Raw genomic sequence first — 57,671 nt, 5'->3', positions numbered from 1 at the left:
CTAAATTTGAAAACAACGTATTGTCTTCAAAACCTTGGCTTAGGTTGGTCATTTCTAATGCATTACGAAATAGCTGTTTTTCTTGCTCAAAGCGAATAAACGGCGATTGGCGAGAAGAGGCTTTTACTTCTTCTAGCTGAATTTTATCAATACGTTTTGCGCGTGACGTTGCTTGTTTAGCCTTTGATGCGTTTGCAGAAAAGCGCGATACAAACTGTTGTAGTTCAGCAATTTGGCTTTTCTTTTTCGCGTTTTCACTTAATAGGCGCTCACGTGCTTGTGTTGCTGCAAACATGTACTCATCGTAGTTACCTGGGTAAATACGAAGCTCGCCGTAATCAATATCAGCCATGTGCGTACATACTGAGTTTAAAAAGTGACGGTCATGCGAGATGATGATCATGGTGCAGTCGCGTTGATTAAGCACATCTTCTAACCATTTAATGGTGTAAATGTCCAAGTTATTGGTTGGCTCATCAAGTAGCATAATATCAGGGTCAGAAAACAGCACTTGGGCAAGTAACACACGTAGTTTAAAACCGGGTGCTATTTCAGACATTGGGCCGTAATGCTGCTCTGTCGAAATACCTACCCCTAATAAAAGCTCACCCGCTTTAGACTCAGCTGAATAGCCGTCCATTTCGGCAAATTCAGTTTCTAAATCGGCTACTTTCATGCCGTCTTCTTCACTCATCTCTGGTAATGAGTAAATGCGATCGCGCTCTTGTTTAATATCCCATAATTCTTTATGGCCCATGATCACAGTATCAATTACAGAGTATTCTTCGTAAGCAAACTGGTCTTGGTTTAGTTTAGCCACACGTTCATTTGGATCTGTACTTACGTTACCTGCAGAGGGCTCTAGTTCGCCACTTAGGATTTTCATAAATGTAGATTTACCACAGCCGTTTGCACCAATTAAACCGTAACGGTTTCCTTCGCCAAACTTTGCAGATATGTTTTCAAATAACGGTTTAGCACCAAATTGCATGGTGATGTTAGCTGTACTAATAATAGCGCTACCCTCCAAGGGGACATGATGTATTTAAATTGCGCGCAGTTTAAACTAAATACAGCTTTTTTTCTATGAAAGTTTAAGGTTGAAAGCGCGTGAACTATGCCCTATTCCACTCATTAAAGGCGTAAATTAATGCCTCACAAATAGTGCCTAAAAACGCGATTAAGCCAGTGAATGCTTATTCAACTAAAAAAATGCGCTTAGCTAAAAATAATAGCGCGATTTGTGTGCCATATCAGGGTTTAAATTTTAATTAATAAACCCGTTTAACTTAATAAGTCGATTGTTTATCGCAAAGCATTTTAAAAAACAGATAACTGGGTATATATTTATGATATAAAATGCTTTTTAGAGTTTTTGCACTAGCGTTTTATTTTTATCCAACATGAAAAAAACTCAATTTAAAACCCACTTACTTGCGCTATTTTCAGCACTATTTACGTAGTTTTTAATCAAAAAAAACATATCCCTTAACAGATAAAAAACACCATTAACCTCCAGTGAATATTTATTCATTTTTGGTGTTAATTTCATTGATTATTTTTCACTTTTGAGCCCATTAGGGCTTTGCTAGTCTTCATGCCTTCTAAATTTAATGTCACTTTTTAAAGTTAATACACACAAGGCATCACAAATGATTAAAAACTTTGTAACCCTACTATTAGGAACAAGCATAGTAGTTGCGCCAGCTGCTTCAGCAGTAGAGCTCTATAAGGATGAAAAGAACACTATTAAAGTAGGTGGTTACCTTGATGTGCGCGTTATTAATACGCAAAACCAAACCGAAGTGGTAAATGGTACATCGCGTATAAACTTTGGCTTTACTCGCCAACTTAAAAAAGACTGGTCGGCACTAGCGCTAGTTGAATGGGGTGTAAACCCTGTTGGTAGTAGCGACATTATTTACAATAACCGCTTTGAATCTATTCAAGATGAGTTTTTATATAACCGTTTAGGTTATGCTGGCCTTTCGCACGAAAAGTACGGGCAAATTACCATTGGTAAACAATGGGGTGCGTGGTACGACGTAGTTTATGGCACCAATAACAGCTTTGTATGGGATGGTAATGCTGCGGGTGTTTACACATACAATAAAGACGACGGTGCAGTAAATGGTACTGGCCGTGGTGATAAACTAATTCAATACCGTAATAGCTACAACGACTTTAGCTTTGCAGTTCAAGCGCAACTTAAAAACAGCGAATTTTATACCTGTGATGTTGATGATATTTCTGAAGAAGCGTGTGAAGCCCTATGGAATACTGGCGACAGTGCAGCTCAAGAAGTAGAATTTAACTACACCTTTGGTGGGTCTGTAACTTATAACGCAACCGACATGCTAACGTTAACAGCAGGCGTAAACCGTGGTGAATTTGATGTAACGTATGGCGATGGCACAACACAAACCGTTGAAGACTTAATTTTTGGTGCGGGTGTAATGTGGGGCAGCATTGAAAAACCAGGTTTATACGTTGCCGCTAACATAAATAAAAGTGAAAACCACGATACCGATAACCTAGGGCGCTTAATTAAAGACTCTATTGGGGTAGAAACATTCATGTCGTACCGTTTTGATAACGATGTGCGCCCTTTTGTGGCTTATAACATTTTAGATGCCGGTGACGATTACGTTATTCAACCTAACTTTAATACCGATCCTAATGATGTATTCAAACGTCAATTTGCTGTGATTGGTGTTCATTACTTAATTGACGAAAACACCATTGCCTACGCTGAAGCCCGTAAAGATTTTAGCGACTTTGAAAGTGAAGACAAAGACCAGCAATCGCAAATGGAAGCCTCAGAAGACGACGGGATTGCATTTGGTTTTAGATACAAGTTTTAACTTCCCACCATAACAACACACAAAGCCCAGCTATATGCTGGGCTTTTTTATTTTAAACGTTAAATGATGAAAAAATTTAAATGTTTGAATGCGTTAACAATCGCTATTATTTGTTATAACACTTTATAAAAGCTGTGTGCGCTGCGTATTAATAATGCCTGTAAACATGCTTACAAATTCACCCGAAAATTAATGGAGAGAAAATGAGTTCACTCAAAACCGCCGGTAATTTTACTCTACTATGCATTGCCAGCTTAACCATAATGGTTGGCACCCTATTAGCGCCGGGTTTAGTTAACATTGCTGATGGCCTAGGCATACAAAGCAACAGCGTATTATTAATTACTTTACCTTCTTTAGGTGCGGTGGTGTTTGCCCCACTAGCCGGAAGATTAATAGACAAGTACGGCGCATATCCTTTACTTATAATAGGTTTATTTTTATACGGATTAGTGGGTGCATGTGCTTACTTTTTACATGGCTCAATCTTAGTATTTATTAATCGTTTTGCATTAGGTGGTATTACAGCAATAGTGATGGCAAGTTGCACCGTATTAATTTCAACGTGGTACAGCGGCGAAGCCCGACTGAATATGATTGCCAAACAAGGTATGGCGATAGAGCTAGGTGGCGTTATATTTTTATTTTTAGGCGGTGTTTTAGCGTCAATGTATTGGGGATTACCCCTTGCTTTATATTTAATTGCTTGGGTATTTTTAGCTATGTTGCTCATGTTTGTACCCCGTAAGCAGCAATTAAACGCCCATAACACAGAGCAAACTCAACAAATAAAAAAGAGCAATTCAAACGCATTAACGCTTAAAGGGGTTTATATAGTATCAACCCTAGCTATGACAATATTTTTTACCTCAACCGTGCTTTTACCTATTACCTTGCACGCACTAAATTTTAATGAGTCTGAAATAGGCCAACTATTGGCTTTTATATCTTTAATTGCGGTATTTACAGCGGGATTTATGCCTAAAGCAACTAAACGCCTTAGTGAGAAAAATGTATTAGCAATCGCATTTTTTGCCTTTGGTTTATCATACCTTTGCTTTATACAATCAAGTACATTGATATTAGTATTAGGCGCGCTATTAATTGGTATTGGCTTTGGTTTTAGCATTCCTCTTTTAAACCACATGACCGTAGAGCTAAGCCCAGAAAATGTTCGCGGACGTAACTTATCGTATTTTACAATGGCTGTGTTCTCCGGTCAGTTTTTTACCTCGTTTATGGAGTACATACCTGGGGGTGAACATAACGTATTTATAATATGCAGTATTTTAAGCGCCGTTGTAGCTATCGCCCTTCTTGTTAAACCTAAAGCGCACTAAGTAGCAATCAATAACCGGTAAAATTATCAAATTAAGTAGCCAATTATCCCCTATTTATTGGCTACTTTTATTCTCCTTCACTCTTTAGCTAAGTTAAGCACTTAAGAACAATTTAGTATGATGTGTTCTTTACTATAAACCCACCAGCAATGGTTGTTGCTTTAGTTAATTGCATTGTAAAGTCAGTTTTTTAGCCTTAGCAAACAATTATTAATTAAAGCGATTATAAGCAAAAAGGTGTGCACTGTATATAAATACAGTGCACACCTTTTTTATAACAAACCTTAAGGTTGATCAGGGCCCTAGCGTTACCCACTGCTTAACTTCAAGTGCAGTCATTATCAGCTCTACAGAAAAAGCAGCCAGTATCATCCCCATCACACGGGTTAAAATAGACGCCCCGCCAATACCAATAAGCTTTATAATTTTGCCCGACAGCAACAACAAAATTAAGGTTACACCCAACACTGCCAGTGTAATTAACGCTGTGCCTATTTGGGTTGTAATTGGATGAATGTGATTATCGGTAAGTAATATAACGGCTAAAATAGCCCCTGGTGTGGCAGTAGCAGGTATAGCAAGCGGAAACACTGCAATATCGTGCCCTGGGTCTTGTTTTGCTTTATTTGAATCATTACCAAATATCATTTGTAGGCCAAACAAAAATAAAATTATCCCGCCCCCTAACTGAAACGATACCAGCCGTATACCCATCGCATTTAAAATAAGCTGCCCTATTAAAATAGAGCCAAGTAATACAGCGCCTGCATATAGCACAGTTTTAAACGCAGTTTTACGACGTTGTTGATCACTTAAATGAGAAGTCAGCGCAGCAAAAAGCGCCATAGTCCCTATTGGGTCAATAGTGGCCCAAATAACGAGGGCATCTTGAGATAGTTTTTCTAGCATATAAAATCCTTGTTAAGCGAACACGTTTTAAAAACTCGGGTAACAAATTCATTTGCTTACGCTTAACTATAAGCCAAATTGGCTATTTTTTATATTGCATTTGTTCCTCTTATGATGAAATTTACTAACGTATATAATGTAAATGCAGCTCTAATACATGACTAATGCAGTACTAAACGTGTTTATACCAGATAGAATGCTCACCCAAGCTAAAGCCTAATTTAACTAATAAGTTATGCGAACGCGCATTATGTGCACTTACCTGCGCCGCTAAGTAATTAAGCGGTATAGCCTCTTTAAGCGTTTTAACAAAGCCGGTTATTACCTCAAACATAATGCCCTTATCCCAATACATAGGATCAAGCTCAAACCCAATAAACGCCCTACTTTTACAAGGCGATAAATTATAAAGCCCACAGGTGCCCATAAGTTTGCCATTTATATTATGTTCAATAGCCACTCTTATTACTTCGCCTTCGTAATAGGCGGTAATATCGTCTTGTATTAATTGCTTAATTTGGCATTTACTTAATGGGGTTTGATAGTCGTTAAATTCGCTCACTTGCGGGTGATTCAAAATAGAAAATAACTGTGGGGCATGCTTATGAGTAATTAAACGCAACGTAACGCGTTCAAGCTGAGTGGTTTTAAACATTTTATACAGGAGTTAAAATAGCGCTTTATGGTTAAGCATTATTAACTTACCATAGCGTATTCACAAGCATTATCTTTATAGCCAATATTGAGAGCAATAATGAGCGACGATTTTAAAGTAATTCAACCTACCACAACCGTATACTGCCCTAAACGTGGTGAGGGCTGGACCCTAACAGGCATTACTAATATAAACGAGTTTACCTCGGTAATGTTTGACGGCATACGTTATACACTCCCCGCACGCGAAATAGTAGAAGAGCTGTTACCAAACCAACTAGCCCGAGAGCAAAATAATAGCTAGCACCCGTGTATAAACGGAAGTGGCTGCCACTGTGCAGCCACCTATATAAAGAGTAACGAAGGATTAAAATGTATCGTCTTCACTGTATACATTTACTTTTAACTCGTCTTCATCTTCAAAAACAACAAACGAAATAGGCTTACAGCATACTTGGCAGTCTTCTATGTATTGCTCGCCAATATCTGCCGCGTCTAATAATACTTCTATGCTTTCGCCGCAATACGGGCAACTTATCGATTTTTCGGTTAACTGGTTCATTTAACACCTGCTACTTTTATCTCAATGCTTTCACTTTAATAAACACACTCTGATAATACAACATTGTGCTACAGAGGTTGCCCAATGTACGTATGGCCTTAATTAAAAACCATTACGTATATTACTTTTTCGATATTCACGTTAGCCTACTAAAAACAATGAAATAGTAATAACACTTAGCAGGTCTAGTTATAAAGAATATGTATTTAAACTCATACTAGGGGTAGATTATTTTATGAAAAAATCACTTACGCTTGCATTAACATCTGCCGCAATTTTGTTTAGCACCTTTTTACATGCAGCCAAAACCGAAAAAGCAGTTTTAGCCGGTGGATGTTTTTGGTGTATGGAAAGCGACTTTGAAAAGCTCAAAGGCGTAAAAGATGTTATATCGGGTTTTACCGGCGGTAAAATTAAAAACCCGACGTACAATGGTAACCATCAAGGTCATTACGAAGCAGTACAAATTACTTACGACCCTGATGTAGTAAGCTACAAAGGCATACTTGATCATTTTTGGGTAAATATTGATCCCTTTGATGCCAAAGGCCAATTTTGCGATAAAGGCCCAAGCTATTTAAGCGCCATATTTGTAGCTAACGAGCAAGAGCGCAAAATAGCAGAGCAAACCAAACAAGCCGTAATAGCAGAGTTTCCAAATCAAACAGTGGTCACGCCAATACTTAATGCCAGCACTTTTTACCCAATTAAAGGTAAAGAAAGCTACCATCAGGATTATTATAAAAATAACCCCATACGCTACAATACCTACCGCTGGCGCTGCGGACGCGATAACCGCCTAGAAGAAATTTGGGGTGATAAAGTCACACATTAAAATCTATAGTTAAACGCTTGATGGGTTTACACAAACCCATCTAACCTATTCTTTCAAATTATCATGATCTGAAAGTTTATATTGTTTAGGTATAAAAACCATTACAGTAACTGCTAGTGCTAAAAGAAATACAAATCTTAATACTGAAGATGGAATAATAGTTTCTAAAATATTCACTAAAATTATCAGAGGAATTACAGCAATAATACCAATCAGCTTATGCCTTTGGGTAAACTCATGGAGCGCCCCGCATTCAGTACACCTATATTTTGTAGACATACGAGCAACAACAAACCAAGCTAATGATATATTCTTTTGGCAATTCAGACATTTTGGTAACATACAAAATCCTTTTAAAAGTTTTAGCGTTTAAGTAACAGCTAACTGCTAACTGCTAATTCTATTCATTCCGCCCCTAATTATAAACATTATTTTGATACTGTTTCCTAAAACAGCTTATTTATCTAACTTTCTAAATATAATAAATTGCACTCCTAGATTGATAAAACCTAATTCAACAACTGGAGTTACACATTATGTCTGCCACCCAATTACAACTTGCTCGTGCTCTAGCGTTACCTTCAAGAGAGGCCATGTTAAATCGTGAGCACTCAGTACAGCATTTTTGGTACAACAACGACCAACTACTTACACAAGCCTGGAAAGAGTGGGAAGAAACCGAAGTAGATACAACCACCTTTACCCTTGACGATTCATTACTAGATAAAAACTTACGTGAAGCCGTTAATGCTGCATGGCAAGATCCATCAAAAGAGCATTTAGTAAAATCACTACTAGAAGAAGTAGCGACTGATGTGTATCAGTTTCAATTTTTTGATCCTGAGCGCCTAGCAGTTTTACGTGGTTACCTAGAAAAAGTATGGAATGCTAACATTCCTATGCGTCCACCATACGGTATTGTATTAAACCGCCGCGGAGCTATGCTCGACAAACGCTCAGAGGGCTATTTAGCTGCTCCTAGTTTTCAGGCATTTTATAACCAAGTATTAAATACATACATGCGCCCTATTTCACGTTTATTGTTTCCTGAAATCATAGGTTACGATACGCAAACGTTTGGTTTTTCTATTTATTACGACCCAAGTACAGATGCGTCTATTCGTCCGCATACCGATGCATCATCAGTAACATTAAATATTAATTTAAACTTACCTGGGGAAGAATTTAGCGGATCAGAACTTGATTTTTACGACCAAGTAAACGCAAAAGTTGTGCAACTTAGCTTTAAACCAGGCACCGCCATGATCCACAAAGGCAATGTACCACACGCGGCAAAACCTATAACCAGTGGCGACAGAACAAACCTAGTGTTATGGCTTTTTGGCGATAATGGCCGTATACCAGCACCGGGTTCTAAACGTACAGATATTGACGCAAAAGAGCGTTGGACTACGCCAAAAACAACGCCAGACGGCTACGCACCTTTTTAAACGGTGCCAAGTTTAACCTTTTGTGCCTAATACTTGCCCATTAAAGATATTTAATAATACTTTAATGGGCTATTTACTTGTTACATAACCACTTAGTTACTATCTTTTTAGTATGCCAAGTTAATTTAAACAGCCTAATGAAGTTAAACTTTTTTATAATAACTACACTGCTTGTATCATCTTTTGCCTGTGCATCGCCTACTAAACAAAAATTAGTTGTAGGTTTAGGCGAAACCCTACCGCCTTTTGTAATGTCACATACCAACAGCGGGCTAACCCTCGATATTATTAAAGCCGCATTAACGCCTTTAGGTTATCAAATAGAGCCACGCTATTACCCCTATACGCGCCGCGCTAAAGGGTATGCAAAAGGCAGAATAGATATTTTAGCAGACATAAACTTAAACACCGCTAACGGAAACCAACTCAAAGGGTATATTTCTGATGAGGCCTATGTATACGAAAACGTAGCGATAACCCTAAAAAGCAAACAGTTTAACTTTACTAAAATTGCAGAATTAACATATTACAGCTTAATTTCTTGGCCCAGCGCCGCCATACACTTAGGCGAAGAATATGCAAAAATGGCAAAAGCCAATACGCAATATTACGAAGTGCACGACCAATCTCTTCAGGTTAAAATGCTTTTTTCAAACAAGGTAGATGTAATTCAAATGGATAAACAAAGTTTTGATTACTATCGCTCAACCCTTAAAGATATTGATACAACACAATCTGTAGATCGCTTTGCGCTGTTTGGCAAAAGCCCAAATGGCTATTTATTTAAATCAAAAAGACTACGTGATGACTTTAATATTCAACTACAAAAACTTAAAAATTCAGGTCAGTACCACAAAATTTTTGAAAAATACAAACACGCCAAATAAAAAAAGGTCGCTTTAACTAAGCGACCTTTTTACGTTTACAGCGCAAAATACCAATTAAAACTTATAAGAGGCAGAAAATTTAACGTTACGTGGTGTACCAGGTTGTACCCATGCATCGGCAAACGAGTTTGTGTAATACGTTTCATCAAACAGGTTATTTACCTCAGCCGTAACACCAATAGCGTCTGTTACATCGTAATTTACAAATACACGCGCGGTTGTATAACTGGGTAGTTTAAAGTCGGTACCAAAATAGCCATTGCGTTCGTCTACAAATAATAGCCCGCCACCAAATTTAATTGCATTGCCATATAACTCGCCCGATTTAACAAGCTGCAAGCTAAGTTGATGCTCTGGTACATTTAAAAGTGACTCGCCGGCCTCTACTGTGTAGCCAAAGTTAGCATCAAAAAATGCGTTTTCTATTTGGGCATCTACATACGCATACGACGCCCAAATTTCTAAACTATCGCTAAGCTCACCCGTTAGGTCTATTTCTATTCCCTTACTTTGCGCTTCACCAATGGCTGCGTAGGTAAACGCTGTTGGGTCGTCTACTACTAGCATGTTATCTTGATCTACTTTAAATACGGCAACGGTACCAAATAACGCGCCATCGTTAAGGGTAAATTTTACACCTAGCTCAGCAGAGGTAGATTGGTTTGGCTCAAAACCATCGCCATTGGCATCAGCACCCGAAAGCGGGCGAAAGTTTTCGCCATAGGCTGCATATATAGATACATAATCACCGGCTTCATACACCACACCAAACTGCGGGCTCACGCGCGACTGCGTTTGTTTTGTATTAGTGCCTGCTAAACGGTTATTTAAGCGCTGCTCGTAATCATCAAAACGGGCACCAATACGAATATCTAACTTATCCGTTACGCTTATTTGGTCTTGAATAAATACCCCTACCGACTCTTGAATCTCTACGCGGTCGGTATTAGATGTAGGCGTTGGTAATTCATACGCGCCGTAAACAGGGTTAAATACATTAATGTATTGCTCGCCCCGTACACGCAAAATCACTTGATCGTTTTCAAATTTATCGCTATCTGTACCCATTATTAAACGGTGCTCAAAACCGCCCAGCTCAATACTTCCGCTTAGCTCTGCACGCAATACATGGTATTGAGCATCAAAATCGCGGTAGCGCCTAAAGCGGTTTACTTCGCCATCAACTACGCCGCCAAAACCGGTTTCGGTTGCAAAGCCTTCCATAGAGGTATCACGGTAGTTTGCACCAAATAAAATGCTCCAGTTATCATCAAAATCATGAATGTACTCTAACTGATGCCCTAGTACATCGGCTTCAATTGGGCCATCGCCCGGCTCACCTAAAAAGCGACTTTGTGGTATAAGCCCAAGTTCGCCATCTATGGCTAATACGCCTCTATCAAACGGCACTTCTTGGTCGCTGTATTCAAGCTCGTAAACAAGTTGGCTGCTGTCGTTAATATTCCACACTATTGACGGGCTAAAACCGTGTTTAGTGGTTTCTATGGTGTCTCTAAAGCTCTCGGCGTCTTCGTAAAAGCCAACCAGTCTAATTGCAACGTCATCGTTAAGCGCCGTGGTGTAATCAAAATCGGCGCGGTAAGTATCAAAACTCCCTACCGAGAGCTTAATTTCACCTTGCGTATCAAACGTTGGGCGTTTAGTAACTAAGTTTACTGTACCACCTGGCTCACCACGGCCAAATAAAGCCGCACGCGGGCCTTTTAAAACCTCAACCGACTCAATACCCGACAAATCACGCGAGCCACCAAAACCGCGCCCAGCATTAAAACCATTTACTAAGTAGTTACTCGGTAGGTTTTCATCGCCTACAAAGCCACGTAACGAAAAACTATTCCAAAGCCCACCAAAGTTGTTTTGGCGTGCAACAGAGGCCGATAAATCAAGCGCTTGGTCAAGGCTTACTGCACCTGCATTTTCAAGGGCTTCTAAATCAATTTTAAGCTCTGATTGTGGAGTTTCTAGTTGGCTAAAGTTACCTTGGTAAGCTTGGCGCGTAGCAACCACAGACAGCCTTTCAATGTTTGTGTTAGCACTGTGTGTTTGCTGGTTTTGCTCAGTAGCCAAAGCCTGGCTGCTAAATAAGCTTACTAGGCACGCACTTAAATAGGTGAGCTTAAGCCCTGTTGTGTTGGTTTTCATTGTGAACCTTGTTAGTAATATAAGTATTTTATAATTATGGTGTTGTTACTAGGTGCGCTAAACAACGGTGTTTAGCGCACCTAGTAAGGATTACTTTGCTATAGCCTCAAAGCGTGGCATATTATTTAGAACTGATTTAGGCGGGTTACCCTTATAAAATAACCAAGGGTAATAAAACTCACGTAATTGCTGATGATAATCACGAATTTGCTGATCGTATGCATACGCCGCTACTGAGTCGGTTTGGGCGGCTCGCGTTAAGCTGCGCTGCAATAACAGCGGTGGCGAAAACCACGACACAACGCCTGCTAAATCATATTTTTTAGCGGCTGCGTCTCGGTATGCTTTAGAGAGCGGCGCTGCTTTTAAATCGCCCATTTGCTGAAATGCGTAATACCATTTCCACTCAAACTCACTGCTCATAGCAATGTATGGCGCAAGTGCTGGGTACTCTTTAATAAAAGGCTGCATAGTGGCAGATTTTGGTAAATCCCAGGCATCATTTACCGCCTCACGCTGAGTAAGCATAATGTCGCCACCCTTAGGCGAATGCACCGACTTGTTTATAGCAAGGTCGCCTAAAATAGGAATAATAAAAGCAAATAATACCCATAAGCCAATTAGGCCAGAGGCAACGCGCGGCGCACTAGTCGCGTTTTTGCCCCACCACACACTCAGCGCAGTCCAAAATGCAAGGTATGCAATACAAAGTAGCGATACATACGCAATTTCAAACGCGCTTGCACCAGCTATAAATGCACCGATAAAAAATGGTAGCATTAAACATACTATTACTGCTAAAAACCTTACCGTTATACGTGCGCCCCACAAAGAAAAGTACGATTTAGCCGTAGTAACCAGTAAGTCGTGCCTGCCGCTGGTGCGCTCGTTTGCAAATAAGTCATGAAACAGCAAAATAATAACCAGTGGTGCTAAGGCGCTAATTACAAATACAAAATCAATTTTACCGGCCTGTGCCAGCTCGGCATTTTGCGCATCGCTTTCGTAAATTTGCCCCTCTATGGCCAATAAATTAATACGGTGTTTCCACGGGAATATATCGCGTTCCCCTAATGCTGCAAAAGCAAGGTTAGATGGCTGAGAATACGTTAAATGAAAACAGTAATAAGCCAACATGCCCGGATCGTCTTGCTTTTGCTGCACTTTAGCGCGATCGCTTTGATCTGCAGCTTTTAAACGCTCTATTGTTTGCTGCTGCGCGCTTACTTCGCTAAGCCCGCTATATATTGCAAAGCTCGATAAAACAAAGCTACATAACAGCAATACCACAAGGTACTTTTGACGCAGTAAAAAGCCCCATTCTCGTGTAAGTTGTGTAATTAAATAACTCATATCAAACGTTTTCCTACCAATTTAATACCGCCTACAAGTACTACAATCCACAGTATTAACTGTAAAAAAGCAGGTACACTTCTTTGCGCGCGAACATCTGCGCTATCTACATCAAAGGTAAAGTTTTGCAGTATTTGCCAGTTCTCTGATCCTACGCGCGCTTTTTTAGTAGCCTCGGTATTGGCGTTGCGGTTCATATCAACTTGGTAATCAAGCTTTTCAATGTGTACTTTGTTAAGCCCTTGCACAAAATCAAAGCGCAGCTGTTCGGTTTCGCGTAAAAAGCGATGATGGGTTTCTATGCTGGTGCCCACTACAATCATCGACAGCGAGCGAATAGCCACCATAGGCGATACCCAACCAAAGTAACGCGATACCTGCGTTTGTTTAAGCTCACTTTGCATGCGCTGCTCGGCAAACTGGTTTAATACCTTAGTTTGTTTGGCCTCTGATTCACTGGCCACTAACCCTCTAAAGTTTACTGGCAGCTCATCAATGCTGTTTACGTTGTATTTTTTAAGCAGAGATTGTTTAAATTGCTTAAAGGCGGGGTCGTTGGTGTTATGGCCATCACCTAGTTTTCTAAGCTCAGCTTTTACTGCAAAGTCGGTTTCTATTTTACCGGCCGATGGCACAGCCGTAGAGGCACTTGTACTTGCTACGCGCGGCATAACAATGCACAGTAAAATCCACACAAACGCAAGCGCTGTAAAGCTACCACTATTTTTACTAAACACGCTCGATGCTAATAAAACAACTAACACCCACACGCTTAAATACAATGCATAGCCCACAATAAAACTAACAACGGCTAAAAGGCTTTCACCCGCGCTAAGCGTAAATAACGCCGACACCGCTAATGGCGCAATAATTAACCCAACAACACACAAAAGCGCCAGCCCTTTACCCGCAATAAGCGTACTGCCTTTGGTGCCTTGCGCCAATAAATACGACAGCGTTTGCGATTCGCGCTCACGACTAATAGAGCTGTAACCAATTAAAATAAGCAGTAACGGCGCTAATGTTTGCACTATAAAAGCAGGCGTTAAGCTGCCAAGTTTTGTTAAAGCTGTGCCTTGGCGCTGCTCGGCAAACATTGCACTATTTTGCCTATGCCCTTCTAAAAATATTGAGTTACCTGTGTAGGCATCAATCCCCGGATCTAGGGTGCTCAGAGGGGTTGGTGTTCTAAAAGCGTAATGCCCGTAATGCACCATTCTGTGTGGGTGGCGATCGGGCTGCTCAGCAAAGCTTTGCTCTGCATTGCTTTGTAATTCATTACGAGTGTGGCTAAGTTCGTGCATTGTAATGGCAGTCACCACCACAGATGAAAGCGTAAGTAATAAACCAATGGCTAAAACGGTCATCGCCAGTTTTGAGCGAAGCCAATAGCGCCACTCATCTTTGGCAACTATCACCATCTTTGAAAAATTATTTTTGCTCATTACGCGCCTCTTTGTGCAAACGCGGCATGGACTTGCTCGGTATCAATTCGGCCGTTTTCTGGCGCGTCAAATTCGCCCACCAGCTCACCCGCTCTTAATAAACCAATTCGGTTTGCCACTTGGCATGCGCCGTATACATCGTGCGTTACCATTAAAATAGTGGCGCCGGTTAATGCAAGCTCACGCACTAACTGGTTAAACTCATCAATAGCAACAGGGTCAAGGCCCGATGTAGGCTCATCGAGTAAAAATATTGGGGCTTGGCGTAAAATAGCCAGTGCAATCGCGGTTTTTTGCCTCATGCCTTTAGAGTACGTTTGCATAGGACGCTCCCATGCAGCTTGCTGTAGCGCTACACGGTTAAACGCAGCATTAATTTGCTCATCGGTTTTTTTAATATCAGCAAGCGATAAAAAATACGCCACGTTTTCGCGGGCAGTTAAATGCGGATATAACGTTGCCGACTCAGGTAAGTACGCCGTTTTACCGCGTACAAAATTAAGTGCCTGTGTTACCTCTTTGCCCGCTACTTTTACAGAGCCTTGAGTGGGTTTATTAAATCCAAGCAAAGTTTTTAACGTGGTTGATTTACCCGCACCATTACCGCCAAGTAACGCGTAAATTTCGCCTGAGCCTACGCTAAAGTTTAAGTTTTTTAAAATAGCGTTGTTTTTAATGCTAAAACTTAACGAGTCCACTTCAATAATGGCTTCGCTTTTAATTGTTTGAGTAGCTGCTTGAGTAGCGGCTTGAGTTGTATTTAGGGCTTCATTACGTGTTTGTTCCACACGTGGAGATTCTTTCGGTGATGTTTGATTAACAGCTGTAGGTGTACTCACATTCAAACTCTATTAAGGGAAATTAGAATGTGATGAATGTTATACTATATCAAACATCTATTGCAACACTATAACATATTAATAATTAACAAATGATGCAGAGGTTTTAATAGAGTTACACACGTAGATTTATTCAACGGGTTTTGCCTATTACAAAAATCCATCACCATTTAGGCTAAAATCATACCTAAGGCAGCGTTTAAAATTAAGTACTTAAGTTATTTACGCCTTACCTTTAAAGTAAATTGAACAATGAACTTTTCAATTGCTAAAATGCCAACCTATTTTTCTACCAAGAGATACAATGGCAAATTTCAATACTCATCTTAATACTGCAGTCATCATCACAGGTTTAGGCTCGGCCACTTTATTAACTGCAGGCCATATTGATTTAAACGGCGCACTTTGGTTATGGTTTTTAGGCTCAATTGGCGGCTTATTACCCGACATAGACTCAGATAACTCAACCTCGCTCAATACTATTTTTAACTTATTTGCACTGAGCGCTGTATTACTGGTGCTGCATTACATAACCACCGAGCTAATAATCGAAATTAGTTTTATAGAGCTAATCGTAGTGCCGTTATTGGTGTACGGGTTTATGAAATACATTATTAGGCCCATTTTTGAATGGATCACCGTGCACAGAGGCAGCTGCCACTCATTATTATTTTTAGTGCTATGCGCGCTGTTAACAACGCAAGTAACCTGGCAACTAAACGAGCAAACAACCACACAAGCAGCCACCTTTGCCTGGTTAACAGGTGGGTTTATTTTAATCGGCGGGCTAATTCATTTATTACTCGATGAAATTTACAGTGTAGATTTAAGCAATGTCACCATTAAACGCTCCTTTGGCACCGCGTTAAAAATAGCCGACTTCGACAATAAATTAATTACGTTGGCATCAATAATTGCCATTGCAGGTTTAATCTATGTAGCCCCGCCTACAGAGCAAACTATTATCGCATTAAGTGATTGGTCTCATTTTAGGCTTTTATCTTAATAAATAATATTTAGCTTGGTCACACAAAATACCCATAAACATTGTTTGTGGGTATATATGCTTATTTAAGTGATTGTTTTAATTTCCTCTCGAATAAACAGCCGCCTTAGTTAGTCGAAGTAACTCCAACATTTAATTTAAAAGTTAATTCACAAAAGGATTAGATGCGCATCTCTTTTAAAGGCTTAACAGCTTAACCCAATGCGACTTTGCCAATTTAAGTTTCATTAAAAGCGTAAGTTTTATCCTATTTAATATTAATTATTATTTTTATTGGTTTTAGTGAAATAATTACCCCGCTTTACCTGTCTTATAGCAGCAATACTTTCACCTGTTTGATGTATGCAAAGCGACTACAACTTTTAAAGCGTCAAATATAAAATTATAAGAGGTACATAATGGAATTTACACATAAACGCACCACCCTAATTACAGCATCGTTATTGTTAGCGTTGGCAATAACCCAGGCTATTTTTACTGCCCTTTACAGTGCTGAAATTAGCTTTTCAAGACAGTATGCATGGGGACTAGAAGCCGTGCTGTTTACTGTGCTTGTGGCCTTTGCAAGTACCACTATGGTGCAAGCTAAAAACGCTCAACTAGGTTGGTCGGCTATCACATTTAGCGCAATACTTAACATAGTACAGGTAAGCATTGGCCTAACGCTGTTTTCAACATTTGGTAAAGTTGCAGGCGCAGTAGAAGGCGCACAACCTTTAATTGGTGGCGTGGTGTCTTTATCATTTATGATTTACTACGCAGCTAAATTATTATTAGGCTTAGCAGCCCTTGTGTTTGGCCTATCTTTTATTGCTAAAGGTGGCAAAGCCATTGGCGGCCTTACAGCCCTAGCAGGCGCAGTTGCAATGCTTGCCAATGCAGTATTAATTATTGCTGGCCGTGATGGGTTCCTTCCATCAGGCGTTGCTGGTGCCTCAGGTATGATTGCAACATTACTTCTAGCAATCTGCTTATTTAGCCTTAACCGTAAGCAAGACTAAGGTTTAGTGCCTTTTTAGTAAGGCAGTTACTTAAATAAGTTATAAACATCGGCGTGAATTAGAGATGCTAGTTCGCCGATGTTTTACGTTTAGAGTGTTGAGATTTAAAGTGCCAGCAACCTTAAATATTTATAGCTAATTCAAAAAGAGGTTATGAGGCGCTGCGCTTTTAGAGGGTAAAATACTTAATATCAAAAACCTTTTAACTGATTTATGTTTTGATGTATGAAGTCAATATTTTAACCTATTCGCCCTAAATACAAAAGGCGAAAAGAAAGACTTGACCCCATTTATCTTCTGTTTAGATTGTGGGGTAGGACAGCTTCTCATTATGCGATTGAGCATCATCTTCCCAAATAAGCCTCACAACATGTTTCCGTTTTGTCTGCCCATGAACGCTAGCAATAAGCTCTACTGACTGATGCCTTTCTAAACTCTCCATTGGAAACTTTTCTGTAATTTCAGAATCGATTACGACATCATTTCCCTTTGGAAACTCGATTCTAACGTTTTTAGCTGTAGAAGAACCCTTATTCCAAACTTTAAGTCTGTATTTACTACCCCCTAACTTTATAAAAGAAGCTCCAAGATCTGCTCTTTTTTCTTTTAAAGCATCTTCACTCTCTTTTTCTAGAAGTAGATTATTTAGCTTTTCTTGACTTTCAACAAGGGACTTCTGCCTTTTGTTAAAGCTGACAGTTTGCCAAGTTGCATAACCTGATAAAAGAAAAGCTAGGCCTGCTATTAAGTCACCAGCATCGATAGAAACAGACATTATTTAATCCTTATATTCTTATCCCCAGAAAAAGACTTTTTCAGTGACTTACGCAGTTGATCTGCAAAGTCTTCTTTTACTTCACTTTTAATTTCAGAAAGATGTTCATCTATATTTTCGCTATTTTCTCGAAGAAGTTCATCTCTATTAAATTCTCGCTCGCAAGAGGCACAGGTCATTACTTGGATAGCTTCATCCACCCCTTCATCATATGAAAAATCTTTACAGCCACATGTCGGACACGACAAATCTATGCTTCTTTTATATTTATCAGATTTCATTATTAACTCCAATTTACGAAGACACTCAACAACTTTTTGAACATCACTTTGAAGGCTATAACACCCATAACGGCGTATATTATGTTGTTCGATAATTACACCAAACAACTCGTTTATAATCAGACAACAACAATTTCTACTCAGTAGCCTTTGTTATTTAACCCCACAACGACTTTTAATAATGTTATGGGATAAAACTAAAACCACTGTATTTATGACGAGAATTAGGATGACACCCATTCAATTCATTTAGACTTACACCATCTTAATTTCAAAATTTAAGATGGGTGTCTTGTTAATTTTTCTCAAAAAGGCAACAAGAAAGACCTGACGCCATTTATCTTTTTATTCCGTTTAAGCAACTTGTTATGAGTATTTAAGCATTGAGGATTACCGACACTTCTTGCACCAACTTTGATTGGTAGCAGTAGAAGAGTTTGTACTGCGCATCCCAAATAGGTCTGTTAACTCTTTATGGTTATTAGCCACTGTTTTTTTGCACTTAGGGCAAGTGTGAGGTAAATTTATTTTTCCAGCCATGGTTATTTTTCCTTATTTTTTTCTTTAACATTTTCTGCTTTAGATTTTATTTCTGTCCACTTTTCGCGTTCCGAATCTGTCAGATCAGATCTTTTCAAATTACTATCAGCTTTTTTAATTAATGCACCAGGGACTTCTTTTGCAATAGCAATAGAGGCTTTTCCGGCAGCTAACCCAACATTAAATAGGGTTTTCCCAACTAATGAAGCTGATTTCTTTGCTTTTTCCTTAGTTTCAAACTCATTCGATACATCATCTACAGCGTCTTTAAGATCGAAATAGTCAAAAAACTTTTTTGTCATATAAAACTCCAGTTAAATAAAATTGTGATACTCATAACAGCTTATTGAACCCCACTTTAGGGGGTTATAACACCCCAAAGTGGCATATATTACGTTGATCGATAATTACACTAAACAACTCCTTTATAAACAGATAATTAAAATTGCTACTAAGTGGTCTTTGTTACTTAACCCCATAACAACTTTTAATAATGTTATGGGGCAAACCTCGCATTACTGTACTTGTATACAGCTCACGATAAATCCTATATTTACTTAATTTTTAACTACAAAACTTATAAATGCCCTAGCCACTAAAACCTTGTATCGTTCTCACACGGATCACCATCTCTATCGCCATCCATTTTTGTATTAGGGCAGTTATTTATAAAAAACACCGCCTCTGCACGTGAGGTCATTTGGCTACAGTGCTGCCTGCCATCACAGGTAAAATTTTGCGTGCTTTTTGGAATAACGCTTTTTGGATATTGCTCGTCAAAAGTGGCTAAATCGGCGTTGGTAATAACAGGTGTGTTGTTATTAAATTGCTCGTTACTTTTATAATGGCTGTATTTATTTACTGCGATAAAGCCAAGTACAGCGATAATACTAATTGAGGAGACTTTGCCTAAAAAACTATCAGTAAAATTAGATTTAGCAACACGATGATGGTTTGGTTTTTTATGCGTGACTTTAAGTGCAGCTACGCCTTCTATTCGGCAATTAACGGCTTTGGTTTTACCATCGGGCTGTGTAGCGACTTCAAAATAAATGGTGTCGCCCACTTTTGGCTTGCGGCTCATGTGTTTGAGCGCTGAAATGTGTATAAAGGTGTCGTGAGCTAGGGTGTCTGATTTAATAAAACCAAAGCCCTTTTCGTCATGCCACGCTTTTAACAATCCTTTGTTCATGTATTTACCTATGCTAATTAAGCTGCTATTACGCAAATTCCATTTAAGTTAAGAATCGTTAGTATACGTTCCTAAATTGCTACCACGCAACCAAATATTCATATTAGGTTAATTTAAACACGCCAACTAGTTTGCAAAATACTTAACCGTATAGGGAAAATACCGAGCTTTGAGGTTTAAAATGCAGCAAAAAATACCCTGTATTATTTTATAAATTACGGCCATTTGTCCTTTATTCTAGGACTGCTAACTTTTGCGAAGCGATTAGCTTAACAGCTTGTTTACACTCGGTTTTGTTATTAGTTATTTCTATCTGAATTAAGCGTTTTTAGTGTGATTTTTCATTCGTTATTTACTTAATTTATCTATACAATCCACACCTTATTTTTACGTGCAATTTTCAAGTGATTATCTCATGCTATTAACCGTTGTTTATATTATTGGTATTACCGCAGAAGCCATGACCGGCGCACTTAGCGCTGGGCGAATGAAAATGGATTGGTTTGGCGTTGTACTGGTTGCCAGTGCAACAGCAATTGGTGGTGGCAGTGTGCGAGATATTTTACTTGGCAATTACCCACTTACCTGGGTACAACACCCAGAGTATTTATTAATTACTTGTATAGCGGGCATTGTGACTACGTGGCTTGCTAAGTGGGTGGTTAAATTTAAAGGTATTTTTATGCGCTTAGATGCGCTAGGGCTTGCGGCGTTTAGCATTATTGGCTGCCAAGTTGGGCTAAATATGGGCCTGCACTATGGTATTTGCGTTGTGGCTGCGGTTGTAACCGGTGTTTTTGGTGGCTTACTGCGCGATTTAATATGTCGCCAAGCGCCTTTAGTACTGCATAACGAGCTATACGCGAGTGTATCGTTACTGGTTGCCTGCTTATTCTTGGCACTGCACCATTACAATATTGATGACAACATCAGCATTATTGTAAGCCTTGTTGCAGGCTATTTAATACGTATGGCGTCAATTCGCTTTAAGTGGCGCTTACCTACCTTTAGTTTGTTAGAGCAGCACGCTAAATAAATTAGGCTTTAATACAATTTAAGGCAGGTATTAAACCTGCCTTAATTAATATAAGTATAAGTACTAGCGCCTTACTTTATTGCTCGCTTACATCACTTAACGCGGTTTTTAACCCACTGTTATTTTGCTTTAGTACACTAAAACTGCCATCGGTTTCTAGCACTACAGCGGCTACATCTTCTATGGCTGATATACCCGCACCACGAATTGCAGCACGAATTTCTGATTTTGTTACCCGCTGCGATTTAAGCGCCGCCGTACAGTATTCACCATTACTCAGCAATAGCGTAGGCTCTGCTTTTATAAGCGAAGCAAATTTAGATGAGCGCACACTTAGCCACGTAATAAAATATTGCAGCCCTATCAACACAACAAACGCGAGCATGCCCTCTAGCAGCGCAACGCTTTTTGTAATGATCACCGAGGCTAAAATAGAGCCCAGCGCAATAGTGACAATAAAATCAAATACGTTCCATTTAGAAAGCGTACGCTTACCCGATATACGCAGCCAAAATACCAGCGCTACATAACCCAGCACGCCAATAATAAGTACGCGTATTAAGCCCTGCATATCATCAAAAAACATAGTTACTCCTTTATATGCGTTATTTAGTTACTGTAAGTAGTTCCTGCAATAGTTAATTAAACCCTACATTGCACATAGTTAAATAACGATGAATAAAGCGCCCTATTTTATTTTGCTAATTGTTTTACAAACTTAATTTTACTTAGCATCGTACTTTGTTTATCGGCATAGGTACCTACGTATTACACAAGTATTCAAAGTAACCGATATGGAGTTATAAGTTTACTTTTTCAAAGGATAATGTGATTATCATTTTAGGTACAAATTAACAGTTTTCTTTGCTCAATAACGTTATAAAGGGATTTATCTTGAAATTAATTAAAAAAGCGATAGTTATCGGAGTATTAATACTGGTACAAGGGTGTGTTTCTTACGATTTAGTGCACGTTGAAACATATAGTTCAGGCCAAAAGCCAGTTAAAGGCACCGCCGTTAAACAAGTTAAGTATGGAGATGGCTTTAAATGGGTGGGTGTTATAATTTCGCCAATCATTCCTATTCCTCTTATATTACCTTATGGCCGTGAACGCACCACTACTTGGTTATCTGATGATGGTGCTAGTGTTTACACAGAAATTCAAAAAACAGAAGCCAATGGGTATGGGTGTATGTTTATAAGCTCAGAAATAAATGGCTGTAGCGATGAAACTACATGGGGCGCATTAATGATAAATGATATTAAGCTTCACTGACTATTTGCATCACTCTTTTATGCTCAGGGCAGTTTAAATTTAGACGATGGTTGATTATGATAACTTAAGCATTATATCTAAGTTTCCGCTTCTTAATTTATACAAAGGATTACCATGTCTAGCTATAACGAATCGCCAGAGCAAATTGAACAGGCCACTAAAGGCTATGTGATGCAGCAAACTATGTTGCGTATTAAGGATCCCAAACCGTCGCTCGAATTTTATCAAAATGTATTAGGTATGAAGCTGTTAGGTAAGTATGACTTTCCTGAAATGAAGTTTACGCTGTACTTTTTAGGGTACGAGCCAGAGCAGCCGCAAGGTGATGATAAAACCAAAGCTAAATGGGTATTTGGTCGCCCTGCACTAATTGAGCTTACCCATAACTGGGGTACAGAAGATGACGATAGCTTTGAGGGCTACCACAGTGGCAACCAAGAACCTAAGGGCTTTGGCCATATTGGTATTAGCGTGCCAGATGTATACGCCGCGAGTGAGCGCTTTGCAAAATACGATGTAGAATTTGTTAAAAAGCCAGATGATGGCTCAATGAAGGGCCTAGCGTTTATAAAAGACCCTGACGGCTACTGGATAGAAATACTCTCACCGGAGGGAATTACTGATATTATTTTTGGTAAATAACTTTAACGCTTAATAAACCGGTTACCACATACTAAAAAGCCAGCTAATTAGCTGGCTTTTGTGTTTTTAAATAAGGGTTAGCTTATTTACGCAGGGCGTCTATTCGCGCATCTAGCGGTGGGTGAGATGAAAACAGTTCAGCCATCCCTTTATCACTTGCTATACCAAAGGCCATCATTGAGCCTTGTAGTTGCGACGGGTGGTTTTGCTTTAATCGCTCTAGAGCTGAGCGCATTTTGTCTGCACCTACCAATTTAGCTGCGTCACTGTCGGCTGCAAATTCACGCTTACGGCTGTAACTTGCTACCACTATGCTTGCAAGCACACCAAATACAACTTGGAATAACATGTCGAATAAAAAGTAAGACCAGCTACTACCACCCTCTTCTTCATCGCCATTTAAAAAGTTATCAACTATGCCTGCTAGTACTTTTGCGGCAAATATTACAAAGGTATTTACCACGCCTTGTATTAGCGTAAGCGTTACCATGTCGCCATTAGCAACGTGCGATACTTCGTGGGCAAGTACGGCCTCGGCTTGGTCTTGATTCATGTTATGTAATAAACCTGTGCTTACCGCCACCAGCGAGTTGTTTTTACTTGGGCCGGTTGCAAAGGCGTTCATTTCTGGGCTGTCGTAAATTGCTACTTCAGGCATTTTTATACCTGCTTTTTGAGCTTGTGCTGATACAGTTTGTACAAGCCAGTGCTCGGTTTCGTTGCGTGGTTGAGTAATTACCTGTGCGCCCGTTGATTTTTTAGCAATCCACTTAGACATAAATAACGAAATAAACGAGCCACCAAAGCCAAATACAGAGGCTATAAGTAATATTCCGCCAAGGCTACGATGGCTTAAACCCAGCGCGCTCATTATTATTGAAAGCACTACACCTAATACCAACATAACCGCTAGGTTAGTTAATAAAAACAAAAATATACGTTTCATATTGTCCTCACAAAAATAGGTTTGATCACCGAACATAAAATTAAATTAGGTTAAAGCAATCATTACGTTATGACACACTATGTCATAGCGTTGAGGCTATTCTGTGACAAACTATGTCATAACGCAAGGGTTATTTGCAGGTTTATTAATAAATTTTTTGGGGAGTTTAAAAAGGGAGTAAAGTGTGGCGTAACGCAGTTATTAAACCTCGTTACGCCTATAAAAACAATTAGTTGCTGGTTATGCCGCTAGTTGTAATGCAATTATTAATTGTTGCCATATCTGTAGGAAAGCCGCGCTCTTTTGCAAGTAATTGTGCCACCTTGGTTATATCTGCATGGTTGTGTTGTTGAAGATACGTCCACTGGTGATGTGTACGATGCTCATTTATGTGCGCATCGTCGCTTATTAGGCCAAGTTTAGTAAATTCAGCCACTATTTCATCGGCAGCGATTAAGGTAGATGACGCTTTTACGTTTTCGGCTCGTGCGTAGCTAATATGCGAATATAAGCTAACATCGGCGACGCGCAAGGTGTCGTCTTCTCCTGGGATTTGCTGGCCACCAAACAAGGCATTGTTTTGCGTGTTGGCGTTTTTAAATGCCGGAACAAACTCGGCTACATAATCAATGGCTTTTTGACTACGTGCTTTTAGTACTTGATGATCCCACCCATTGTTTATGTAATTTAAGTATTTAGCTGGCAATTGCGGCTGTGCACTTTGCTCGTTGGTATCGGCTAGGCCATCGTTAAACAAGGTAATTGAGTTGGTCATACCATGAATTTGATAATAGCCATTAGGATAAGGCGTTAGCTGTGCCATGCCCTCTGGCGTGCCACGGTTACCATAAATAATAATTTCTGGAATTTGCCCGCCAGCACCTTGCCAATGCGTAATGTAAGAAGCTTTAAATTCGACCATACGTTTGGCCTCTACGCCTACCATGTCATCTACAATACCGGTTTGAAAGCCACAGGCATTAATAAGATAGTCTACCTCTAGTGTTTGCGTAGAGTCGCTTTGGTTATTTTGGTATTCAATTTTCCAGGTTGGCGATTGGTTATTGGCACTGGTTTGCTCAACTTGCCTAACTTGCTTTACCTCTGTGCTGGTAAGTACATTAGCGTGTTCGTACTGGGCAAGCGCAAGTTGGGCGCTGGCCGATAACCTAAAAATATTCCACCCGTATTCTTGCGCAACAATTAGCGGGTATTTTACTTTGTTTAAGTTTAGGTGCTTAGCAACGGGGATCATCCACTCATCTAGCGTTCTAGGCTCTGCAACCTGCTCTTTTTTACTCAGCGCTATCATTTGCTCATGACTATACAGCTGGTAGTAATTGTCGGGCTCACCAAGTACTTTGTTGTTAGGGTCTTGCCCAACTAACTCTTTATACGCGTTGGTGATTTTATTTAATCGTGGTAGTAAATCATCGGGTGAGTCGTCATCGCGCGTAGGAACTGCAAACACGGTTGGGCGTACATCTATGGTGTAGGGGTATAGGCGTAAAATATCGATACATTGTTTGAGTAAATCTATGCAGTCTTCGTCTGGTATTTCACGGTATAAATTACCACCGGCATGTAAATGGCACATAGGTGGGCCATCTATAAGTGACTTTTTTTTCTCAAAAATAGTGGTATGAATCCCTAGCGCTGCCAATCGTATAGCTATTGTTGCCCCTGCTGTGCCGCCACCTAAAATGCCCACACGGGTTTTAGGCTGAGCAGTTGGCTTTACCTCGGGTTCACCCGTTACCTGTGTGTTTTGAGCGAAGCGTTTAATATATGGGTGCGTCATGTAGCGGTTTATTTCCTTAGTAACAATAGCTTTAACTTGTAATATGTGTACTAAAGGGGGTAATTTCAAGGCGTAAATACAATTAATAAGTTCATGTATTTAATATAAAAACTGCTTTGCATTTAAAAACGCAAAGCAGCCACAATTAGCTCTGTATATTGAGGGTATTAAGCAAGGTTTTGTATATTTGCAGTTTAGGGGTTTGCTCGCTGTATGGGCTTATAGCCAAAATAGGAAATGGCAAGCGTGCCTTTAACGAATCAAGGTTAGCTTGGTATTCGTCCATATTTGGGTCTACTTGGTTGGCAATCCAGCCTACACAATTAATGCCTAAACTTTGCATATGGGCAGCGGTAAGTAAAGCATGGTTTAAACAGCCTAGTTTCATGCCTACTACTAAAATTACGGGTAGTTGCTCGGCCTTAACCCAGTCGTATAAATAATCGGTGTTATTAATTGGTAGTGCCCAGCCACCAGCGCCTTCGGTTAGGTGGTAATCGGCACCTTGTTGTTTAAGTGTTGAGTACGCTGTGCTTAGTTTATCGAGCGTAATATTAACCCCTACTTGCTCTGCGGCTATGTGCGGCGCAATAGGCGGCGCAAAGGCAAAGGGGTTTATTACATCGTATTTGGCACTTACCGTGGCGCTTTCCATTAGCATTAGTGCATCAGCATTTACTAGCTGATCAAACGCCATTTCGCAGCCTGCGGCAAGTGGCTTAAAGCCAATTGCGTTTTTTTTATGTTGGGCAAGTAGCTTTAATAGCAAACTAGTCACGTGGGTTTTTCCGGCGTCGGTGTCGGTACCGGTAATAAAAAATTCTTTCATTTTACTGCCTTGATTAATTTTAATATTAGCTACTCATGGCTTTTTTGTAATGATAACAATACCACATGGTAAGATACACACGCTTGATTGTTTAAAAGCGGATACGCATTGCATACCCGTTGTAGCGCCGACTTAGTTAATAGCCCTTGGCGTGAATTAGCATGATTTTGCGTTGTAGCACCAATGGCTTTAATAGATTTAATGGCTTTTAACGGGCTTGAATAACAATCGGTATAAATTACTTTTTGCGAACTATTAATACTAAACCCTGCCTTTTGTACCGACTGGTTTATATAAGCGTGTGTATTAAAGGTATTTATATGGCTACGGTTATCAAGCGCTGCAAACGCTGTTTTAATTTCGTTAAGCGAACCCGCAACCACTGTGCTTATATAAGCCTGCCCGCCAGGCTTTAAGCTTTTATAAAGCGCCTGCATTAATTTTTCAAAATTAGCCGACCACTGCACTGCAAAGTTACTAAATATGGCGTCAATACTGCTTGCTTGTAGCGGCAGGTTATCCATATCGGCGCAAATTTTTGGGTTAGTTAATGCAGCGCTTTTAAGCATGTTTAAGCTTAAATCTATCGCGATGACTTGGCCGTATTGTCTGCTTAGCTGTGAGGTATTCACCAGTGGGCCAGCTCCTAAATCTACACAGCGCTTATTTTGGTTGCATGACTGGGAGCTTATTAATTTAAATAAATCGCTTGCTGCCTGTTTTTGTACATTGGCATGGCTGTTGTACTGCTCAGCTGCTTTAGAAAACTTATCACTCGCCCCCTTTTTAAGCGCTGTATGAGGGCGTACTTGCTCAGCACTTTGTATAAGCGCACTATTTTGTGGAGCCCCATTTATAGGTAAAAGCGCGGGCTTTTTATTTAAAGCTTGCTTACTGTGGGTATGAGCTAAAGCCTGCGCAATCATGCTATTGCGCCTTTTAAGTGCTCAACAAGGGCTGTTATATCTGCATGGGTATGCGCCGCTGTTAAGGTTACACGTAACCGCGCGGTATTGTGCACAACCGTAGGTGGGCGAATAGCGGTTAGCCAAATGCCCTGCTGTTTAAGCCTTTGTGCTGCGTGTAACGTTTGTTCGGCGCAGCCAAGTACAATGGGCTGAATAGCGGTGTTTGAATCCATTACCGCAATGGCATGTTGTTTACAAAGCTGCTTAAAAAAAGCAATGTTACTACTAAGCTGCTCGCGTTTAACATCTGCACATTTAATGGCTTGCAAGCGCGTAAGCGTAAGTGCAGCCATAAGCGGCGACATAGCGGTTGAATACGTGTAGTCGCGGTTAAACTGCAGCATGTAATTAATAAATTGGTTATTTGCTAATACACAGGCTCCGCTGCTTGCTACTGCTTTTCCAAAAGTAATAACCAGTATATCGGGAAGTGCTAAGCCTTCATCTAATAATGCCTCACAGCTACCTAAACCGGTTTTACCTAGGGCGCCAAAACCATGTGCATCGTCAATCATAAGCCAGGCATTGTGCTCTTTAGCTAAAGCAAGCAGCTCTTTTATGGGGGCGGTGTCGCCATCCATCGAAAACACCCCTTCGCTAATAATTAGCTTATTGTGTGCTTTTGATTTTTCGAGCCGCGAACGTAAATGCTTTAAGTCGTTATGGCTAAAGCGGATCAATGCGGCATTTGAATGCATTGCGCCGTCAATCAAACTGGCGTGGTTGAGCTTATCTTGAAAAATAGCACTGTTTTGCGCAGCGCTTTTATCGTTAAACAACGCTTTAATTACACTGCTATTTGCACTAAACCCCGAGTTAAACAACATGCCAGCCTCGTAGCCAAGCGCGCTACATAAGTATTGCTCTAGCTGTTGTTGCTGCGCCTGATACCCAGTAACTAAAGGTGAGCTGTGGCTACCGAGTACGTTGATTTGCTCAAGGTTAATACTGCAATCACCAAAGCCTAGATAGTCATTACTGGCAAAATTAAGGTACGTTGCGTTATTTACTGTAATGGTACGTGCTGTGGCGCGCTGCACCACATGGCGTTTACGCAATAACGCATGTTGCTGTTGTTGCTGCAAATGCGTATTTAAAAATTCAAATGGCATAAAAGGTAAGCTTAGGCTTCGTAAAATAAGGCTGACATTGCTTTATCGGCCACTTGAGATGACAGCGATGCGGCAACGGCTTCGTCTGAGTAGTCTTGGTGTTTTTCTGGGTTCATGCCTAATTTTTTAATTAGCTTCATGTCGGCATCGGCCTCTGGGTTTTCGGTTGTGAGTAATTTATCACCATAAAATATTGAGTTAGCGCCTGCAAAAAAGCACATTGATTGCATTTGCTCGTTCATGGCGCTGCGCCCTGCCGATAAACGCACATAGCTGTGTGGCATCATAATACGGGCGGTAGCTATGGTACGTATAAATTCAAAATGATCTAAATCGTCTACGTTTTCAAGCGGTGTGCCTTTTACTTTTACCAGCATATTAATAGGTACGCTTTCAGGCTGTTGTGGTAAATTTGCAAGCTGCATTAATAAACCGTAACGGTCGCTTGCTTGCTCGCCCATACCGACTATACCGCCTGAGCATACTTTCATGCCGGCATCGCGTACGTGATCTATGGTATTTAACCTGTCTTCAAAGGTACGCGTAGATATAATTTGCTCGTAATATTCAGGCGAAGTGTCGAGGTTATGATTGTAGTAATCAAGCCCTGCGCTACTTAGCTCATGTGCTTTTTCGTTGGTAAGTTTACCAAGCGTCATACAGGTTTCTAGGCCAAGTTCTTTTACTTCTTTAACCATTTTAGAAATATACGGCATGTCTCTGTCTTTTGGATCTGACCATGCTGCGCCCATACAAAAACGGGTTGCGCCTTTTTGTTTAGCTAGGCGTGCTTGCTCTACCACTTTTTCTACTTCTAGTAGGCGCTCGCGCTCTAAATCGGTTTTATAATGCCCCGATTGCGGACAGTATTTACAATCCTCTGGGCAAGCCCCTGTTTTAATAGATAATAAAGTAGATATTTGTACTTCGTTAGGATTAAAATTAGCGCGATGAACCGATGCCGCTTTAAATAATAAATCGTTAAATGGCATTTCAAATAATGCCTTTACTTGGGCGTGGGTCCAATCGTGGCGAACAGGTGCAAGTTCCATAGTAGTCTCTTATTTTTCTCAGTGGTGATGTTGGATTAGTCTACGTCTTGAAGTACCATTGTCAACGAAACCCACCACGTTAAAGTTTACATATGAACAAAAAACAAACGATTGACCTTGATTTTGATCGTGACCATATTTGGCACCCTTACACATCAATGACACAGCCTATTCCGGTTTACCCTGTTACTCATGCAAATCATAATTTAATTTACCTAGAAACCGGCGAGCAACTCATTGATGGCATGGCCTCATGGTGGAGCGCAATTCATGGCTATAATCATCCGGTATTAAATAACGCCATGATTGAACAAATTAATAACATGAGCCATGTAATGTTTGGCGGCATTACCCATAATAGCGCAGTAGAGCTGTGTAAAAGGCTTATTACAATTACCCCTAAAAGTTTAACTAAGGTGTTTTTAGCCGATAGCGGATCGGTAAGTGTAGAAGTAGCGATTAAAATGGCGCTGCAATATTGGTTAAGCCAAGGGTTTACACACAAGCAAAAATTAATGACGCCGTATAAGGGATATCATGGTGATACATTTGCCGCTATGAGCGTGTGCGATCCGGTTAATTCTATGCACAGTTTATATAAAGGTTTTTTACCAGAGCATGTGTTTGTACCCGCCCCTGTAAGTAAATTTGATGGCGAGTTTAACCAAGCAGAAGCCCAAACGCTTGAACAATACTTTAAAACGCACCATCACGAGGTAGCCGCCTTTATTATTGAGCCCATAGTACAAAACGCCGGCGGCATGAACTTTTATCACCCCGCGTATTTAGCCTGCGTTCGTAAATTATGCACACAATATAATGTATTACTGATTTGCGATGAAATAGCCACAGGGTTTGGCCGCACAGGTAAATTATTTGCTGTAGAGCACGCTAATATAGAGCCAGATATTTTATGTATTGGTAAAGCCCTTACCGGTGGCTCAATGACTCTTTCGGCCACACTAACCAGTGATAAAATAGCCACAGGCATTAGCGAAGGTGAAGCCGGCGTTTTGATGCACGGACCTACATTTATGGGCAACCCGCTTGCCTGTGCAGTTGCGTGCGCCAGTATAGATTTACTTTTGGCACAAGATTGGCAACAACGCATTAGCGATATAAACACTCAACTACAACAGCTTAAAAAGTGTAATGATTTAGATGCGGTAGCCAATGTGCGTACCTTGGGCGCAATAGGTGTTGTAGAGCTAACTGATACTGCTGGCAATGTAGATGTTGCTAAAATTCAAGCCTTTTTTGTAGAACAAGGCGTATGGATTAGACCCTTTGGTAAACTTATTTACCTAATGCCCCCGTATATAAGTGACTCAGCCAGTATAAACACCTTATGTGATGCCATTTACACTGCAATTGCAGGTAAGCATTACTGCTAAGCGTTAAATTATACCTAAGAGGCATAGTCATTATTTGCCTGTTAGGTATTAATTTTGCTCAGGTTTTGAGCTTTGCATTGACGTATTTGTTATATTGATTTTCGTAAATATTACGGATATGATAATGTCTATCATTTACAATTACCTTTTCGGACTCTTTACTATGAAACACCTTTCTAAATCTGTAAAAACATTAGGTGCAAGCTTATTGTTAGCTTCTGCTTTTGTAACGCAACCGGCGCTAGCTAACGGCCCAATTGGTGAGCACGTAAACCATTTACAAGAAAACATTAAAGACTATTCAGAAGAAGTTGAATGGATGGTTGGTAAAGTAGACACCATGGTAACTGACTACAGCAAAAGCGGTGCAAAGGCTGTAAACAGCGACGATTTAATTGAATATTGGGAGTCGGTTAAGTTTCACAGCGCCATTGAAACTAACTTTGTGCCTGTATATGCCTCAATTTGGCAAGGCATTTATGGTGTAAAAATGGCTATTGATAACAACAAGCCTGCCCAAGAAGTGCGCAATCAGCAAAAAGCCATGAACATAGCCTTGTGGCAAGGTCTTGGTGCTGTTAAGCTTGCGGCAAAATTCCAGCAAAAAGGCTTACTTGATACAGTTAAAGCCACTGCTACAGAAGGCATGACCCAAAGTGCCACCATTGACGAAATCAAGCACAAGCTTGACCGTGTTGTTGCTAAATTTGCAGAGCGCTTAAACGAAGAAGCCACTGAAATTGTTCACGATACGTATTTACACCTTTTTGAAGGCGTAGAAGGTACGCTTATCGAACAAGATGCAAAACTAGTAGAAGTGCTGGAAAAAGATTTTAACGTAACACTACCGCAAACAATTAAAAGCGCTAAAAGCGTTGATGAAGTACGTGACGTGGTAAGTGATATGCACACTAAATTAGACCGCGCTAAAACGCTAATAGAAAAAGCGGAGAAGTCGCGTAAGGATGTTTTTTAAGTGAAGCGTAGGACCTTTATACAAGGCCTAGCTGCGTTAGGGGTTGTTGGCGCTTTGCCACTGCCCCTTTCTCGCGCACTAGCTGCCGATATAGCAAACCCAGTTTCTGTTGATAATTTACCAAAGCTTAAAGGTGATTTAACCTTATACCTAGGCCGTGGTGAAGGTGGTTTGTATGAAAATGTATTACAAGCGATTCAGAAAAAAAATCCTGACTTTAACTTAGCTATTCGCCGTGGCCCGACTGCTGCACTTGCCAATACTATAGTGGCAGAGGCAAAGGCAGGTGTGCGCCGCGCCGATTTATTTTGGGCGGTTGACTCAGGCGCTATTGGCCTAGTTACCGATGCAGGCCTTGCAAAGCCCCTACCAAGTGATTTATCTGCACAGTTACAACCGCAATTTAGATACGATCAATGGGCGCCGGTTACCGGTCGGATCAGAACCTTGCCGTATAACACATCGCGTTTAACCAAAGATCAAATTCCCACAAGCATAATGGAAATTGCAGATAGCGATTTATCAATTGGTTGGGCGCCTGCTTATGCATCGTTTCAATCGTTTGTTACCGCTATGCGTATTTTAGAAGGCGATGATAAAACCGCTAAATGGCTTAAAAAAGTTAAAAAGCGCGCTAAAACATACGCCGGTGAACTCGGTGTTGTAATGGCGGTAGAACGTGGTGAAGTAGATATTGGTTTTGCTAATCACTACTACACGCTGCGTCTTAAATCGGGTAAACCAGATGCTAAATTAGACTTAGCCTTTACCGAGCAAGATGCAGGTTGTTTAGTCAATGCCTCGGGTATTTTAACGCTAAACGATGACCCACTTGCTACTAACTTTATGCGTTACTTATTAAGCGAAGAAGTACAAGGTTATTTAGCCCGAGAAGCGTATGAAATACCGCTTGTTAATGGCATTACTCAACCGGCAGGCTTACCGTCGCTGAGTGACATATCTCCACCAAAGGTTGATTTAACTCAACTTGCGGATTTACGCCCCACCATCAACTTGATGCGCAACAACGGCGTTTTATAAATGCGAATACCTGCTTCTTACCCAATGGCGCTGCTTGCAGCGCTCATTACGATTACCCCTGTTTATATTTTAATTACCCTTGCTAGCGACACCAGTACCCTATTTGACAGTCATAATTTAAAAATACTGGGCAATACGTTATCGCTAATGGGCTTAACCGTATTAGGCTCAATTCTGATTGGGGTACCACTGGCTTTTATAAGTGCTTATGTGCATTTGCCTTTTAAAAAAATATGGCTGGTGATTTTTGCCGCGCCCTTGGCTATTCCAAGTTATATTGGCGCATTTACTTTGTACGCTGCGTTTGGCCCAGGGGGTGAAATAAATAACCTACTTGGCTTTGAAACCCCACCCATGTACGGATTAAGCGGTGCAGCCATTGTAATGACCTTGTATACCTTCCCTTTTGTAATGATGACCACACGCTCGTCATTGCTCAGTTTAGATGCCAGCATGGTAAATGCAGCGCGCACCTTGGGTATGTCGATGACACAAAGTGTGTTTAAAGTAATTTTACCCCGTGTAGTTAACGGTATTGCAGCGGGCTCATTATTAGTGGCGCTGTATACGCTTTCAGATTTTGGTACACCTGCAATGATGCGCCTAGATACCTTTACCCGGGTAATTTACGTAGAATACAATGCGTTTGCATTAGGGCGCGCGGCAATGTTGTCGCTGCAATTAATGGTTATTGTTGGCTTTTTACTTTTAATAGAATCCCAAATAAAAACCGCCTCTGAACGACACGGTCGCCCACTGGTTTTATTTCCAACTAAATGGCAAATAACCGCAATGATTGCTGCGTTTGGCCCTATTTTATTGTTAGCTATTGGTTTACCGCTGGCGATATTTTTTGTTTGGTTAGCACGCGATGGTTACAGCAACTTTGACTTTAGCATAGCGTGGAACTCAGCGTACGCCTCAGCCATTGCAGCCATGGTGGCGGTTATCGTGGCTATCCCTGTTGCTCATGCCGCATTAAGCGGAAAAGCCGGCAGAATAATGGAGCGTGTTACCTATTTTGGTTTTGGTATTCCTGGCATTGTGATGGGTACCGCGCTGGTATATGGCGGCTTGCAACTCCCGTTTTTATATCAAACATTAGCGCTTCTGATTATTGCTTACATGCTACGATTTTTACCGCTTGCAGTTGGCTCTATTCGCACTAGTACAGAGCATTTAGATCAAAGCTTAATAAAGTCGGCGCGCGTATTAGGCGCAAGCCCGCGTGAAGCCTTTACTCGCATTACCCTGCCGCTAACAATGCGTGGTATTATTGCCGGTGCTGCATTGGTATTTTTAGAATCAATGCGCGAGCTTGAAGCAACGCTATTGCTAGGCCCGACCGGGTTTGAAACCCTTTCAACCTATTTATGGCGTGTGTACGAAGCCGGTTATTTTGGCCGTGCTGCCATTCCCGGTTTATTGTTAGTGGTGATTTCTGCCTGTGGCTTAGCTATTATGATGTCTGGCGAAAAACGTAACCAACTCGAACATTGAGGATTTAAAAACAAATGCTATCTGTAAGCCAGTTGTCTATAGATTACGGCAGTAACCGTGTAGTAAGCGATTTAAATATATCGTTAGGTGAAAATGAAATTCTCATGCTAGTAGGCCCTACGGGCTGCGGTAAAAGTACAATATTGCAAGCACTTGCAGGGCTTATCCCCATTAGCGAGGGTGAAATAAACGTAGGCAAATGGCGCGCAACACCAAAACGTAATGTGCCCCCTGAAAAACGCAGTGTTGGTATGGTGTTTCAAGATTTTGCATTGTTTCCTCATTTAACGGTTGAGCAAAACATTTGTTTTAGATTAAAAGACACCGCCATTGCCGATCATTGGATTAAACTACTTGGTCTAAATGATTTTAGAGCAAAAAAGCCAGCCACCCTCTCTGGTGGTCAAAAACAGCGTGTAGCACTTGCCCGTACACTTGCTCACCAGCCAGATTTTGTGTTACTTGATGAACCACTTTCTAACCTTGATGCCGCATTAAAAGATATGCTGCGCTGGGATATAAGAAACGCCCTAAAAGAAGCGGGAGTGCCTGCCGTGTGGGTTACTCACGACCAAGAAGAAGCGCTTTCGGTAGGTGACCGTGTAGGTGTATTACAAAACGGTAAAATACAACAGCTCGACAGCCCTGAACAATGCTTTAGCATGCCAAACAACCGCTTTGTAGCACGCTTTTTAGGTGAGGCAAGCTTTATTGCTGGGCAGTTTGAAAATGGCCAAGCAACCACTAGCATTGGCGTAGCACCAGGGCAAGGAATAGACTGCGAAAGTGGCGATGTAGATGTGTTGCTTCGCCCTGACGATGTACAACTTATTCAAAACTTAAATCAACCTAACGGTGAAGTTGTTTGGGTACGCTTTGAAGGTGGCAGCCGTTTATGTGCGGTTAAATTAAGCTGTAATACGCTCGTTACTAGCCGTGTAAGCCACGAGGTTGTGGTTAATCCGGGTGACAGCGTTCATGTATCTATTTTTACTACTCACCCGCTGGCTGTGTATAAAAAACAATAATTAAACTATGAGGTAGCTATGTCTAAACAGGGCCCTAATCCAAATAACCCTGCCCCTGTTGAGGGCTTTCCTCAGGTTGGCTTTTTAAAAAACTTTATTACCTCGCCTAATATAGTGGTGGGTGATTATACCTATTACGACGATCCTGACGGCCCTGAAAACTTCGAAAAAAATGTCCTTTACCATTTCGATTTTATTGGTGATCGAGAGGGTCTGTTTATCTTTCGAGATTAAATTTGCAGTAGTGTGTTTGGTTTTTAGACAAGGCAGAGCCTATGTAGTGTGGTTATTTCACATAAATAGGCGATAACGCAGTATAAAGACCAAACACGCACTGCCCGAAGGGTTCTGCCTAGGGGCAATTAACTCTTTGTTGCCTACATGGATGTAGGTAAGGGGCGTGAGCAGGATGCGGAAGCTTTGCTCCGTTTTCACTTAGCCCACTAGGTCACAAACCTCGCGCCGCGATTAAATTGCCACTAGTTTGAACAAATTTTAATCCTGAAAGGTAAACAGACCCTTATTGGGAAGTTTTGCGCTATAGCTAAAAACGTGACCTTTATAATGAACGGCGCTAATCATCAAACCGCGGGGTTTTCTACCTATCCATTTTTTATATTTGGCAACGGCTGGGAAAAATCGGCCCCACAGGCTGGCGAGTTACCCTTTAAAGGCAATACAGTTATCGGTCAGATGTATGGATAGGTTATGACGCAACCATAATGCCAAGGGTAAATATTGGCAGTGGCTCTATCATTGCAAGTAAATCGGTGGTTACCTGCGATGTAGCCCCTTATAGCGTGATAGGTGGTAATCCGGCAAAAGTAATTAAGCCCAGGTTTGATAGCAACACAATAAGTACGTTATTAGATATAGCTTGGTGGGATTGGAGCAATGAAAAAATCACTGCTCATCTAGATGCCATTACTCAATGTGATTTAAGCGCTTTAATAAAGCTTAAATAACCCATAAGTAATACTCACCTACCACTCAAACATGTACGCCATTTTACTAATGGTTTTTAAAGGCACGTTATGCGTGTTGCGCTTAGCGTATAAATGCTGCATAGACTTGTCTTTTACTTCACCAACAATAACTTCTTTAACTTGATAACCAAGTGCATGTGCTGCTTGAGAGTACGCAATAAACTCCCATTTTTTTATATTGGTGTTATCAACAATTACAAGCGGAATATTTTGCGCTAAAGCATTTATAAAGCGCGCTAAATTTAAATTATGATATTGCGGTAGTTTAAATTTATCAAAGTGATACTCGCCCTGTTCATTGACAAAGTAGTCATCGGTTGAACATATTAAATACTGGCTTGTATCTACTCCACCAAGCTCATCGGCTAGGGTTTGTGCATAGTAAGACTTACCACTTCCTGGTAGCCCTCTTAAAATAAAAACTTGTTTCATAGCATCCATTTCTGGGTAATGGTAAATATTAAATAGTTAAAATTATGATGTGCTGATTTACCGGCTTAATTGTTACTTATTATTTCATCATTGTAAGCCATTATAATAACGCTGAAGCAGTTAGCGCGCCCACTAGCTTACAAATTTTGCTCGGTGATTGAATAGCCTTAAGGTTGGCTAATTTCAATCCGTAGAGTCAACACGCAGTAATAATGCCACAAAATCACTAAATTTCAGAGCACCAAATAACAATAGTGGTAATTTAAAGCAAAAAACGCTTTAAAAGTAACCCACTTGCATAAAAACTTTTAAAGAGTTGCTCACAATAGTTTTTTTATTTTATTTAACTAGGTAAGATACACGGTTCAAGTTCAACGCACTAAATTTAACCGCTGCGTTGAGTAGTTAATATTATACAGTTAGGCAACTTATATCATTGGAGTGAAGATGAGCCATTTAGCGATTTCAGAGCTATTAAAAGGCAATGTTGCGGTAGACAGCCAAGTAACAGTAAAAGGCTGGATCCGTACACGCCGCGATTCAAAAGCAGGAATATCATTTTTAGCCGTTCATGACGGTTCGTGTTTTGATCCTATTCAAGCGGTAGTTCCTAATTCACTAAATAATTATGATGAAGTTACTAGCTTAACAGCCGGTTGTTCTGTGTCGGTTACTGGTGTGTTAGTGCAATCTGCAGGTAAAGGTCAGTCATTTGAAATTCAAGCTAATTCTGTAACAGTTTTAGGTTGGGTAGAAAACCCAGATTCATACCCTATGGCCGCTAAGCGCCACAGCATTGAGTATTTACGTGAGCACGCTCACCTTCGCCCACGTACAAACATGATAGGTGCGGTAACACGTGTGCGTAACTGTTTAGCGCAAGCTATTCACCGTTTTTACCACGAGCAAGGCTTTTACTGGATCAGCACCCCAATCATCACAGCCAGTGACTGTGAAGGCGCAGGTGAAATGTTCCGCGTATCAACACTTGATATGCAAAACTTGCCACGCACTGATAAAGGCGACGTTGATTACAGCGAAGACTTTTTTGGTAAAGAAGCCTTTTTAACGGTATCTGGCCAGTTAAATGGTGAAACATACGCATCGGCTATGTCAAAAATTTACACCTTTGGCCCAACATTCCGTGCAGAAAACTCAAACACGTCTCGTCACTTGGCTGAGTTTTGGATGGTTGAACCTGAAGTAGCATTTGCTGATTTAGAAGATATTGCAAAACTTGCTGAAAACATGCTTAAGTACGTATTTAAAGCGGTACTTGAAGAGCGCCGTGACGATATGGAATTTTTTGCACAACGTATCGAAAAAACAGCAATTAGCCGTTTAGAAGAGTTTGTAGAAAAAGACTTCGCCCAAGTTGATTACACTGACGCCGTAGAAATACTTAAATCATGTGGTAAAAAGTTTGAGTACGCCGTTGAATGGGGTGTAGATTTACAATCTGAGCACGAGCGCTACTTAGCTGAAGAGCACTTTAAAGCACCGGTTGTTATTAAAAACTACCCGCGCGATATTAAAGCGTTTTACATGCGCCAAAACGAAGACGGTAAAACCGTTGCCGCTATGGACGTTGTAGCACCAGGCATTGGTGAAATTATTGGTGGTTCACAACGTGAAGAGCGCCTTGATGTGCTTGATGCGCGTTTAGATGAAATGGGCTTAAACAAAGAAGATTACAGCTGGTACCGCGATTTACGTAAATACGGTAGCGTGCCACACTCTGGCTTTGGTTTAGGTTTTGAACGCCTAGTTGCTTATGTTACAGGTATGGGCAACGTACGTGATGTAATTGCCTTCCCTCGTACTAAAGGCAGCGCAACGTACTAATCAAATTAATTGATTTTAAAAGCCAGCTTTTTTGCTGGCTTTTTAATGCCTGTTGTTTTTAATTATGGCTTTGTTGAATACTGTTTATAAATTAGAGATTTATAAATTTTGAACTATAGTTTTATAACGTATTCGTTATTTGGCTAATAGCATGATAAAAAACCTTATTTTAGCAGCCACCGTTCTGCTTTCTTCCTCTAACATTGCAACGTCAGTTTCTGATATCGCCCCCGTTCACAAGCCTTTACTTATTGGCGGTTCTTCTTCGGTCTCGCACCTGTTGCTTTTATTAAAGCCCAATTATGAAGAGCAAACAAATACGGCCATGCAAGTCCGCTCCATGGGCAGTACTAAAGGCATTAAAGCCATAGCACAAAACATTATTGATATTGGTACTTCTTCGCGCTATTTAACCAATGAAGAGCAAGAGCAATACCCTCATGTACGTCAAATTGTTATTGCGCAAGATGCGCTGGTATTTTTTACTAACAAAAAAAATAACATTGATTCGCTAAGCGTAGAGCAGCTCAGCGACATTTACGCGGGCAAATATAAAACGTGGCAAGAAGTTAACCCAGATTATAAACCAGAGACACAAAGAGATAATAAAATTCTTCTGTTTAGTAAGGCCTATAACCATGGCACCTTTGATATTTTATTAGAGTTTTTAAACCTATCTTTTATGCGGGTTCCAAATGGTAATACAATTAAACTAAAGCAGGCAGGTAACCACGGGTTATTTCCTAAAATGGAAGTGCAGATGTATGACGAATTTAACCAAGCCCTTGGCATAGTACAACGCATGCCCAATGCCATTGCTTTTGACTCTTACGGTGCAGTCTCGCAGCTGCTTGGCTCTAAAAAAATAAATAAAATAAATTTACTGGGTATCAATGGCGTTAACGTTTCAGATGAAACTATTAAAAATGGTGAATATACGTTTGTTCGCCCCCTAATTTTATTGGTAAATAGCCAATCTAGCCGCTCTGTAGAACAAGCAGAGGTGTTGCTCAATTTATTAAAAAATAAGCGTGTTTTAGATACTTTGTCAGCGCATCATTATTCTATGCTTGAGGTGGAATAAAAAAAGCCGCAGGAACCTAAGTTCACCGCGGCTTTACAACCAGAATATGTTTATAGCGCGTTTTCAAGCTGCGGTAATACCTCAAATAAATCAGCAACCAGGCCGTAATCAGCCACCTGAAATATAGGTGCGTCTGGGTCTTTATTAATCGCCACAATAACTTTTGAGTCTTTCATACCTGCTAAATGTTGAATAGCACCACTTATGCCCACGGCAATATACAGATTTGGCGCTACGATTTTACCTGTTTGCCCTACTTGCATATCGTTAGGTACAAAGCCTGCATCAACGGCAGCACGAGACGCACCAATCGCAGCGCCTAACTTGTCAGCAATACCGTTTAATAAAGCAAAGTTTTCACCATTTTGCATGCCACGACCACCCGATATAACTACCTCTGCTGCAGTTAGCTCAGGACGCTCTGACTCGGTTTGTTCAACACTTACAAAGTCACTTAATTGAGTATCACTTAGCGTATCTAATGCATTTATGCTGGCAGGTGATTGTTGGTTTTGTAAGTCAAAACTACTCGCTCGTACGGTGATCACTTTTTTACTATCAAGCGATTTAACCGTGGCAATTGCATTACCGGCGTAAATGGGCCGTTTAAATGTATCGCTATCTATTACTTCTATTATTTCTGACACTTGCGCGACATCTAAAAGCGCTGCAACGCGAGGCATAAAGTTTTTACCTGTGGTGGTTGCACTGGCAACAATATGCGTATAATTATCGGCAATAGCTAAAACAAGCTCGGCCATATTTTCAGCTAACTGATGCTGATAAAGTGCATTATCGGCAGTGAGTACAGTTGTTACACCTTCAATACCGGCAACCTGTTCGCTCATTGCGCCTACATTTAAACCCGCAATAAGTACATCTATATCAAAGCCTAATTTACTTGCCGCATTGATTGTTTTTGAGGTTTCTGGTTTTAGTGCACCGTTATCGTGCTCTGCAATTACAAGTGTTTTCATTTAAATCACCTTTGCCTCTGTTTTAAGTTTCTCTACCAGCTGGGCTACATCTTCAACAATAATACCGCCACTGCGCTTAGCCGGCTCTTCTACTTTTATTAGCTGTACGCGGGGTGTTAAATCAACACCTAACGAATCTGCTGCTATAACATCGAGTGGTTTACGCTTTGCTTTCATTATATTTGGCAGCGATGCATAGCGAGGCTCGTTTAAGCGTAAATCGGTAGTTACAATAGCGGGCAGTTTTAGTGCAACAGTTTGCAAGCCACCATCTACCTCACGGGTTACATTCACTGTGTTACCGTTTATATCCACCTTAGAGGCAAACGTACCTTGGCCGCGCTTAGTTAAAGCCGCAAGCATTTGGCCTGTTTGGTTGTTGTCTGAGTCAATAGATTGCTTGCCTAAAATAACTAGTTCTGGGGCTTCTTGCTCAACTAATTTTGCTAATAATTTAGCAATGTGCAGCGATTCTAATTTTTCATCGGTTTCGATGTGAATGGCTTTATCTGCACCTAATGCAAGAGCGGTGCGTAGCTGCTCTTGCGCTGCTTTTGCACCAATTGTTACCGCTATAACCTCTGTTGCAGTGCCCGCTTCTTTTAATCGAATGGCTTCTTCTATCGCAATTTCACAAAATGGGTTCATTGCCATTTTTACATTTGCTAAGTCAACGTCGCTGTTATCAGCCTTTACGCGTGCTTTAACGTTGTAATCGATCACTCTTTTTATTGGAACGAGAACTTTCATAGGAACTCCATCTATATTTAAACCTACAAGCTAACGTGTACGTCAACCTATTTATTTTATGAATTCAGACTACTTCCTGTTGACGTAAACGTCAACCTAAAATAATCTTAAAGTATTCACAGCCTGTAACATTTAATGTGCAAGTATTAAAAAGGCTGCATTGCTTATCTAATTTAGCTAAGCCCGTCATTGATTAAGAGGTTATTATGGTCGAACGTGAAACCATGGAATTTGATGTAGTTATTGTAGGTGCCGGCCCAGCGGGCCTTGCCAGTGCAATTAAACTCGCACAGCTAGCGCAAGAAAAACAACAAGAACAAACTATCTGTGTGGTAGAAAAAGGCTCCGAGGTAGGCGCGCATATTCTTTCAGGCGCGGTATTTGAAACCAAAGCCTTAGATGAGCTTTTGCCTAACTGGCTAGAGCTAGGCGCTCCCATCACTACACAAGTGACACAGGATGAAATTTATTGGTTTAATAACAGCGAAAAAGCCACTACTCTCCCTCGCTTTGCGACCCCTAAAACATTTCATAATGAAGGTAATTACATTGTTTCTATGGGCAATGTGTGCCGATGGCTTGCCGAGCAAGCTGAAAATTTAGGCGTTGAAATATTCCCAGGCTTTAGCGCTCACTCTTTAATTATTGAGCAAGACACCGTTAAAGGCATTATTACGGGCGATATGGGCGTTGATAAAGACGGCAATGAAAAAGATGGTTATATGCCAGGTATGGAACTTCACGCTAAATACACTGTATTTGCTGAGGGGTGTCGCGGGCATTTAGGTAAACAGCTTATCAACGAGTTTGCGCTTGATAAAGATGTGTCACCACAGCACTATGGCTTAGGCTTTAAAGAGATTTGGCAAATAGATGCCAGTAAGCACCAGCAAGGTAAAGTAGTGCATGGTACGGGCTGGCCGCTAAGTGGCGATACCAATGGCGGCTCTTTTATGTATCACTGCGATAACAATCAAGTGGTTGTAGGGTTAATTGTTGATTTAAATTATTCTAACCCGCATTTAAGTCCGTTTGATGAGTTTCAGCGAATGAAACACCACCCTGTTTTTAAGCAAACCCTTGAAGGGGGTGAACGCATTGCCTATGGTGCCCGTGCAATTGCAAAAGGCGGCCTTCACTCGTTGCCTAAAATGCATTTTGCTGGTGGCTTATTAATAGGTTGCGATGCCGGTACGCTCAATTTTGCCAAAATTAAAGGTAACCATACCGCAATGAAATCGGGCATGGTGGCGGCAGAAGTTATTTTTAAAGCGCTCCAAAGTGGCCAAGCTAATACTGATTTAGCTGATTATAAAAACGCGTTTGAAAAATCTTGGGCTTATAAAGAGCTTTACCAATCGCGTAATTTTGGCCCCGCTATGCATACATTAGGTAAGTTTGCTGGGGGGGCGTATAATACCCTTGATCAAAACATCTTCAACGGTGCACTGCCCTTTACCTTTAAAGACAACACGCCCGATTACGACACGCTAAAAGATGCAGCTAACAGCCCTCACATTGACTACCCTAAGCCTGATGGCCTACTTAGCTTTGATAAACTCTCAAGCGTGTTTTTATCTAATACTAACCATGAAGAGTCGCAGCCTTGCCATTTAAAGCTTAAAGATCCCGCCATCCCTATTGCGGTTAATTTAATAAAGTTTGACGAGCCCGCACAGCGCTATTGCCCTGCAGGGGTATACGAAGTGCAACAAATTGAAGGTGAAGATCAGTTTGTGATTAATGCTCAAAACTGTGTGCACTGTAAAACCTGCGACATAAAAGACCCAAGCCAAAACATTACTTGGGTAACACCCGAAGGTGCTGGCGGGCCAAACTACCCTAATATGTAACTATTTTATGCACAAAGGTGCATTAAAAACCTATCTTTTACATATAAATTATAAACCTATCCTAAATTGCAGGGGCTTCGGCCCCTTTTTTACGGTATGCTCATAGGTAAGTTTCATAAAGTGAGTATTTAATATGCCGTCGTCAAATGTTGTATTTCGTTTTTTAGCAGAGCCTACCGATGTAAATTTTGGTGGGAAGGTTCATGGTGGTGTGGTCATGAAATGGATTGACCAAGCGGGTTATGCCTGCGCTGCAGGTTGGAGCGGCCATTATTGCGTTACTGTTTCTGTTGCTGGGGTTAAATTTAGACGCCCTATTTTGGTTGGGCAAATTGTCGAAGTTGAAGCAAAAATTGCGCATACAGGGTCAACAAGTATGCAGATATTTATTCAGGTACGGTGTGGCGATCCTAAAACTCAAAACATGGTAGAAACAAACCACTGTGTTATTAGCTTTGTAGCAATGGACGAAACAGGTTACCCGGTAGAGGTTCCTGCTTTTAAAGCACAAACAGAAGAAGATATTAAATTGGAAAACTACGCTATTAAAATGAAACAAATTGCAATTGAGACAGAAAATTTGCTTCATAAAGTATAAAAGTACAATGTAAAATTCACATAGACCGTGTAAAAGGTACAACCTTTACTTAGAAAACAAAAAACTAAAAAAGTTCACCCTGCTTATAAAAAATACAAAATAGCCGTAAAAATGCCGTATAAGTCGTTTTTGCGGCTATTTTGTAACCACAGTCTATTGTTGGCATGCTCACTGCAATAACTAATTGTCGTTTGATAAGTTAAATCAAACATTTATTATTTTTTTAAAGGAGCTATACAATGATTAAAACACTTTCTCTTTCTGCAATTGCTTTAGCAACACTGGGTTTTAACTCTGCAGCACACGCTGACATTACGGATTTTGATTCTCCTCGCATTTATACAGGTGTTGGTTATGGCCAATACTCATTTGAATTTGAAGACAGCGAAAACGACACTGAATTTGATGACGATGCACAAATGCTAAAAGGTTACATTGGTACACAATTTAACGAACACTTTAGCGTTGAGTTAGCTTATCAAAACTTTGATGAAGTGAGCGACATCGACAGCAAAGCAGAAGTTGATGGTGTGTCATTAGCAGCTATTTTAGCGGCTCCGCTTTCTGAAAGCTTTTCAGTATATGCTAAAGGTGGTTGGTTTGAATGGGATGCAGATGTAGAGCAAGAGCTTCCTGTAGGTAGCATTTCAGCATCACAAGACGGCGGCGACGTGTTTTACGGCGCGGGTATTCAATACGCGTTTTCTAGCAATGTTCAAATGCGCTTAGAGTACGAACGCTACGAACTAGATGATGAAATTGACCCAGAAATGGATGTTGCATCAGTATCAATTCAATACATGTTTTAATTAGCATTTAAAACACTTAAGGGTGAGCCATGTGCTCACCTTTTTGTTGCTTATACATAATACCCATCCGCAATAATAGTTAATCATTTTGCGTGGCTAAACGTGTCGCTCCAGCCTCAAAATAACTCCACTTAATTAAGCAGATTGGTATAAACACTAATTACTATATTTTAAACCGCTTAGTCTAATACCCAATTAAACCAGCTAGTCTAAAATATAACGCATTAACTGTACTGCTATAAATACTAAATAGAGGTAGAATAGCGCCCTATTTTTTTGTTAACTGAGCATTATGAGCGATTATAGCATTTCGGCTGTTGGCCACATTCAATCCCCTTATAAACAAAAGTTTGCAATACCTAGGCAACCACGTTTAGTGCCTCAAGCTAAAGCCAAACTTATTTTTACTGCTGAGTTTAATCGTGAAGAATTTGTGCGAGGCATTGAAGAATTTAGCCATGTTTGGCTGTTATTTAGGTTTCATGAAACCGCCGATAAAGGGTATTCAGCTATGGTGCGCCCACCACGTTTAGGCGGCAATGAGCGCAAAGGTGTTTTTGCAACGCGCGCCACATTTAGACCCAACGCCATTGGGATGAGCGCTGTAAAACTTGAAGGCGTTGAGTATAAAAACGGCCAACTTAGTTTACTGCTTGCTGGTATAGATTTACTCGATGGCACGCCTATTGTCGATATAAAGCCTTACTTACCGTATTCAGATGCAATGCATGACGCCAGTGCCGGTTTTGCCGATACCCGACCAGAAACACAAATGAGCGTCGCGTTTTCACCCGAGGCAATTGACTTTATTGCCAAGCAAACACACTACCCTGAGCTTGAAGATTTTATTGCTAATGTACTAAAACAAGACCCACGCCCTGCCTATAAAAAACAAAAACAAGGCGAGCAAAGTTATGGTATGACACTGTATAATTATAATATACGCTGGCAGGTTAACGGCGAGCATAACTTAGTAACAAGTATAGAAAATAACTAAAAAGTGCAGTTAGCGCTTTAGTGTAAAAGCAAGCGCTGGTAAACTTAGCGCCCTATTAAAAAGAACATATTACTTAATTTCGGAAAAATCATGCGTACCAGTCAATATATACTCGCAACACTTAAAGAAACGCCATCAGATGCTGAAATTGTTTCGCATCAATTAATGCTTAGAGCAGGTATGATCCGTCGCGTCGCTTCGGGTTTATATACATGGTTACCCTCTGGTTTACGCGTGCTTCGTAAAGTAGAAAATATTGTTCGTGAAGAAATGGATAAAGCAGGCGCAATAGAAATGTTGATGCCGGTTATTCAACCTGCTGATTTATGGCAAGAGTCTGGCCGTTGGGAGCAATTTGGTCCTGAACTTGTGCGCTTTAACGACCGCCATAACCGTGAGTTTGCGCTAGGTCCTACGCATGAAGAAGTAATTACAGATTTTGTTCGTAAAGAGATTAGCAGCTATAAACAACTGCCTGTTACTTTGTACCAAGTACAAACTAAAGTGCGCGATGAAAGACGCCCACGCTTTGGTGTAATGCGTGCACGTGAATTTACGATGAAAGACGCGTATTCATTTCATTTAAGTGAAGCGTGTTTAGATGCCACATATAAAGTAATGCACAAAGCGTACTGTAATATTTTTGAACGTTTAAACCTAGAATACCGCCCTGTGCTTGCTGATACAGGCTCTATTGGTGGTAGCTTATCGCATGAGTTTCATGTACTTGCTGAATCAGGTGAAGACGCGATTGCCTTTAGTGATGCAAGCGATTATGCAGCTAACATCGAAAAAGCAGAAGCGTTAGCTCCTACTCAAAGTCGTCCTGAGCCATCTAAAGAGCTTAAAGCGTTTCCTACACCAGATGCTAAAACAATTAGCGAGCTTAGAAAGCACTACGGCGTTAAACCACACCGCGGTGTTAAAACATTAATTGTGTACGGTACGCCAGATGAAAACGAACAACGTGGTTTAGTTGCGCTTGTACTACGTGGCGATCACGAGTTAAACGAATTAAAGGCTGAAAAGCACCCACTTGTAGATTCTCCACTTGAAATGGCCACTGAGGCTGACATTGTTGCGGCTATTGGTGCAAAGCCAGGCTCACTTGGCCCGGTGGGTTTATCAATGCCAATTATTGTAGACAGAACTGCTAATGTAATGGCAGATTTTGTTGCCGGTGCTAATAAAGATGACGAGCACTTTAGCGGAATTAATTGGGATCGCGATGTTAAAGAATATCAAGTTGCTGATATTCGTAACATTGTTGAAGGCGATCCGAGCCCGTGTGGACAAGGTACTTTACAAATTAAACGCGGTATTGAAGTTGGTCATATTTTCCAACTTGGTACAAAGTACTCAGAAGCCATGAAAGCAGGCGTACTGAGCGAGTCGGGTAAAAACCAAGTAATGACTATGGGTTGTTACGGTATTGGTGTTTCGCGCATTGTGGCAGCGGCTATTGAGCAAAATAATGATGATTACGGTATTATTTGGCCACAATCTATTGCCCCATTTGATTTAGCTATTGTGCCAATGAACATGCATAAGTCGCATCGTATTCCTGATATTGCTAATAATCTATATCAAGGTTTAAAAGATGCAGGCCTAGATGTTTTATTTGATGACCGTAAAGAGCGCCCTGGCGTTATGTTTAACGACATGGAATTAATGGGTGTACCTTATACTTTAGTGATTGGTGAGCGTAATCTTGATGAAAATAAGGTTGAGCTTAAAAATCGCCGTACCAGTGAAAAGTTAATAGTTGATTTAGACACCGCAATAGAGACTATAAAAGCGGCAGTTAAAGGTTAATAACACCCACGCTTAAAACAAACTTATAAGGCCGCATTTAAACATACGGCCTTTTTTATGCGCGTTTAATGATAATGTATAAAACCGCTCACCTAATCTCCTTCCCAGCCAATAAACTTTAATTAGCTGGTTTGATATAAATTGTCATCGAGGCTTCGCTAAAGTGTCTCATAAGTGTCATTAGATTTATCTACAGTGTTTAATTATTACACTATGGATGACGGGCATGACAAACAATCAACAGCGTAAAAAACAACATTATCCAGCCGTTTGGATATCGGATGTACATTTAGGGTATAAAGACTGTAGAGCCGACTATTTATTAGATTTTTTAAATTCAATTGAATGCGATACGCTTTATTTAGTGGGTGATATTGTTGATCTGTGGTCGATGAAGCGCAGTTTTTATTGGCACCCATCTCATTACCAAGTGCTTAGTTGTATACAACAAAAAGCCCTTGATGGCACCCGTGTAATATACATACCTGGTAACCACGACGAGACCTTTCGCCACTACATAAATCAAACTTTATTTGGTGTAGAAGTCCACCAGCAGTTTATTCATACCACTAAAGCCAATAAGCGCTTTTTACTGATCCACGGTGATGACTTTGACTCGGCAACCCGCTACAACAAGCTCATAAGTATTGCAGGCGATGCAGGTTACGACTTACTGCTGTTTTTAAATCGTTGGACTAACCGAGTTCGTAAAGTGTTTGGCGGTAACTACTATTCACTTGCTGCATGGATAAAAGCACGCGTACATAAAGCCCGTGAAGCCATTGCCGCTTTTGAAGATGCCGCTATACATGAGGCAAAAAAACAAAAGGTCGATGGCATTATTTGTGGACACATCCATCACCCTAAAATTAAAGTAGTAGATGGCATAGTGTATTGTAATGATGGTGATTGGATTGAAAGCTGTACCGCATTAGTTGAGCAACCAAACGGTAAAATAGAGCTGTTGCATTGGTCTGATACGCAAAAAGTACTTGATACAGCCGATGTAACCAGCTTAGTTAAACCTATTCAAACTGATACCAAACCAAGTAAGTCAGCAGCGTAACTGCTGACTTAGCCCATTTAGTTTAACCAGGTTAGTAGCCTATTTTTAAGTGTTTTAGGCTTTATTGGCTTGGTAATATAATCATTCATGCCGGCGGTAATGCAACGCTCTCTATCGCCTTCCATTGCACTTGCGGTCATGGCAATAATTGGAATGCTAATATACTCAACCCCAGCTTTAGCATTTCTTATCTCGCTGGTGGTATCGTAGCCATCTAGGTTAGGCATTTGGCAATCCATTAAAATTAAGTCAAACGGTTGCTCTTGATTAAATTTAAGGGCAGAGAGTGCTTCTATACCATCACTTGCACAGGTAATTTTTATCCCAGTGCGTTTTAAAATAGCCTTCGCTACCTCAATGTTAATCATGTTGTCGTCTACCAATAATACATGATACTTAGACAACTCAGGCTCTGGCTCTACGTCGTTTGCTTGTTTAGGCGCGGTTAAAACAAACTCATTATTAGCGCCAAAAATACTGCCTAGCTTATAGGTAAATTGATCTTGCGTAAGTGGTTTGTGCAAAATGTGGCTATGCTCAGGAAACACCTTTTTAGATTGCTTATTAACCACCATGTCTCGCAATATAAGCACGTATTTTTTATCTGCCTTTTCGCAGTAGCTTATTAGCGCATTAACTTGCGGATGTTCGTCATCAATAATCAGTAAATCGGCATCAAATTCGCTGTGTTCACTAAAGTAGTCGAGCCTTGTAATATGGCTTGGCTGAATTTTACAGGTTTGAGTTAATAATCCGCATACATTTTTAAATACGTTATCGCGCGCAATAAGCGCCGCTACACTGACTTCTTTAGAAAGCTCAATGCCAGTATTAAGTTTTTGCTGTTGCGCCACATGTAACTCTACCGTGGCAATAAAGGTGCTGCCTACGCCCTTTTCACTGCTAACGGTGATATTACCGCCCATTAATTGCGCCAATTTTTTACATATAGATAACCCTAAACCGGTGCCACCAAAATGGCGCGTTGTGCTTGAATCTTCTTGGGTAAACACATCGAACAGTTTATCGATGTTTTCAGGGGCAATACCAATACCGGTGTCTTTAATTATAAAGCTCATTAAAATTTTACTGTCGGTAATGTATTTAGAGTTTAAGGTTAAACTTACTTCGCCTTTATGCGTGAACTTAAACGCATTATTTATTAGATTAATTAAAATTTGCTTAAGGCGATGGCTATCACCAATAACCATTCTATCAACCACGTTTTGGGTATTTAAAAAGACCTCTAGCCCTTTACGTTGGCCCTGCAGCGCAATTGAATTAATCATATCGCTACAGACAGAGATAACATCAAACGAGTGATTATCAATATCTAGCTTGCCCGCTTCAATTTTAGAAAAATCTAAAATATCATTAATTAAATTCATTAACGAGTGCGCACTGCTATTAGCTAATTTTAAATAATGTTGCTGTTGCTCAGTGAGGCTGTCTTCTTTTAGCATTTCAAGCATACCTAAAACACCGTTCATGGGTGTGCGTATTTCGTGGGAAATATTGGCTACAAAGTCACTTTTTGCTTGGCTTGCGGCAAGGGCTTGGTCAATCGCTCGCTCAAGTTCAACAGTACGCTGAGATACCTTTAACTCTAACGTGCTATTTAAACCCTGTAACTGTGATTGAGTTTGCTTTAACGAGCTGATATTACGCAAAATAGCAGCAACCTGATAACGATTGCTAAATACATCAAATACGCTGGTCAGCGTGATTGAGTAGTATTCTTTATTGCCATCATCACCAGTATAAACCGCTTCAAATGGCATTTTAGAGCCGTGCTCTATGGTTTCACTAATGCAGTTTTTATCTTCATCTGCAAGGGTAAATAAGTTACTAAAGCGTGTATTGTCATTACCTAGCCTACTTGCAAAAACTTTTTTAGCCGTTTGATTACAGTGAATAATGGTTTCATCACTGTCTATGGTAAAAATAGCGTCGAGTGAATTTTCAATCACTTTATTATTTTGCTCTGTTAAAGAGTGTATAAGCAGCTTGCGATTAATATAACGCTGATATAACAGCGTTATAATTATAAATATAGTAAAAAATGTGGCGGTGATGGCAATAAAACTTTCGCGCCTTTTTGCAACGCGTTCCAACAAGGTTTCAGAATCAATAGAAACGGCCATCTCTAACGGCAGCATGGCAATATCGCCTTCAAAACTTACTCGTTTATTTAAAAAGTACTGTTTTGGCGCATCACCTATTAACAATGTTTCGTGAGAGTTCATGTTTTGTGTGGGGCTAAATTCATCGCTCCAGGTTTTGGCTTGGTTAAATTCAAAGCCAAACCGTAAATCAGGGTTTGGGTGGTATAAAAATTCGCTTTCATTATTAAGCAAATAAATATTAATCCCAGGTGGAAGTTCAAACGTTAAACTTTCAAATAACTTATCTGCGGAGTAGTTTGTCACTAAAATTGCAAACACTTGCTTTAAATGATCAAAAACAGGCTTAGCTACGCGGTATGTACTCACAAAGGGTTTTTGTATTTCACCGTTTTCGCGGTTGTAGTTAATAGGCGATATATACACGCTTTTTTCATCAAGCATACTGGCTTTAAGTACGTAGTCTCGCCCGCCTTTTTTTTGCAGTTGCGCGCCCTCTAGCCTAATTATGTCACCTAAAAAGCGGTCTACACGTACTATCTCTTGGCCATTTTCAGCAAGCATAATGTAACGTGCTTGCAAAATAGAATCGTCGGTTTGCATAAACCCGCTAAAAATATCAGCAAGGCGGTCTTGCCATACAGCAATTGGAGTTTGTAATAGTGGGTCGATTAATTGATTGTCGGTCGCTCTAGATATACCTTGAATAGGTGGAGTGGCGTTTAAAAAGCGAATAGCGGTAATACTGTCGTTTAAATGATTTTTTAAAGACGCGGCTTTTGTTTCAAGCTCACGATTGAGTTCACTACGTGCATCGTTATATATCTCTGCGCGCACTTTTTTTTCAAACACATACACCGAAGGCAATGCAATAACTAAAAAAACAATAATGGCAACCAGTAATAATTTATTACCTTTTGCTGCTGTTATAAATACATTCCTTTCTAACATTAACCTTCACCAACAGATTTTACTCGCTACAGTATAGAGTATTAAAAGCTAAAAAGGAGCCCAAAACTAACTACTTATCGTTATTAACTTTAATATTTTTAATAATTAAAGTACTAATGTATTAGACAAAACAAATAACCACCTCAAAGAGTTAACCCAAGATGAACAAGCGCTCAATCGAGGAGCTACTTAGGAGTCTTCTGGTTATGCAAACCTTCTTTTACAACAAATATCGCTATAGCCACACAAAAGGTAAACCCTCCCCCTATACAGATATAGTTGATTAATGGACTAGAATCAGTGTCTAAAGTCATCGAAAAAAGTCCATAACTCAATATGAATAAAGCTATTAAAGATGAAATAATTATTACAGTGAAGTTTTTCATTCTATTACCCCTGTTTCTTTGGCGATACTCTTTAAATTATTCAAAAATTGAATTGATTCATGCGTTATGTCTTTAATTATAAACTTAGACTCTATTTCAAGATCGTCTTGATCTATGTCATCGTTACTAACTGTCTTTAAAAAAACAGCTTTTCCTTCATTGTGCAGTGAGATTTCCGTCGGTAATTGATCTGTGTCGTATTTAAATTTGCGCATAAAGTCTATTAAAGGCACGTCTAAAAAACCAACCAACGCTTTTCCAAAATAAGTATCTTCTTTTGCTCGTTTTAACAGCCAAGTATATTCAGTAGATGATATAAATTGATTTGGGAATGCACTTATTTTAACTGTTTTTACTTTATCACCATCTAAATATCCTACAAATAAGTTATCTCCTTCCTTTTCATAAGCAATGTAATTATTAGGGTCATTTTTAGGATCTAAGCTCATTTCATAAATTTGCTCTTTGGTAAATCCTGGAGCGTATTGCAGCATTCCTTTTAAAGCATCCTCTGCGCGCTTATACGTAACTGAGTAATCAGTTCTGTAAGCAATGTTTTTTTGATGATCTAGAATATATTGGCCATCATCTTTAATGGTCATTTCTGTAAAGGTTTTATTTGGCAAAATATAATCTGTACGAAGGTATTTATCGGTGACCTTTATTTTAATATGTGCGAAATGATTTAACTCTTTAGTGACTTGATAATTAAGTGTTAGGCTATTTTGCGCATGTGCATAACCACAAAAAACCACAGTGATAAAAACTATTAACTTAACAATATTTTTCAAAATTTCATCCTTAAAACTTAGGAGCTAAAAAGCGATATAACACGCTATATTAAGCTGTTATTAGCGCCTATATTAAAGTATCTATTACATTAAATAGACATAACTTTTTCTAGGTTCATAACAAGTATAATGAGTATAAATAAAAAAACGAATAATCCTACATGAAGCTCAAGTGGGTAAACCATTTGACTTGTTCTGTCTAACGATACTGGGTATTTGTGTTTTAATAATGAAAACACAAGTGCTTCACTATCAACACTCCAGTGCGTCAGCGAAATGCTATTAAGCCAAACTGTAGCGGCCTGCCTCAAACATATGAAAGTTAACAATATGTTTTCCCAATTTCTTATATTCACTAATAACATACTTACTAATTACTCTGCCTTCTGAGTTTGATACATAAACTTGCGGGTCAAATCGTTTAGCTGCACTTTCAAATACAGCAGTGACCATAGTTCCATCATCAACGTTAAAACCATATAAATCACCTTTGTCTCTTCTTGATGAAATAACGCCCTTAACTTTAAAACCTTTACCAAGCTTTACTGCAGTTGCAACAGATGGGTTATCGTTAGGTTCTTTTTCAAAATAAACAGGGTATTGAGTTTTACTCGCTTCAAACGGATAGTCACCTTGCTCATCAGGCACACCATCACCGTCTTCGTCTTTGTTTTGCGATGTACCTATATAGGTGGTTGGCTGAATGCTTTTTGCATGTGAATTTTGTGTATAGGTTAGCGTGCAAAAAGCACAGCTAACACTTAAAAGCGAAAGATATATTAGTGGTGTTTTCAAGAGTCCATCCTTGTTTAATTATCCAATTTTTATAATTTAGTGCTGATAACGCTAAAAGCTAAAAGCTAAAAGCTAAAAAAGATGTGTATTAAGTACTTATATAATAAATACTTACTTTACACATCCTTAAGATTAGCATAGTGCGCGTGGCTGTTTTCCAACTAGCGAAAATGTTATCTATCTTTATTTTTAGCATTGAAAAATTACCAACTTAGCTTTTTAGCATTAACTAAGTTGGTTATATTATATTTTTAAAATACATTAATTTGCATCAGACAGCCTTTCAACTAACTCAACACGACGGTTAAGCTCGCGCCCTAGCTCATTTTTATTAGTCGCTGCCGGAGAATAAGGCCCAACACCTTGAGGGATTAACCTTGTTTTGGCAATGCCATAATCAGCGATTAACGTTTTAACTACCGCATTAGCTCTGCGTTTAGAAAGGTCTAGATTATATTCTGCAGATCCTTTGTCGTCTGTATGCCCAACGACATATAAACTCAATTTTTTATTTTTTTCAAGAACTTGCGCTATCACATCTAAAGATTGCTTAGATTCAGGTTTTATAACTGCTTTATCATAGTCAAACAGTACACCATAAATAGACGCTTTGCCCTTTTGCTTTAGTTGTTCTAGTACTTTATCGCTATTTGTTTCTATTAACCCCGTTATTAGTGGCTCGGTTCTCATAACTAAAAGCTGAATACGAGAGTCACCTTCAAAGTTGCCTATGAAAAACGCTACGTAAGTAGTCTGCCCCTCAAATGTGCTTTTCATTACGTTATATCGCGGCTGATTCCAGTAATTGTAGACCTGTGATATAGAAATAGTATCCCCTAATTTTTGTACCGTAGGTCTATAACCACACCTAGATTTTTGACAAGAAAATATGGTTTCAAACCCTTCTTTTACTAATGCACTTAGATAGTTATGATAAATTTTAAGTGTTGACACATTTTTCACAACATAAGTAATTTGTGTTAAATCGCCAGTTACATCAAGTGTTGGAAGCTTTTTGGTCTTTTTATCAGCAATACCAATAGGAATGCTAAATTCTTCATAATCTACTTGTTTGTAATCTTCAATGTAACTGCTGGGGTAACGACTGATTAATGGGTGATCAGACGACCCACCTTTATCTTTGCGAGGGGGTTTTGTTGTTTTTGTGTCATTTTGTTTTTTGAATGCATTAAAATCAGCTGAGATAAGGCCTGTTTCAATGTCTTTTATATCCACAGAGGTTAATAGCACTCTTGTTTTATTTTCATGTTGTCCTACGAATAATGAAATTGCGGCTTTAAGTTCGTCACCTCCTTTTGTAGCAAAAATATAATGAGGCTTTTTATAGTAGGTATAAGCTTTAAAATAACTAGTCTTTTCTGATATCAATTTACCATTATTATATTTCCCAGAATTGCACTCACTCAAAGAACACCTGTAAATCACGTTAAAGCCTGCATCTTGTAAAGCGTTTTCATAGTTTTTTGTAACCTTTAACGAAGCTACATTTTTTATCTCATATGCGTAATGAGCTGTATCACCAATCAATTTTGTAAACTCAAACTGCTTAGATTTTTCTGCATTAGGATCAAACTTTGTCATTAACTGAGTTTCTTCACCCGCTAGAGTAACTGAATTATCTAGCTTTGCTTTTGGATACGGTGACAATAATGGCTTTGCTTGTACGCTTGATACTCCAATTAGATAAATTATAAATATTTGGAGTATTTTTATTACTTTATTGTTCATTAAAATTCCTTTTTTTATAGGTTCGGCTCTAAAAATTAGTTTATTTAGAAAACGTTAAATATTCTAATACTTTAACTCGTAAATTAAAACTTAACATATGGGTATGCATGAGTATTTTATTATTATTGATAGACATTTCAATTTCAATTTCAAATCTTTCCTTAGTTTTTTAAGTATATTAAACAATAAAGCCCAATAAAAACCCGATTGGGAAAAGAGATAAGTAGGTTAATGTCCACCATGAAAACCGGTGTTTAGTTTTGACGTTATGCACTTGCGCTAAGTAATTAACAATTGCTTTATAGTCACTTAAATTAAACGTATGTACTCCATAACGCTCTCCATTGACTGTTTTAATCGCTAAATGCGTACTTATGTAAGGACCAAACCACAGCAGCGGCGTCAACGGGAAGTAATTAATATACATTGCCACTATATCTTTAAAGGCGATAAATACCTCACGCTCACCTTTAAAGTCCGGCATGGTTATAGCACAAGGCGTAACATAGACATCGGCGTTGTAAAGTGTTTTTTGTAACGAGGATTGCAATAGCACCAAACCAAAAAACAAAAACGGGGTAACCACAAACATGGTATTTAATGTTTGGTCTGCGTTTGAGTAACTCGGTTGACCATCAATAAAAAAGGAGGAGACAAACGCTCCTAGTAACATACCTAAAAACGATTTTATTCGCGTATAAGGCACCCAGCGCTTGTGTGCAAAACAGACTTCAAATGTATGTTTAAGCTTTTCAGATATAAAATTCATAATAGTCAAGCTAGTCTATGATATGAATAAGCGTCGAGATCATCAACCACCCCATCGCCGTCTTCGTCTTTATTTTGCCACGTGCCTATATGGGTAGTTGGCTGAATAGTTTTTGCGTGTAATGGTGTTATAAAATTACAGCTTACGCTTAGTAATGAGATGTAAAATAGAGGTATTTTCAAGAATCCATCCTTGTTGATTAGTCCGCTAAAGTAACGATTATTTGCCTAAAATTTATTCTTTTTTAGTTTATGATGTCATCGTACCTAAATTAATACAGCCATTCAAGGTTACAAATATATAGGTACCTACTTATTGATAGATTTTGCAAACCAATCATGTATGGCGATACTATATTTTCTTGGTAAGTTGTAACCTAAACAAATCGCGCCAGATTTAGTTAGCAGGTAAGTCCTTCGCGCGACTTTGGCAGAGCCCCACACATCGTCTAGCTTTATAACTTTGTTTTTGACCCCAGTAGCTTTAACTATTAAATCGCCATTGCTTACGCTAAACCACTTACGGCCCATAACTAACATACTTAAATAACCCCCTAACACAATGAGTACTACCGATAAAACTGACTGTAGAGCGGCTGGTAAATATTGAGCTCCTACAAGGTCTGCATGGTTAAATAAAAACCAAATAGTAAATAAGGTAAACAACCAAATTAGCATTAAGAGCGAGCAAAATTGCGGTGATGTAACGGGTCTGGCAGTTATTATTAACTCACCACCGTTACTTTGTTTAAAGTAACGGTCATTAGGAATATCAGCTGACTCTGTGCTTTTAGTTTTTAAACCATCAATACTTAATTTATGCCTACGATTACCAGCAACCAACGCCAAATCAGTATCAAAATGCGCCTCTAAAAAAGCAACTAATTTTAAAATATCTGAAAGTGTCGCAACGTTCATTGTGAGCTCTGGATAACTAAAAAACTTCATTGAAAAATGTTCTAGTACTGGCTTTTCTGGATCAAAGAATTTTTCAAACTCACCGGTTGTAAAGCCACTTACTTCAACAAGGGATAACTGTGAATTAATAATATGCTTTTTTTTAGTAACAAAGCCAAGCCAAGAGCGTGTACTGACAATATCTTTATTTTTAGCGCTTAGTGAATCGCCCCGAGTTCATCGGAGACCAGTTTGTTTAAGTCAGGCCACTTTACCTGACTCGTTTAAATTATCATAGT

General features: G+C 39.8%; 55 protein-coding genes and 1 pseudogene (1 of these 56 running past the window's edge). 26 read left to right on the top strand and 30 right to left on the bottom strand.

What is annotated here, in order from left to right:
- On the bottom strand, positions 1 to 1,015 hold the 5' portion of the coding sequence (locus MTN96_RS04950; RefSeq protein ID WP_095206740.1) for an ABC-F family ATPase. 575 nt of this gene lie to the left of the window's left edge; the window shows 1,015 of its 1,590 coding nt (coding positions 1–1,015); its start codon is at positions 1,013 to 1,015; its stop codon lies beyond the left edge, outside the window.
- Between the two features lie 637 nt (positions 1,016 to 1,652).
- Between MTN96_RS04950 and MTN96_RS04945 the strand changes: the two genes are divergently transcribed.
- Together MTN96_RS04945 and MTN96_RS04940 are read left to right on the top strand one after the other, a co-directional pair.
- Entirely contained in the window at positions 1,653 to 2,864 is a 1,212-nt protein-coding gene (locus tag MTN96_RS04945) for a porin (RefSeq protein ID WP_248530865.1), read from the top strand.
- A 203-nt stretch (positions 2,865 to 3,067) separates the two neighbouring features.
- Positions 3,068 to 4,204: an MFS transporter gene (locus MTN96_RS04940; RefSeq protein ID WP_248530864.1), complete on the top strand. Its 1,137-nt coding sequence runs from the start codon at positions 3,068 to 3,070 to the stop codon at positions 4,202 to 4,204.
- A 294-nt stretch (positions 4,205 to 4,498) separates the two neighbouring features.
- Here MTN96_RS04940 and MTN96_RS04935 read toward each other — a convergent pair whose 3' ends face one another.
- Both MTN96_RS04935 and MTN96_RS04930 read right to left on the bottom strand, forming a co-directional pair.
- On the bottom strand, positions 4,499 to 5,113 hold the full coding sequence (locus MTN96_RS04935) for a MarC family protein (protein WP_248530863.1): 615 nt from the start codon (positions 5,111 to 5,113) through the stop codon (positions 4,499 to 4,501).
- A gap of 172 nt (positions 5,114 to 5,285) precedes the next feature.
- Positions 5,286 to 5,768: a GNAT family N-acetyltransferase gene (locus MTN96_RS04930; protein ID WP_054982522.1), complete on the bottom strand. Its 483-nt coding sequence runs from the start codon at positions 5,766 to 5,768 to the stop codon at positions 5,286 to 5,288.
- 99 nt (positions 5,769 to 5,867) lie between these two features.
- Between MTN96_RS04930 and MTN96_RS04925 the strand changes: the two genes are divergently transcribed.
- Positions 5,868 to 6,071 (top strand): hypothetical protein, encoded by a 204-nt coding sequence (locus MTN96_RS04925; RefSeq protein ID WP_248530862.1) that lies wholly within the window; start codon positions 5,868 to 5,870, stop codon positions 6,069 to 6,071.
- A 63-nt stretch (positions 6,072 to 6,134) separates the two neighbouring features.
- On the opposite strand, the gene MTN96_RS04920 is transcribed toward MTN96_RS04925, so the two are convergent.
- Positions 6,135 to 6,329 (bottom strand): CPXCG motif-containing cysteine-rich protein, encoded by a 195-nt coding sequence (locus tag MTN96_RS04920; RefSeq protein WP_004586615.1) that lies wholly within the window; start codon positions 6,327 to 6,329, stop codon positions 6,135 to 6,137.
- Between the two features lie 235 nt (positions 6,330 to 6,564).
- Here MTN96_RS04920 and msrA point away from each other — a divergent pair, with 235 nt between their 5' ends.
- A complete protein-coding gene (gene msrA / locus MTN96_RS04915; protein ID WP_248530861.1) occupies positions 6,565 to 7,164 on the top strand; it encodes a peptide-methionine (S)-S-oxide reductase MsrA in 600 nt (199 codons plus the stop codon).
- 45 nt (positions 7,165 to 7,209) lie between these two features.
- On the opposite strand, the gene MTN96_RS04910 is transcribed toward msrA, so the two are convergent.
- The gene (locus MTN96_RS04910) at positions 7,210 to 7,506 is read right to left on the bottom strand and encodes a hypothetical protein (RefSeq protein ID WP_154944481.1); all 297 of its coding nucleotides are present in this window, start codon (positions 7,504 to 7,506) and stop codon (positions 7,210 to 7,212) included.
- Between the two features lie 194 nt (positions 7,507 to 7,700).
- Between MTN96_RS04910 and MTN96_RS04905 the strand changes: the two genes are divergently transcribed.
- Together MTN96_RS04905 and MTN96_RS04900 are read left to right on the top strand one after the other, a co-directional pair.
- Entirely contained in the window at positions 7,701 to 8,615 is a 915-nt protein-coding gene (locus tag MTN96_RS04905) for a 2OG-Fe(II) oxygenase family protein (RefSeq protein WP_096041732.1), read from the top strand.
- Positions 8,616 to 8,752: 137 nt separating this feature from the next.
- Entirely contained in the window at positions 8,753 to 9,502 is a 750-nt protein-coding gene (locus tag MTN96_RS04900; RefSeq protein WP_248530860.1) for an ABC transporter substrate-binding protein, read from the top strand.
- A 54-nt stretch (positions 9,503 to 9,556) separates the two neighbouring features.
- Here MTN96_RS04900 and MTN96_RS04895 read toward each other — a convergent pair whose 3' ends face one another.
- From MTN96_RS04895 to MTN96_RS04880, 4 genes are all read right to left on the bottom strand, one after another.
- A complete protein-coding gene (locus MTN96_RS04895; protein WP_248530859.1) occupies positions 9,557 to 11,665 on the bottom strand; it encodes a TonB-dependent siderophore receptor in 2,109 nt (702 codons plus the stop codon).
- Positions 11,666 to 11,755: 90 nt separating this feature from the next.
- The gene (locus tag MTN96_RS04890; protein ID WP_248530858.1) at positions 11,756 to 13,018 is read right to left on the bottom strand and encodes a DUF3526 domain-containing protein; all 1,263 of its coding nucleotides are present in this window, start codon (positions 13,016 to 13,018) and stop codon (positions 11,756 to 11,758) included.
- Positions 13,015 to 14,463, bottom strand: coding sequence for a DUF3526 domain-containing protein (locus MTN96_RS04885; protein WP_096041728.1), 1,449 nt, complete (start codon positions 14,461 to 14,463; stop codon positions 13,015 to 13,017). The genes MTN96_RS04890 and MTN96_RS04885 overlap by 4 nt, the downstream gene beginning before the upstream one ends.
- Positions 14,463 to 15,302, bottom strand: coding sequence for an ABC transporter ATP-binding protein (locus MTN96_RS04880; protein ID WP_374274763.1), 840 nt, complete (start codon positions 15,300 to 15,302; stop codon positions 14,463 to 14,465). The genes MTN96_RS04885 and MTN96_RS04880 overlap by 1 nt, the downstream gene beginning before the upstream one ends.
- Before the next feature lie 304 nt (positions 15,303 to 15,606).
- On the opposite strand from MTN96_RS04880, the gene MTN96_RS04875 reads away from it, so the two are divergent.
- A complete protein-coding gene (locus tag MTN96_RS04875) occupies positions 15,607 to 16,308 on the top strand; it encodes a metal-dependent hydrolase (protein ID WP_054982529.1) in 702 nt (233 codons plus the stop codon).
- Positions 16,309 to 16,706: 398 nt separating this feature from the next.
- Positions 16,707 to 17,309 carry a hypothetical protein gene (locus MTN96_RS04870; RefSeq protein WP_054982530.1) on the top strand — a complete coding sequence of 201 codons (603 nt, stop codon included), beginning with the start codon at positions 16,707 to 16,709 and terminating at the stop codon, positions 17,307 to 17,309.
- A 301-nt stretch (positions 17,310 to 17,610) separates the two neighbouring features.
- Here MTN96_RS04870 and MTN96_RS04865 read toward each other — a convergent pair whose 3' ends face one another.
- The 4 genes from MTN96_RS04865 to MTN96_RS04850 all read right to left on the bottom strand — a co-directional run bounded on the left by MTN96_RS04865 (position 17,611) and on the right by MTN96_RS04850 (position 20,097).
- Positions 17,611 to 18,084, bottom strand: coding sequence for a hypothetical protein (locus MTN96_RS04865; RefSeq protein ID WP_248530857.1), 474 nt, complete (start codon positions 18,082 to 18,084; stop codon positions 17,611 to 17,613).
- Positions 18,084 to 18,365, bottom strand: a complete 282-nt coding sequence (locus tag MTN96_RS04860) for a hypothetical protein (protein WP_248530856.1) — start codon at positions 18,363 to 18,365, stop codon at positions 18,084 to 18,086. Before MTN96_RS04860 ends, MTN96_RS04865 begins: the two co-directional genes overlap by 1 nt.
- 542 nt (positions 18,366 to 18,907) lie before the next feature.
- The gene (locus tag MTN96_RS04855; RefSeq protein WP_248530855.1) at positions 18,908 to 19,207 is read right to left on the bottom strand and encodes a hypothetical protein; all 300 of its coding nucleotides are present in this window, start codon (positions 19,205 to 19,207) and stop codon (positions 18,908 to 18,910) included.
- A 293-nt stretch (positions 19,208 to 19,500) separates the two neighbouring features.
- Positions 19,501 to 20,097: a cold shock domain-containing protein gene (locus MTN96_RS04850; protein ID WP_248530854.1), complete on the bottom strand. Its 597-nt coding sequence runs from the start codon at positions 20,095 to 20,097 to the stop codon at positions 19,501 to 19,503.
- A gap of 415 nt (positions 20,098 to 20,512) precedes the next feature.
- Between MTN96_RS04850 and MTN96_RS04845 the strand changes: the two genes are divergently transcribed.
- Positions 20,513 to 21,133, top strand: a complete 621-nt coding sequence (locus MTN96_RS04845; RefSeq protein WP_058550084.1) for a trimeric intracellular cation channel family protein — start codon at positions 20,513 to 20,515, stop codon at positions 21,131 to 21,133.
- Between the two features lie 76 nt (positions 21,134 to 21,209).
- Here the strand turns inward: MTN96_RS04845 and MTN96_RS04840 are convergent, their stop codons facing one another.
- The gene (locus tag MTN96_RS04840; protein WP_248530853.1) at positions 21,210 to 21,719 is read right to left on the bottom strand and encodes a DUF421 domain-containing protein; all 510 of its coding nucleotides are present in this window, start codon (positions 21,717 to 21,719) and stop codon (positions 21,210 to 21,212) included.
- A gap of 308 nt (positions 21,720 to 22,027) precedes the next feature.
- Here MTN96_RS04840 and MTN96_RS04835 point away from each other — a divergent pair, with 308 nt between their 5' ends.
- Positions 22,028 to 22,411 carry a hypothetical protein gene (locus MTN96_RS04835; RefSeq protein WP_154944505.1) on the top strand — a complete coding sequence of 128 codons (384 nt, stop codon included), beginning with the start codon at positions 22,028 to 22,030 and terminating at the stop codon, positions 22,409 to 22,411.
- A 114-nt stretch (positions 22,412 to 22,525) separates the two neighbouring features.
- Positions 22,526 to 23,053 carry a lactoylglutathione lyase gene (gene gloA, locus MTN96_RS04830; protein WP_024033580.1) on the top strand — a complete coding sequence of 176 codons (528 nt, stop codon included), beginning with the start codon at positions 22,526 to 22,528 and terminating at the stop codon, positions 23,051 to 23,053.
- An 82-nt stretch (positions 23,054 to 23,135) separates the two neighbouring features.
- On the opposite strand, the gene htpX is transcribed toward gloA, so the two are convergent.
- The 6 genes from htpX to bioB all read right to left on the bottom strand — a co-directional run bounded on the left by htpX (position 23,136) and on the right by bioB (position 29,761).
- Positions 23,136 to 23,999, bottom strand: a complete 864-nt coding sequence (gene htpX, locus MTN96_RS04825; RefSeq protein ID WP_248530852.1) for a protease HtpX — start codon at positions 23,997 to 23,999, stop codon at positions 23,136 to 23,138.
- 229 nt (positions 24,000 to 24,228) lie between these two features.
- Positions 24,229 to 25,800, bottom strand: coding sequence for an FAD-dependent oxidoreductase (locus MTN96_RS04820; protein WP_248530851.1), 1,572 nt, complete (start codon positions 25,798 to 25,800; stop codon positions 24,229 to 24,231).
- 145 nt (positions 25,801 to 25,945) lie between these two features.
- Positions 25,946 to 26,629 carry a dethiobiotin synthase gene (gene bioD, locus MTN96_RS04815; protein ID WP_096739629.1) on the bottom strand — a complete coding sequence of 228 codons (684 nt, stop codon included), beginning with the start codon at positions 26,627 to 26,629 and terminating at the stop codon, positions 25,946 to 25,948.
- Positions 26,630 to 26,658: 29 nt separating this feature from the next.
- Positions 26,659 to 27,555: a methyltransferase domain-containing protein gene (locus tag MTN96_RS04810; RefSeq protein ID WP_248530850.1), complete on the bottom strand. Its 897-nt coding sequence runs from the start codon at positions 27,553 to 27,555 to the stop codon at positions 26,659 to 26,661.
- On the bottom strand, positions 27,552 to 28,709 hold the full coding sequence (locus MTN96_RS04805) for an 8-amino-7-oxononanoate synthase (RefSeq protein ID WP_248530849.1): 1,158 nt from the start codon (positions 28,707 to 28,709) through the stop codon (positions 27,552 to 27,554). Before MTN96_RS04805 ends, MTN96_RS04810 begins: the two co-directional genes overlap by 4 nt.
- Before the next feature lie 11 nt (positions 28,710 to 28,720).
- A complete protein-coding gene (bioB, locus tag MTN96_RS04800) occupies positions 28,721 to 29,761 on the bottom strand; it encodes a biotin synthase BioB (RefSeq protein WP_248530848.1) in 1,041 nt (346 codons plus the stop codon).
- Positions 29,762 to 29,853: 92 nt separating this feature from the next.
- Here bioB and bioA point away from each other — a divergent pair, with 92 nt between their 5' ends.
- The 7 genes and pseudogenes from bioA to MTN96_RS04765 form a co-directional block, all read left to right on the top strand.
- Positions 29,854 to 31,155, top strand: a complete 1,302-nt coding sequence (bioA, locus tag MTN96_RS04795; protein ID WP_248530847.1) for an adenosylmethionine--8-amino-7-oxononanoate transaminase — start codon at positions 29,854 to 29,856, stop codon at positions 31,153 to 31,155.
- Between the two features lie 163 nt (positions 31,156 to 31,318).
- Positions 31,319 to 32,131: a hypothetical protein gene (locus MTN96_RS04790; protein ID WP_004586641.1), complete on the top strand. Its 813-nt coding sequence runs from the start codon at positions 31,319 to 31,321 to the stop codon at positions 32,129 to 32,131.
- Positions 32,132 to 33,172: an extracellular solute-binding protein gene (locus MTN96_RS04785; RefSeq protein ID WP_248450965.1), complete on the top strand. Its 1,041-nt coding sequence runs from the start codon at positions 32,132 to 32,134 to the stop codon at positions 33,170 to 33,172. It abuts the gene before it with no gap.
- On the top strand, positions 33,173 to 34,672 hold the full coding sequence (locus MTN96_RS04780) for an iron ABC transporter permease (RefSeq protein WP_138685677.1): 1,500 nt from the start codon (positions 33,173 to 33,175) through the stop codon (positions 34,670 to 34,672).
- A 14-nt stretch (positions 34,673 to 34,686) separates the two neighbouring features.
- Positions 34,687 to 35,700 carry an ABC transporter ATP-binding protein gene (locus MTN96_RS04775; RefSeq protein ID WP_248530846.1) on the top strand — a complete coding sequence of 338 codons (1,014 nt, stop codon included), beginning with the start codon at positions 34,687 to 34,689 and terminating at the stop codon, positions 35,698 to 35,700.
- A gap of 18 nt (positions 35,701 to 35,718) precedes the next feature.
- The gene (locus tag MTN96_RS04770; protein WP_055253664.1) at positions 35,719 to 35,934 is read left to right on the top strand and encodes a hypothetical protein; all 216 of its coding nucleotides are present in this window, start codon (positions 35,719 to 35,721) and stop codon (positions 35,932 to 35,934) included.
- Between the two features lie 273 nt (positions 35,935 to 36,207).
- Positions 36,208 to 36,665: pseudogene (locus MTN96_RS04765) on the top strand (CatB-related O-acetyltransferase); the annotation flags it as partial.
- Positions 36,666 to 36,683: 18 nt separating this feature from the next.
- Here the strand turns inward: MTN96_RS04765 and MTN96_RS04760 are convergent.
- The gene (locus MTN96_RS04760; RefSeq protein WP_004586647.1) at positions 36,684 to 37,118 is read right to left on the bottom strand and encodes an ATP-binding protein; all 435 of its coding nucleotides are present in this window, start codon (positions 37,116 to 37,118) and stop codon (positions 36,684 to 36,686) included.
- A gap of 447 nt (positions 37,119 to 37,565) precedes the next feature.
- Between MTN96_RS04760 and asnS the strand changes: the two genes are divergently transcribed.
- Both asnS and MTN96_RS04750 read left to right on the top strand, forming a co-directional pair.
- On the top strand, positions 37,566 to 38,963 hold the full coding sequence (gene asnS / locus MTN96_RS04755) for an asparagine--tRNA ligase (RefSeq protein WP_024033570.1): 1,398 nt from the start codon (positions 37,566 to 37,568) through the stop codon (positions 38,961 to 38,963).
- 151 nt (positions 38,964 to 39,114) lie between these two features.
- Positions 39,115 to 40,047 carry a PstS family phosphate ABC transporter substrate-binding protein gene (locus MTN96_RS04750; RefSeq protein WP_248530845.1) on the top strand — a complete coding sequence of 311 codons (933 nt, stop codon included), beginning with the start codon at positions 39,115 to 39,117 and terminating at the stop codon, positions 40,045 to 40,047.
- Between the two features lie 50 nt (positions 40,048 to 40,097).
- On the opposite strand, the gene MTN96_RS04745 is transcribed toward MTN96_RS04750, so the two are convergent.
- A complete protein-coding gene (locus MTN96_RS04745) occupies positions 40,098 to 41,024 on the bottom strand; it encodes an electron transfer flavoprotein subunit alpha/FixB family protein (protein WP_248530844.1) in 927 nt (308 codons plus the stop codon).
- Positions 41,025 to 41,774: an electron transfer flavoprotein subunit beta/FixA family protein gene (locus tag MTN96_RS04740; protein WP_004586651.1), complete on the bottom strand. Its 750-nt coding sequence runs from the start codon at positions 41,772 to 41,774 to the stop codon at positions 41,025 to 41,027. It lies immediately after the preceding gene.
- A gap of 206 nt (positions 41,775 to 41,980) precedes the next feature.
- On the opposite strand from MTN96_RS04740, the gene MTN96_RS04735 reads away from it, so the two are divergent.
- The 6 genes from MTN96_RS04735 to MTN96_RS04710 all read left to right on the top strand — a co-directional run bounded on the left by MTN96_RS04735 (position 41,981) and on the right by MTN96_RS04710 (position 48,912).
- Complete coding sequence (locus MTN96_RS04735; RefSeq protein ID WP_248530843.1) at positions 41,981 to 43,627, top strand: electron transfer flavoprotein-ubiquinone oxidoreductase; 1,647 nt, start codon at positions 41,981 to 41,983, stop codon at positions 43,625 to 43,627.
- A 133-nt stretch (positions 43,628 to 43,760) separates the two neighbouring features.
- On the top strand, positions 43,761 to 44,225 hold the full coding sequence (locus MTN96_RS04730) for an acyl-CoA thioesterase (protein ID WP_004586653.1): 465 nt from the start codon (positions 43,761 to 43,763) through the stop codon (positions 44,223 to 44,225).
- A gap of 239 nt (positions 44,226 to 44,464) precedes the next feature.
- Positions 44,465 to 45,034: an outer membrane beta-barrel protein gene (locus tag MTN96_RS04725; RefSeq protein ID WP_024033565.1), complete on the top strand. Its 570-nt coding sequence runs from the start codon at positions 44,465 to 44,467 to the stop codon at positions 45,032 to 45,034.
- Between the two features lie 292 nt (positions 45,035 to 45,326).
- The gene (tsaA, locus tag MTN96_RS04720) at positions 45,327 to 46,031 is read left to right on the top strand and encodes a tRNA (N6-threonylcarbamoyladenosine(37)-N6)-methyltransferase TrmO (protein ID WP_248530842.1); all 705 of its coding nucleotides are present in this window, start codon (positions 45,327 to 45,329) and stop codon (positions 46,029 to 46,031) included.
- A 90-nt stretch (positions 46,032 to 46,121) separates the two neighbouring features.
- Positions 46,122 to 47,846 (top strand): proline--tRNA ligase, encoded by a 1,725-nt coding sequence (locus tag MTN96_RS04715; RefSeq protein WP_248530841.1) that lies wholly within the window; start codon positions 46,122 to 46,124, stop codon positions 47,844 to 47,846.
- 226 nt (positions 47,847 to 48,072) lie between these two features.
- The gene (locus MTN96_RS04710; RefSeq protein ID WP_029773612.1) at positions 48,073 to 48,912 is read left to right on the top strand and encodes a UDP-2,3-diacylglucosamine diphosphatase; all 840 of its coding nucleotides are present in this window, start codon (positions 48,073 to 48,075) and stop codon (positions 48,910 to 48,912) included.
- A gap of 17 nt (positions 48,913 to 48,929) precedes the next feature.
- On the opposite strand, the gene MTN96_RS04705 is transcribed toward MTN96_RS04710, so the two are convergent.
- The 7 genes from MTN96_RS04705 to MTN96_RS04675 all read right to left on the bottom strand — a co-directional run bounded on the left by MTN96_RS04705 (position 48,930) and on the right by MTN96_RS04675 (position 57,423).
- A complete protein-coding gene (locus tag MTN96_RS04705; RefSeq protein ID WP_248530840.1) occupies positions 48,930 to 51,986 on the bottom strand; it encodes an ATP-binding protein in 3,057 nt (1,018 codons plus the stop codon).
- 382 nt (positions 51,987 to 52,368) lie between these two features.
- Positions 52,369 to 53,163, bottom strand: coding sequence for a hypothetical protein (locus MTN96_RS04700; RefSeq protein ID WP_248450959.1), 795 nt, complete (start codon positions 53,161 to 53,163; stop codon positions 52,369 to 52,371).
- Between the two features lie 282 nt (positions 53,164 to 53,445).
- Positions 53,446 to 53,958: a hypothetical protein gene (locus MTN96_RS04695; protein ID WP_248450958.1), complete on the bottom strand. Its 513-nt coding sequence runs from the start codon at positions 53,956 to 53,958 to the stop codon at positions 53,446 to 53,448.
- A gap of 261 nt (positions 53,959 to 54,219) precedes the next feature.
- Positions 54,220 to 55,707, bottom strand: a complete 1,488-nt coding sequence (locus tag MTN96_RS04690; protein ID WP_248450957.1) for an OmpA family protein — start codon at positions 55,705 to 55,707, stop codon at positions 54,220 to 54,222.
- A 178-nt stretch (positions 55,708 to 55,885) separates the two neighbouring features.
- Positions 55,886 to 56,476, bottom strand: a complete 591-nt coding sequence (locus tag MTN96_RS04685) for a hypothetical protein (protein ID WP_248530839.1) — start codon at positions 56,474 to 56,476, stop codon at positions 55,886 to 55,888.
- Positions 56,477 to 56,481: 5 nt separating this feature from the next.
- Positions 56,482 to 56,658: a hypothetical protein gene (locus MTN96_RS04680; RefSeq protein WP_248530838.1), complete on the bottom strand. Its 177-nt coding sequence runs from the start codon at positions 56,656 to 56,658 to the stop codon at positions 56,482 to 56,484.
- 126 nt (positions 56,659 to 56,784) lie between these two features.
- The gene (locus MTN96_RS04675) at positions 56,785 to 57,423 is read right to left on the bottom strand and encodes a hypothetical protein (protein WP_248530837.1); all 639 of its coding nucleotides are present in this window, start codon (positions 57,421 to 57,423) and stop codon (positions 56,785 to 56,787) included.
- Between the last annotated feature and the right edge of the window lie 248 nt (positions 57,424 to 57,671).

The sequence above is a fragment of the Pseudoalteromonas sp. 2CM28B genome, assembly GCF_023161935.1.
This window is presented reverse-complemented; position numbering and strand designations above follow the sequence as displayed.

Bases quoted from the DNA above. Each gene is read 5' to 3' on its own strand.
- MTN96_RS04875 (WP_054982529.1), top strand. From the start codon at position 15,607: ATGGCAAATTTCAATACTCATCTTAATACTGCAGTCATCATCACAGGT.
- MTN96_RS04930 (WP_054982522.1), bottom strand. From the start codon at position 5,768: ATGTTTAAAACCACTCAGCTTGAACGCGTTACGTTGCGTTTAATTACT.
- MTN96_RS04685 (WP_248530839.1), bottom strand. From the start codon at position 56,476: ATGAATTTTATATCTGAAAAGCTTAAACATACATTTGAAGTCTGTTTT.
- MTN96_RS04885 (WP_096041728.1), bottom strand. From the start codon at position 14,463: ATGAGCAAAAATAATTTTTCAAAGATGGTGATAGTTGCCAAAGATGAG.
- MTN96_RS04925 (WP_248530862.1), top strand. From the start codon at position 5,868: ATGAGCGACGATTTTAAAGTAATTCAACCTACCACAACCGTATACTGC.
- MTN96_RS04870 (WP_054982530.1), top strand. From the start codon at position 16,707: ATGGAATTTACACATAAACGCACCACCCTAATTACAGCATCGTTATTG.
- MTN96_RS04750 (WP_248530845.1), top strand. From the start codon at position 39,115: ATGATAAAAAACCTTATTTTAGCAGCCACCGTTCTGCTTTCTTCCTCT.
- htpX (WP_248530852.1), bottom strand. From the start codon at position 23,999: ATGAAACGTATATTTTTGTTTTTATTAACTAACCTAGCGGTTATGTTG.
- tsaA (WP_248530842.1), top strand. From the start codon at position 45,327: ATGAGCGATTATAGCATTTCGGCTGTTGGCCACATTCAATCCCCTTAT.
- MTN96_RS04715 (WP_248530841.1), top strand. From the start codon at position 46,122: ATGCGTACCAGTCAATATATACTCGCAACACTTAAAGAAACGCCATCA.
- MTN96_RS04710 (WP_029773612.1), top strand. From the start codon at position 48,073: ATGACAAACAATCAACAGCGTAAAAAACAACATTATCCAGCCGTTTGG.
- MTN96_RS04940 (WP_248530864.1), top strand. From the start codon at position 3,068: ATGAGTTCACTCAAAACCGCCGGTAATTTTACTCTACTATGCATTGCC.
- gloA (WP_024033580.1), top strand. From the start codon at position 22,526: ATGTCTAGCTATAACGAATCGCCAGAGCAAATTGAACAGGCCACTAAA.
- MTN96_RS04850 (WP_248530854.1), bottom strand. From the start codon at position 20,097: ATGAACAAAGGATTGTTAAAAGCGTGGCATGACGAAAAGGGCTTTGGT.
- MTN96_RS04820 (WP_248530851.1), bottom strand. From the start codon at position 25,800: ATGACGCACCCATATATTAAACGCTTCGCTCAAAACACACAGGTAACG.
- MTN96_RS04770 (WP_055253664.1), top strand. From the start codon at position 35,719: ATGTCTAAACAGGGCCCTAATCCAAATAACCCTGCCCCTGTTGAGGGC.
- bioB (WP_248530848.1), bottom strand. From the start codon at position 29,761: ATGGAACTTGCACCTGTTCGCCACGATTGGACCCACGCCCAAGTAAAG.
- MTN96_RS04740 (WP_004586651.1), bottom strand. From the start codon at position 41,774: ATGAAAGTTCTCGTTCCAATAAAAAGAGTGATCGATTACAACGTTAAA.
- MTN96_RS04675 (WP_248530837.1), bottom strand. From the start codon at position 57,423: ATGAAGTTTTTTAGTTATCCAGAGCTCACAATGAACGTTGCGACACTT.
- MTN96_RS04865 (WP_248530857.1), bottom strand. From the start codon at position 18,084: ATGTCTGTTTCTATCGATGCTGGTGACTTAATAGCAGGCCTAGCTTTT.
- MTN96_RS04805 (WP_248530849.1), bottom strand. From the start codon at position 28,709: ATGCCATTTGAATTTTTAAATACGCATTTGCAGCAACAACAGCAACAT.
- MTN96_RS04855 (WP_248530855.1), bottom strand. From the start codon at position 19,207: ATGACAAAAAAGTTTTTTGACTATTTCGATCTTAAAGACGCTGTAGAT.
- MTN96_RS04845 (WP_058550084.1), top strand. From the start codon at position 20,513: ATGCTATTAACCGTTGTTTATATTATTGGTATTACCGCAGAAGCCATG.
- MTN96_RS04890 (WP_248530858.1), bottom strand. From the start codon at position 13,018: ATGAGTTATTTAATTACACAACTTACACGAGAATGGGGCTTTTTACTG.
- MTN96_RS04900 (WP_248530860.1), top strand. From the start codon at position 8,753: ATGAAGTTAAACTTTTTTATAATAACTACACTGCTTGTATCATCTTTT.
- bioD (WP_096739629.1), bottom strand. From the start codon at position 26,629: ATGAAAGAATTTTTTATTACCGGTACCGACACCGACGCCGGAAAAACC.
- MTN96_RS04945 (WP_248530865.1), top strand. From the start codon at position 1,653: ATGATTAAAAACTTTGTAACCCTACTATTAGGAACAAGCATAGTAGTT.
- MTN96_RS04810 (WP_248530850.1), bottom strand. From the start codon at position 27,555: ATGATTGCGCAGGCTTTAGCTCATACCCACAGTAAGCAAGCTTTAAAT.
- MTN96_RS04745 (WP_248530844.1), bottom strand. From the start codon at position 41,024: ATGAAAACACTTGTAATTGCAGAGCACGATAACGGTGCACTAAAACCA.
- MTN96_RS04935 (WP_248530863.1), bottom strand. From the start codon at position 5,113: ATGCTAGAAAAACTATCTCAAGATGCCCTCGTTATTTGGGCCACTATT.
- MTN96_RS04905 (WP_096041732.1), top strand. From the start codon at position 7,701: ATGTCTGCCACCCAATTACAACTTGCTCGTGCTCTAGCGTTACCTTCA.
- MTN96_RS04895 (WP_248530859.1), bottom strand. From the start codon at position 11,665: ATGAAAACCAACACAACAGGGCTTAAGCTCACCTATTTAAGTGCGTGC.
- MTN96_RS04775 (WP_248530846.1), top strand. From the start codon at position 34,687: ATGCTATCTGTAAGCCAGTTGTCTATAGATTACGGCAGTAACCGTGTA.
- bioA (WP_248530847.1), top strand. From the start codon at position 29,854: ATGAACAAAAAACAAACGATTGACCTTGATTTTGATCGTGACCATATT.
- asnS (WP_024033570.1), top strand. From the start codon at position 37,566: ATGAGCCATTTAGCGATTTCAGAGCTATTAAAAGGCAATGTTGCGGTA.
- MTN96_RS04910 (WP_154944481.1), bottom strand. From the start codon at position 7,506: ATGTTACCAAAATGTCTGAATTGCCAAAAGAATATATCATTAGCTTGG.
- MTN96_RS04790 (WP_004586641.1), top strand. From the start codon at position 31,319: ATGAAACACCTTTCTAAATCTGTAAAAACATTAGGTGCAAGCTTATTG.
- MTN96_RS04705 (WP_248530840.1), bottom strand. From the start codon at position 51,986: ATGTTAGAAAGGAATGTATTTATAACAGCAGCAAAAGGTAATAAATTA.
- MTN96_RS04780 (WP_138685677.1), top strand. From the start codon at position 33,173: ATGCGAATACCTGCTTCTTACCCAATGGCGCTGCTTGCAGCGCTCATT.
- MTN96_RS04690 (WP_248450957.1), bottom strand. From the start codon at position 55,707: ATGAACAATAAAGTAATAAAAATACTCCAAATATTTATAATTTATCTA.
- MTN96_RS04760 (WP_004586647.1), bottom strand. From the start codon at position 37,118: ATGAAACAAGTTTTTATTTTAAGAGGGCTACCAGGAAGTGGTAAGTCT.
- MTN96_RS04860 (WP_248530856.1), bottom strand. From the start codon at position 18,365: ATGAAATCTGATAAATATAAAAGAAGCATAGATTTGTCGTGTCCGACA.
- MTN96_RS04730 (WP_004586653.1), top strand. From the start codon at position 43,761: ATGCCGTCGTCAAATGTTGTATTTCGTTTTTTAGCAGAGCCTACCGAT.
- MTN96_RS04735 (WP_248530843.1), top strand. From the start codon at position 41,981: ATGGTCGAACGTGAAACCATGGAATTTGATGTAGTTATTGTAGGTGCC.
- MTN96_RS04840 (WP_248530853.1), bottom strand. From the start codon at position 21,719: ATGTTTTTTGATGATATGCAGGGCTTAATACGCGTACTTATTATTGGC.
- MTN96_RS04920 (WP_004586615.1), bottom strand. From the start codon at position 6,329: ATGAACCAGTTAACCGAAAAATCGATAAGTTGCCCGTATTGCGGCGAA.
- MTN96_RS04725 (WP_024033565.1), top strand. From the start codon at position 44,465: ATGATTAAAACACTTTCTCTTTCTGCAATTGCTTTAGCAACACTGGGT.
- msrA (WP_248530861.1), top strand. From the start codon at position 6,565: ATGAAAAAATCACTTACGCTTGCATTAACATCTGCCGCAATTTTGTTT.